Source organism: Arthrobacter paludis (assembly GCF_056782315.1).
The window spans coordinates 112,402-168,045 of sequence record NZ_JBXAEW010000008.1 but is presented as its reverse complement, the minus strand read 5'-3'; the positions used below and the strand labels follow the sequence as shown (position 1 = coordinate 168,045).

At 74.7% G+C, this 55,644-nt stretch carries 55 protein-coding genes (2 of these 55 cut by a window edge); 7 read left to right on the top strand and 48 right to left on the bottom strand.

The window, feature by feature from the left end; translation table 11 throughout:
* A protein-coding gene (locus AC1Q5D_RS08825) for an HRDC domain-containing protein (RefSeq protein ID WP_481738213.1) crosses the window boundary here: on the top strand, positions 1-194 show its 3' end. The gene continues 1,081 nt to the left of window position 1, outside the view; the window shows 194 of its 1,275 coding nt (coding positions 1,082-1,275); its start codon lies off the left edge, out of view; it ends in the stop codon at positions 192-194.
* Between the two features lie 94 nt (positions 195-288).
* Here the strand turns inward: AC1Q5D_RS08825 and AC1Q5D_RS08820 are convergent, their stop codons facing one another.
* Entirely contained in the window at positions 289-2,319 is a 2,031-nt protein-coding gene (locus AC1Q5D_RS08820) for an ATP-dependent DNA helicase (RefSeq protein WP_481738212.1), read from the bottom strand.
* Complete coding sequence (gene hflX, locus AC1Q5D_RS08815; RefSeq protein WP_481738211.1) at positions 2,312-3,883, bottom strand: GTPase HflX; 1,572 nt, start codon at positions 3,881-3,883, stop codon at positions 2,312-2,314. Before hflX ends, AC1Q5D_RS08820 begins: the two co-directional genes overlap by 8 nt.
* Before the next feature lie 435 nt (positions 3,884-4,318).
* On the opposite strand from hflX, the gene AC1Q5D_RS08810 reads away from it, so the two are divergent.
* Entirely contained in the window at positions 4,319-4,936 is a 618-nt protein-coding gene (locus tag AC1Q5D_RS08810; RefSeq protein ID WP_481738210.1) for a class I SAM-dependent methyltransferase, read from the top strand.
* Positions 4,937-5,007: 71 nt separating this feature from the next.
* On the opposite strand, the gene dapF is transcribed toward AC1Q5D_RS08810, so the two are convergent.
* The 6 genes from dapF to AC1Q5D_RS08780 form a co-directional block, all read right to left on the bottom strand.
* The gene (dapF, locus tag AC1Q5D_RS08805; RefSeq protein WP_481738209.1) at positions 5,008-5,964 is read right to left on the bottom strand and encodes a diaminopimelate epimerase; all 957 of its coding nucleotides are present in this window, start codon (positions 5,962-5,964) and stop codon (positions 5,008-5,010) included.
* Between the two features lie 9 nt (positions 5,965-5,973).
* Entirely contained in the window at positions 5,974-6,933 is a 960-nt protein-coding gene (miaA, locus tag AC1Q5D_RS08800) for a tRNA (adenosine(37)-N6)-dimethylallyltransferase MiaA (protein ID WP_481738208.1), read from the bottom strand.
* Positions 6,934-6,935: 2 nt separating this feature from the next.
* The gene (gene miaB, locus AC1Q5D_RS08795) at positions 6,936-8,462 is read right to left on the bottom strand and encodes a tRNA (N6-isopentenyl adenosine(37)-C2)-methylthiotransferase MiaB (protein WP_481738207.1); all 1,527 of its coding nucleotides are present in this window, start codon (positions 8,460-8,462) and stop codon (positions 6,936-6,938) included.
* Positions 8,463-8,614: 152 nt separating this feature from the next.
* Positions 8,615-9,460, bottom strand: coding sequence for a regulatory protein RecX (locus AC1Q5D_RS08790; protein WP_481738206.1), 846 nt, complete (start codon positions 9,458-9,460; stop codon positions 8,615-8,617).
* Positions 9,461-9,475: 15 nt separating this feature from the next.
* The gene (gene recA / locus AC1Q5D_RS08785) at positions 9,476-10,528 is read right to left on the bottom strand and encodes a recombinase RecA (protein WP_481738205.1); all 1,053 of its coding nucleotides are present in this window, start codon (positions 10,526-10,528) and stop codon (positions 9,476-9,478) included.
* A 187-nt stretch (positions 10,529-10,715) separates the two neighbouring features.
* Positions 10,716-10,937, bottom strand: coding sequence for a DUF3046 domain-containing protein (locus AC1Q5D_RS08780; RefSeq protein WP_481738204.1), 222 nt, complete (start codon positions 10,935-10,937; stop codon positions 10,716-10,718).
* 91 nt (positions 10,938-11,028) lie between these two features.
* Here AC1Q5D_RS08780 and AC1Q5D_RS08775 point away from each other — a divergent pair, with 91 nt between their 5' ends.
* On the top strand, positions 11,029-11,502 hold the full coding sequence (locus tag AC1Q5D_RS08775; protein WP_481738203.1) for a MarR family winged helix-turn-helix transcriptional regulator: 474 nt from the start codon (positions 11,029-11,031) through the stop codon (positions 11,500-11,502).
* 100 nt (positions 11,503-11,602) lie between these two features.
* Here AC1Q5D_RS08775 and AC1Q5D_RS08770 read toward each other — a convergent pair whose 3' ends face one another.
* The 6 genes from AC1Q5D_RS08770 to dapA all read right to left on the bottom strand — a co-directional run bounded on the left by AC1Q5D_RS08770 (position 11,603) and on the right by dapA (position 18,880).
* A complete protein-coding gene (locus AC1Q5D_RS08770; RefSeq protein WP_481738202.1) occupies positions 11,603-12,034 on the bottom strand; it encodes a helix-turn-helix domain-containing protein in 432 nt (143 codons plus the stop codon).
* Between the two features lie 179 nt (positions 12,035-12,213).
* On the bottom strand, positions 12,214-12,717 hold the full coding sequence (locus AC1Q5D_RS08765) for a CinA family protein (RefSeq protein WP_481738201.1): 504 nt from the start codon (positions 12,715-12,717) through the stop codon (positions 12,214-12,216).
* The gene (gene pgsA, locus AC1Q5D_RS08760; RefSeq protein ID WP_481738200.1) at positions 12,714-13,325 is read right to left on the bottom strand and encodes a CDP-diacylglycerol--glycerol-3-phosphate 3-phosphatidyltransferase; all 612 of its coding nucleotides are present in this window, start codon (positions 13,323-13,325) and stop codon (positions 12,714-12,716) included. Before pgsA ends, AC1Q5D_RS08765 begins: the two co-directional genes overlap by 4 nt.
* 9 nt (positions 13,326-13,334) lie before the next feature.
* On the bottom strand, positions 13,335-16,184 hold the full coding sequence (locus tag AC1Q5D_RS08755; protein ID WP_481738199.1) for a DNA translocase FtsK 4TM domain-containing protein: 2,850 nt from the start codon (positions 16,182-16,184) through the stop codon (positions 13,335-13,337).
* Between the two features lie 59 nt (positions 16,185-16,243).
* Positions 16,244-17,950, bottom strand: a complete 1,707-nt coding sequence (locus tag AC1Q5D_RS08750) for a ribonuclease J (protein WP_481738198.1) — start codon at positions 17,948-17,950, stop codon at positions 16,244-16,246.
* 12 nt (positions 17,951-17,962) lie between these two features.
* Complete coding sequence (dapA, locus tag AC1Q5D_RS08745) at positions 17,963-18,880, bottom strand: 4-hydroxy-tetrahydrodipicolinate synthase (protein ID WP_481738197.1); 918 nt, start codon at positions 18,878-18,880, stop codon at positions 17,963-17,965.
* A gap of 60 nt (positions 18,881-18,940) precedes the next feature.
* Between dapA and AC1Q5D_RS08740 the strand changes: the two genes are divergently transcribed.
* Positions 18,941-20,197, top strand: a complete 1,257-nt coding sequence (locus tag AC1Q5D_RS08740; protein ID WP_481738196.1) for a heparan-alpha-glucosaminide N-acetyltransferase domain-containing protein — start codon at positions 18,941-18,943, stop codon at positions 20,195-20,197.
* A gap of 18 nt (positions 20,198-20,215) precedes the next feature.
* Here the strand turns inward: AC1Q5D_RS08740 and AC1Q5D_RS08735 are convergent, their stop codons facing one another.
* Genes AC1Q5D_RS08735 through AC1Q5D_RS08695 form a run of 9 tightly spaced genes read right to left on the bottom strand, consistent with a single transcriptional unit; the run spans position 20,216 to position 26,175 of the window.
* On the bottom strand, positions 20,216-20,683 hold the full coding sequence (locus AC1Q5D_RS08735; RefSeq protein ID WP_481738195.1) for a hypothetical protein: 468 nt from the start codon (positions 20,681-20,683) through the stop codon (positions 20,216-20,218).
* 3 nt (positions 20,684-20,686) lie between these two features.
* The gene (dapB, locus tag AC1Q5D_RS08730) at positions 20,687-21,445 is read right to left on the bottom strand and encodes a 4-hydroxy-tetrahydrodipicolinate reductase (protein ID WP_481738194.1); all 759 of its coding nucleotides are present in this window, start codon (positions 21,443-21,445) and stop codon (positions 20,687-20,689) included.
* A gap of 19 nt (positions 21,446-21,464) precedes the next feature.
* Positions 21,465-21,923, bottom strand: coding sequence for a molybdenum cofactor biosynthesis protein MoaE (locus AC1Q5D_RS08725; RefSeq protein WP_481738193.1), 459 nt, complete (start codon positions 21,921-21,923; stop codon positions 21,465-21,467).
* Entirely contained in the window at positions 21,913-22,413 is a 501-nt protein-coding gene (locus AC1Q5D_RS08720; RefSeq protein ID WP_481738192.1) for a MogA/MoaB family molybdenum cofactor biosynthesis protein, read from the bottom strand. Before AC1Q5D_RS08720 ends, AC1Q5D_RS08725 begins: the two co-directional genes overlap by 11 nt.
* Entirely contained in the window at positions 22,410-22,847 is a 438-nt protein-coding gene (gene moaC, locus AC1Q5D_RS08715) for a cyclic pyranopterin monophosphate synthase MoaC (RefSeq protein ID WP_481738229.1), read from the bottom strand. Before moaC ends, AC1Q5D_RS08720 begins: the two co-directional genes overlap by 4 nt.
* A gap of 47 nt (positions 22,848-22,894) precedes the next feature.
* Positions 22,895-24,175, bottom strand: coding sequence for a molybdopterin molybdotransferase MoeA (locus tag AC1Q5D_RS08710; protein ID WP_481738191.1), 1,281 nt, complete (start codon positions 24,173-24,175; stop codon positions 22,895-22,897).
* A gap of 10 nt (positions 24,176-24,185) precedes the next feature.
* Entirely contained in the window at positions 24,186-25,016 is an 831-nt protein-coding gene (locus tag AC1Q5D_RS08705; protein WP_481738190.1) for a molybdate ABC transporter permease subunit, read from the bottom strand.
* Entirely contained in the window at positions 25,013-25,777 is a 765-nt protein-coding gene (gene modA, locus AC1Q5D_RS08700) for a molybdate ABC transporter substrate-binding protein (RefSeq protein ID WP_481738189.1), read from the bottom strand. Before modA ends, AC1Q5D_RS08705 begins: the two co-directional genes overlap by 4 nt.
* Positions 25,774-26,175: a TOBE domain-containing protein gene (locus AC1Q5D_RS08695; RefSeq protein WP_481738188.1), complete on the bottom strand. Its 402-nt coding sequence runs from the start codon at positions 26,173-26,175 to the stop codon at positions 25,774-25,776. The genes modA and AC1Q5D_RS08695 overlap by 4 nt, the downstream gene beginning before the upstream one ends.
* A gap of 122 nt (positions 26,176-26,297) precedes the next feature.
* On the opposite strand from AC1Q5D_RS08695, the gene moaA reads away from it, so the two are divergent.
* A complete protein-coding gene (gene moaA / locus AC1Q5D_RS08690) occupies positions 26,298-27,368 on the top strand; it encodes a GTP 3',8-cyclase MoaA (RefSeq protein ID WP_481738228.1) in 1,071 nt (356 codons plus the stop codon).
* Complete coding sequence (locus tag AC1Q5D_RS08685) at positions 27,369-27,713, top strand: MoaD/ThiS family protein (RefSeq protein ID WP_481738187.1); 345 nt, start codon at positions 27,369-27,371, stop codon at positions 27,711-27,713.
* A gap of 139 nt (positions 27,714-27,852) precedes the next feature.
* Here the strand turns inward: AC1Q5D_RS08685 and AC1Q5D_RS08680 are convergent, their stop codons facing one another.
* From AC1Q5D_RS08680 to AC1Q5D_RS08615, 14 genes are all read right to left on the bottom strand, one after another.
* Positions 27,853-29,361, bottom strand: coding sequence for an alanine/glycine:cation symporter family protein (locus tag AC1Q5D_RS08680; RefSeq protein WP_481738186.1), 1,509 nt, complete (start codon positions 29,359-29,361; stop codon positions 27,853-27,855).
* Positions 29,362-29,477: 116 nt separating this feature from the next.
* Positions 29,478-30,881, bottom strand: coding sequence for a M16 family metallopeptidase (locus AC1Q5D_RS08675; protein WP_481738185.1), 1,404 nt, complete (start codon positions 30,879-30,881; stop codon positions 29,478-29,480).
* Between the two features lie 13 nt (positions 30,882-30,894).
* Complete coding sequence (locus AC1Q5D_RS08670) at positions 30,895-33,126, bottom strand: polyribonucleotide nucleotidyltransferase (RefSeq protein WP_481738184.1); 2,232 nt, start codon at positions 33,124-33,126, stop codon at positions 30,895-30,897.
* A 245-nt stretch (positions 33,127-33,371) separates the two neighbouring features.
* Positions 33,372-33,641 carry a 30S ribosomal protein S15 gene (gene rpsO, locus AC1Q5D_RS08665; protein ID WP_481738183.1) on the bottom strand — a complete coding sequence of 90 codons (270 nt, stop codon included), beginning with the start codon at positions 33,639-33,641 and terminating at the stop codon, positions 33,372-33,374.
* 101 nt (positions 33,642-33,742) lie between these two features.
* Entirely contained in the window at positions 33,743-34,567 is an 825-nt protein-coding gene (locus AC1Q5D_RS08660; RefSeq protein ID WP_481738182.1) for a class I SAM-dependent methyltransferase, read from the bottom strand.
* Positions 34,560-35,519 carry a bifunctional riboflavin kinase/FAD synthetase gene (locus AC1Q5D_RS08655; RefSeq protein ID WP_481738181.1) on the bottom strand — a complete coding sequence of 320 codons (960 nt, stop codon included), beginning with the start codon at positions 35,517-35,519 and terminating at the stop codon, positions 34,560-34,562. The genes AC1Q5D_RS08660 and AC1Q5D_RS08655 overlap by 8 nt, the downstream gene beginning before the upstream one ends.
* 68 nt (positions 35,520-35,587) lie before the next feature.
* Positions 35,588-36,040 carry a hypothetical protein gene (locus AC1Q5D_RS08650; protein WP_481738180.1) on the bottom strand — a complete coding sequence of 151 codons (453 nt, stop codon included), beginning with the start codon at positions 36,038-36,040 and terminating at the stop codon, positions 35,588-35,590.
* Positions 36,037-36,408 carry a hypothetical protein gene (locus tag AC1Q5D_RS08645; protein ID WP_481738179.1) on the bottom strand — a complete coding sequence of 124 codons (372 nt, stop codon included), beginning with the start codon at positions 36,406-36,408 and terminating at the stop codon, positions 36,037-36,039. Before AC1Q5D_RS08645 ends, AC1Q5D_RS08650 begins: the two co-directional genes overlap by 4 nt.
* A 54-nt stretch (positions 36,409-36,462) precedes the next feature.
* Positions 36,463-37,371, bottom strand: a complete 909-nt coding sequence (truB, locus tag AC1Q5D_RS08640; RefSeq protein WP_481738178.1) for a tRNA pseudouridine(55) synthase TruB — start codon at positions 37,369-37,371, stop codon at positions 36,463-36,465.
* Positions 37,372-37,496: 125 nt separating this feature from the next.
* Entirely contained in the window at positions 37,497-37,940 is a 444-nt protein-coding gene (gene rbfA / locus AC1Q5D_RS08635; protein WP_481738177.1) for a 30S ribosome-binding factor RbfA, read from the bottom strand.
* 104 nt (positions 37,941-38,044) lie between these two features.
* The gene (gene infB, locus AC1Q5D_RS08630) at positions 38,045-40,882 is read right to left on the bottom strand and encodes a translation initiation factor IF-2 (RefSeq protein WP_481738176.1); all 2,838 of its coding nucleotides are present in this window, start codon (positions 40,880-40,882) and stop codon (positions 38,045-38,047) included.
* 161 nt (positions 40,883-41,043) lie between these two features.
* Positions 41,044-41,376, bottom strand: coding sequence for a YlxR family protein (locus AC1Q5D_RS08625; RefSeq protein ID WP_481738175.1), 333 nt, complete (start codon positions 41,374-41,376; stop codon positions 41,044-41,046).
* Between the two features lie 51 nt (positions 41,377-41,427).
* Positions 41,428-42,402 carry a transcription termination factor NusA gene (gene nusA / locus AC1Q5D_RS08620; RefSeq protein ID WP_481738174.1) on the bottom strand — a complete coding sequence of 325 codons (975 nt, stop codon included), beginning with the start codon at positions 42,400-42,402 and terminating at the stop codon, positions 41,428-41,430.
* Position 42,403: 1 nt separating this feature from the next.
* Positions 42,404-42,973 carry a ribosome maturation factor RimP gene (locus AC1Q5D_RS08615; protein ID WP_481738173.1) on the bottom strand — a complete coding sequence of 190 codons (570 nt, stop codon included), beginning with the start codon at positions 42,971-42,973 and terminating at the stop codon, positions 42,404-42,406.
* Between the two features lie 110 nt (positions 42,974-43,083).
* Here AC1Q5D_RS08615 and AC1Q5D_RS08610 point away from each other — a divergent pair, with 110 nt between their 5' ends.
* Positions 43,084-44,250 (top strand): hypothetical protein, encoded by a 1,167-nt coding sequence (locus AC1Q5D_RS08610; protein WP_481738172.1) that lies wholly within the window; start codon positions 43,084-43,086, stop codon positions 44,248-44,250.
* 26 nt (positions 44,251-44,276) lie between these two features.
* Here the strand turns inward: AC1Q5D_RS08610 and AC1Q5D_RS08605 are convergent, their stop codons facing one another.
* The 11 genes from AC1Q5D_RS08605 to AC1Q5D_RS08555 all read right to left on the bottom strand — a co-directional run.
* On the bottom strand, positions 44,277-45,086 hold the full coding sequence (locus tag AC1Q5D_RS08605) for a sulfite exporter TauE/SafE family protein (protein WP_481738171.1): 810 nt from the start codon (positions 45,084-45,086) through the stop codon (positions 44,277-44,279).
* Positions 45,087-45,088: 2 nt separating this feature from the next.
* On the bottom strand, positions 45,089-46,888 hold the full coding sequence (locus AC1Q5D_RS08600) for a proline--tRNA ligase (protein ID WP_481738170.1): 1,800 nt from the start codon (positions 46,886-46,888) through the stop codon (positions 45,089-45,091).
* A 111-nt stretch (positions 46,889-46,999) separates the two neighbouring features.
* Positions 47,000-47,929, bottom strand: a complete 930-nt coding sequence (locus AC1Q5D_RS08595; protein ID WP_481738169.1) for a hypothetical protein — start codon at positions 47,927-47,929, stop codon at positions 47,000-47,002.
* 58 nt (positions 47,930-47,987) lie between these two features.
* On the bottom strand, positions 47,988-48,896 hold the full coding sequence (locus tag AC1Q5D_RS08590; protein ID WP_481738168.1) for a GNAT family N-acetyltransferase: 909 nt from the start codon (positions 48,894-48,896) through the stop codon (positions 47,988-47,990).
* A gap of 78 nt (positions 48,897-48,974) precedes the next feature.
* The gene (ispG, locus tag AC1Q5D_RS08585; protein WP_481738167.1) at positions 48,975-50,129 is read right to left on the bottom strand and encodes a flavodoxin-dependent (E)-4-hydroxy-3-methylbut-2-enyl-diphosphate synthase; all 1,155 of its coding nucleotides are present in this window, start codon (positions 50,127-50,129) and stop codon (positions 48,975-48,977) included.
* A gap of 81 nt (positions 50,130-50,210) precedes the next feature.
* The gene (locus AC1Q5D_RS08580; protein WP_481738166.1) at positions 50,211-50,510 is read right to left on the bottom strand and encodes a YciI family protein; all 300 of its coding nucleotides are present in this window, start codon (positions 50,508-50,510) and stop codon (positions 50,211-50,213) included.
* Between the two features lie 61 nt (positions 50,511-50,571).
* A complete protein-coding gene (locus AC1Q5D_RS08575; RefSeq protein WP_481738165.1) occupies positions 50,572-52,218 on the bottom strand; it encodes a hypothetical protein in 1,647 nt (548 codons plus the stop codon).
* Between the two features lie 38 nt (positions 52,219-52,256).
* Positions 52,257-53,573 (bottom strand): M50 family metallopeptidase, encoded by a 1,317-nt coding sequence (locus AC1Q5D_RS08570; RefSeq protein ID WP_481738227.1) that lies wholly within the window; start codon positions 53,571-53,573, stop codon positions 52,257-52,259.
* A 32-nt stretch (positions 53,574-53,605) separates the two neighbouring features.
* The gene (dxr, locus tag AC1Q5D_RS08565) at positions 53,606-54,835 is read right to left on the bottom strand and encodes a 1-deoxy-D-xylulose-5-phosphate reductoisomerase (protein WP_481738164.1); all 1,230 of its coding nucleotides are present in this window, start codon (positions 54,833-54,835) and stop codon (positions 53,606-53,608) included.
* 69 nt (positions 54,836-54,904) lie between these two features.
* Complete coding sequence (locus tag AC1Q5D_RS08560) at positions 54,905-55,297, bottom strand: universal stress protein (RefSeq protein WP_481738163.1); 393 nt, start codon at positions 55,295-55,297, stop codon at positions 54,905-54,907.
* On the bottom strand, positions 55,294-55,644 hold the 3' portion of the coding sequence (locus tag AC1Q5D_RS08555; protein ID WP_481738226.1) for a tripartite tricarboxylate transporter permease. 1,245 nt of this gene lie beyond the right edge of the window; 351 of the gene's 1,596 nt are visible here — the last part of the coding sequence; its start codon lies off the right edge, out of view — the gene reads right to left on this strand; the stop codon is at positions 55,294-55,296. The genes AC1Q5D_RS08560 and AC1Q5D_RS08555 overlap by 4 nt, the downstream gene beginning before the upstream one ends.

Here is a 55,644-nt window from a genome sequence, read left to right as displayed (position 1 = left end):
ACATGCCGGTGGAGAACCTGCTGACCCCCGATGTGCTGCGCCGGCTGTCCTGGCGCCCGCCGAAGAAGGTCGAGCCGGAGACCGTGGCGGACGCGCTGCGGGAGATGGGTGCGCGCGAATGGCAGATCCGGATCGTCGCCCCGATCATCACGGTCGCGTTCCTCGACCCCGACCCCCTGCCGAAGGGCAAGTAGCCGCGGTCCCGCCCCGACCGGGGGTTCCCGCCCGCCGCCGCGCGAACGGGTGCCGTGCGCGGCGCGGGCGGGAGCCCGCCGGGGCCCGTCGGGGTCAGGCCGAGGAAGCCTCGGCCTCGGCCGGGCCCGCGAGCCGGCCCAGCACGCCCAGGACCTGGTCCCGGTCCGTCGTGGCCCACATCGGCGGCAACGAGGCGCGGAGGAATCCCCCGTACCGTTCCGTGGCCAGGCGCGAATCCAGGACGGCCACGACCCCGCGGTCGCCGGTGGAGCGGATGAGGCGCCCCGCCCCCTGGGCCAGGCGCACGGCCGCGTGGCTCGCGGACACCGCCATGAATCCGTTCCCGCCGCGCCGGGCGATGTCGCGGCTCCGGGCCGTGTTCAGCGGATCGTCGGGGCGGGGGAACGGGATCCGGTCGATCACCACGAGCCGGCAGGATTCCCCCGGCACGTCCACGCCCTGCCAGAGGGACATCGTCCCGAACAGGCACGAATCCCGCTCCTCGGAGAAGCGCCGCACCAACGCGGACATCCCGGACTCCCCCTGGCAGAGAATCTCCAGGTCGAGGCGGCCGCGGAGCTCGTCCGCAGCCTCCTCGGCGGCCCGCCGGGACGAGAACAGGCACAGGGCGCCGCCGCGGGAGGCCCGCAGCAGGCCCTCCAGCTCGTCCAGGGCCCCGGCCGACACGCCGCGGCCCGGCTTGGGCAGGTGCTTCGCCACGTAGAGGACGCCCTGTTTCGGGTAGTCGAAGGGGCTGCCCACGTCGACGCCGGTCCACGCGGGGGCCCCGGTGCCGAGCAGGCCGAGGTCCCCGGCCACCGGCTCGAACGCCGCCCCGATGGCCAGGGTCGCGGACGTCAGCACCACGGTCCGCCCGTCGAACAGCCCCTCCCGGAGCTTCCCGGCCACGGAGAGCGGGGCGACGTTCAGCGTCGCGGGCGTGGACTCGTCGGGCTCGACGTACCCCTGGCCGGGGGTGAACTGGCCCGGTCGGGACGCCCAGACGACCTCCCGGGCGTCGGCCGCGGATTCGAGCCTGTCGCACAGGTCCACGAGCAGCTGGACCTGGCCGCGGGCGACCTGCCGGCCGGCGTCGGCCGGCTCCTGGCCCTGCGGCTTCGAGTCCGACAGGACGGTGCGGGCGGCGTCGCGCACCTGCGCGACGGCGGCCGTCTGGCCCTCGTTGAGCCCGGAGGGCATGAGCCCGTTCGGGACGCCCTCGAGGCTGCGCTCCAGGGCCTTGCCCGCCTCGCTGAGCGGCTGGACGGCCACGGCGCAGTGGCGGCGCGCGGCCGAGGCGGCGGCGGCGACCATCGGACCGGAGAGCTGCCGGGTCACCGAACCGGTGACCCGGTCCTGCAGCTCGTGGGCCTCGTCGATGACCACCGTGTCGAACTCGGGCAGCACGGCGAGGCCCTCGAAGGCCGAGACGGCCAGCATGGCGTGGTTGGTGATGACGACGTCGGCCTCCGCGGCGCGGGCCCGCGCCCGCTCGCTGAAGCACTCCTCAGCCATGGGGCAGCGCTGCGCGCCGAGGCAGTCCATCGCCGTGACCGACACCTGCCGCCAGGCCCGGTCGCTGACGCCGGGCACCAGGTCGTCCCGGTCCCCCGTGTCGGTCTCCTCGGCCCACTCGCGCAGCCGGACGACCTCCTGCCCGAGCGCCGACGACGGCCCGCCGCCCGCGCCCGAGCGGGCGCCGCCGTCGTCGTCCACGCTGAAGAGCGTGCCCTCGTCGTCGTCCGGGTAGCCGCCCCCCAGCTTGTACTTGCAGACGTAGTTGCCGCGCCCCTTGGCGAGGGCGACCTCGACGGGGCGCGGCAGCTCGTCGGCGAGGTGGCCGAGCAGGCGGGGCACGTCGCGCCCGACGATCTGGCCCTGCAGGGCCAGCGTCGCCGTCGAGACCACCACGGGCTTGTCGGCCTCCAGCGCGTGGACGATCGCCGGCACGAGGTAGGCCAGGGACTTGCCGGTGCCCGTGCCCGCCTGGACGAGCAGGTGCTCGCCCGTGCCGAGGGCCTCGGCGACCCGGCGCGCCATCTCGTGCTGTCCCGGCCTGCTCTGGCCGCCCATCCGTTCGACGGCGGCGTCCAGCAGCCCGAGGACCTCCCCGGGGTCAGTCATCGAGCGCGAACCGCTCCAGCTCCGGCGCGAGCGACGGGCGCACGCGCACGCTCATCCGCGTGCCGTCGGCGACGTGCTCGGTCGTCAGGATCTCCGCGTCGGGCCCGTGCAGGCGGCTGACGACGTCGCCGCGGTCGTACGGGACCAGCAGCTCCAGGCGGACGTCCGGCCGCGGGATCGACTCTGAGACCAGCTTGAGCAGCTCGTCGATGCCGGCCCCGGTGCGGGCCGAGACGACGACCGTGTTCGGCTCGCGCTGGCGGAGCCGTTCAAGGGTGAAGGGATCCGCGGCGTCGGCCTTGTTGAGCACGAGGATCTCGGGGACCTTGTGCGCGTCGACCTCCCTGAAGACCTCGCGGACCGCCTGGATCTGGCCCTCGGGGTCCGGGTGGGAGGCGTCGACGACGTGCAGGATGAGGTCCGCGTCCGCGACCTCCTCCAGGGTGGAACGGAACGCCTCGACGAGCTGGGTGGGCAGCGAGCGGACGAACCCGACCGTGTCCGCGAGCGTGTAGCCGACCCCGTCGGGGGTCTCCGCCCGGCGCACCGTGGGGTCCAGGGTCGCGAACAGGGCGTTCTCCACGAGCACGCCGGCGTTGGTGAGCCGGTTGAGCAGCGAGGACTTCCCCGCGTTCGTGTAGCCGGCGATCGCCACGGACGGCACGGTGTTGCGCTTGCGGTTGGCCCGCTTGGCCTCGCGGGACGGCTTCATCCCGGCGATCTCGCGCCGCAGCTTGGCCATGCGCGTGCGGATGCGGCGCCGGTCCAGCTCGATCTTGGTCTCGCCGGGGCCGCGGGAGCCGATGCCGCCGCCGGCCGCGCCGACGCGGCCGCCGGCCTGCCGGGACATGGATTCGCCCCAGCCGCGCAGGCGCGGCAGCAGGTACTCCAGCTGCGCGAGCTCGACCTGGGCCTTGCCCTCGCGGCTCTGGGCGTGCTGGGCGAAGATGTCGAGGATCAGGGCCGTCCGGTCGATGACCTTGACCTTGACGATGTCCTCGAGGCCGCGCCGCTGGGACGGCGTGAGCTCCGAGTCGACGACGACGGTGTCGGCGCCGGTGGCGGCCACGATGTCCTTGAGCTCGACCGCCTTGCCGGAGCCCAGGAACGTGCCCGGGTCCGGCTTGAGGCGGCGCTGGATGACGCCGTCGAGCACCTCGGACCCGGCGGTCTCGGCCAGGGCCGCGAGCTCGCGCAGCGAGTTCTCGGCGTCAGCGGCGGTGCCCTCGGTCCAGATCCCGGCCAGCACGACGCGCTCGAGGCGCAACTGCCGGTACTCGACCTCGGTGACGTCCTCGAGTTCGGTGGAGAGGCCGGCGACGCGGCGGAGGGCGCGGCGTTCGGCCAGGTCCTGCTGCTCACCGTCGGCGTCGGAGTGTTCGCGGTCGAGGTCGCTCAGTGCCTGGGCGCGGCCCCCGAGGGCCCCCTTCGGGGCGTCCTCGTGGCGCCGCGCCTTCTGCTGGGCCGCGGCGCCGTCGGCCGCGAGGATCCTGTCGATGACGTTCTGGATCTCGTCCTCGGTGAGGCCCCGGTCCCGGGGCTCCGGCTGGTGGTTGGTGGTCATGGTCCCCTTTGGCAGGATGCGTGGGTTAATTCTAGTCGGCGCACGGCTGGCGCCAAGGTTTGTTCCGCACGCGGCGAACGGGCGGCGCGCCGCCGTGGCGGACTCGGCCGGCGGCGTGCGGTGCGGAGGAACGTCGGCGGCGCTTTCCCCCGGAGGGCTCCGCGGCATCGGGGGCCCGCCGCGGGCGGGGCCCCGGTTGGCGGGCCGGGCGGATGGCGGTCCGGGCGGGCGGCGGGCCGGAAAGCCCGCGGCCAGCGGGGCGCCGGAGCCGCGCGGGCGGGTGGCTAGAAAGTCATAGGGAAAATTCTATCACTGGCGCGTCCGGTCCCGGGAATCCCCGCCGCCGGGCGTCCCGCGGACGTCGGCCCCGCGGTCCGCAGCGGGCTGGCCGGCACGGATTCGCCGGGCGCGGCGAAGCGCCATAGGCTTTTCCGCATGGATTCGGAGCACTACTTCAGCCCCGCCCCCGCCGGCGATTTCCGCCGCCGGCAGGTCCGGGTGGAACTCGGGGGCGCGGAGCGGACGGTGTCGACCGGGCCGGGGATCTTCAGCCCGGACGGGATCGACAAGGGCACCGCCGTGCTCCTCGCGGGCGTGCCGGCCCCCGCCGCGGAGGGGGCGCTGCTGGACATCGGCTGCGGCTGGGGGCCGATCGGCCTTTCCCTGGCCCTCGCCTCCCCCGGCGCGACCGTCTACGCGGTGGACGTCAACGAGCGCAGCATCGCCCTCACCCGCGAGAACGCGGAGGCCCTCGGCCTGCCGAACCTCGTCGCCGGGACGCCGGACTCCGTCCCGGACGGCGTCGAGTTCTCCACGATCTGGTCCAATCCGCCGATCCGCGTCGGCAAGGCCGCGCTCCACGGGATCCTCGAGCAGTGGCTGCCCCGGCTCACCCCGGGAGGGGAAGCCTGGCTGGTCGTGCAGAAGAACCTCGGCTCCGACTCGCTGCAGCGCTGGCTGGCCGAACGCTTCCCGGAGCTGCGCGTGGAGCGCGCGTCGACGGCGAAGTCCTTCCGCCTGCTGCGCGTCGCCCGCCCGGACGGCGCGGGCTAGCCCGTCCGCAGCGCGCGCCCCCGGAGGGCCCGGGCGCCGAGCGGGCCGGCCGCGGCGGGACGCCGCCGTCGCTAGGCCAGCGTGCCGCGGGCGACGATCCGCGCGGGGCCGGCCAGCTCGACGTGCTCCGTGCCGTCGGCGCCGGGGACGAACCGGACGGAGACCGTCCCGCCCGGCACGCGCACGTCCCAGCGGGCGGCGCCCGCGCCCTGGGCCCAGTGGCGGGTGGCGACGACGGCGGCGCAGGCGCCCGTGCCGCACGACTGGGTCTCCCCCACGCCGCGTTCGTGGACGCGCATCGCAATGGAGCCGACGCCGTCCGTGACGAGCGGCTCGGCGGGGACGACGTACTCGACGTTGGTGCCGTGCTCGGGCACCGGGTCGACGGCCGGCGCGGCGTGCAGCCGCAGGTCGGCCAGCTCGGCGGTGTTCGAGAGGGCGACGACGGTGTGCGGGTTGCCCATGTCCACGCTCAGGGCCGGGCGCGCCACCTCCAGGCCCTCGGTCTCCACGACGGCGTCCAGCGCCGAGGCCTCCGCCCGCTCGGGGTCCGCGAACGCCCAGGGGCCCATGTCGACGGCGTAGCCCTCGGCCGTGCGGTGGACCGTCTTCAGGCCGGCCCTCGTGCCGATGGTCAGGGACTCCCCCTCGCCCAGCGACGCCAGGCCCTGGTCGATCAGGAAGTGCACGAAGACGCGCACCCCGTTGCCGCACATCTCGGCGATGGAGCCGTCGCCGTTGCGGTAGTCCATGAACCACTCGGCGCGCGCGTCGGCGGCGAGGACCGGCCGGCCCTCGGGCAGCGCGGCCGAGCGGACGGCGCGGATCAGTCCGTCGCCGCCGATGCCGAGGTGCCGGTCGCACAGGGCGGCCACCTGCCCGGGATCGATCGTGAGCGCGCCGTCGGGGTCGGCGACGAGGACGAAGTCGTTGCCGGTGCCGTGCCCCTTCGCGAAGGGCAGCCCGGAGAGCGACGCGAGGGCGTCGGCTGCGGTGGCGGTGGGTGCGGTGGCGCGGACGGATTCCATGCGTCCAGCCTACTGGGGTCCGCCCGCCGGCGCCGTGCCGGGCCTCACGGCGGCGCAGGCGGCCAGGGCCTGCTCGACGCGGTCGGGCGCCGCAGCATCCAGCCAGGCGACGCGGGGGTCGGCCCGGAACCACGTCGCCTGGCGCCGGGCGAACTGGCGGGTGGCGACGACCGTGTCGGCGATGGCCTGCTCGACGGAGCACCGGCCGTCGGCGGCGTCGAGGAACTGGCGGTAGCCGATGGCGCGGGAGGCGGTCTTGCCGCGGCGCAGCCCGGCCGCGTCGAGCCGGGCGACCTCGTCCTGGAGCCCGGCGTCCACCATGCCGTGCACGCGCCGCTCAAGGCGCCCGTGGAGGGCGGCCCGGTCCAGGTCCAGGCCGAGTTGCACCGCGGGGACCGCATACACCCGCCGGGGCATGTAGGAGCTGAAGGGCCGGCCCGTCAGCTCGTGGACCTCCAGCGCCCGCACGATCCGGCGCAGGTCGCCGACGCGGGCCGCGGACTCCGGGTCGACGGCGGCCAGCCGCGCGGCCAGCGCGGCGGTCCCGGAGTGTTCGGCCTCCTCCTCGAGCCGTGCCCGCACGGCCGGGTCGGTGGGCGGGAACTCGAGCACGTCCAGGGCGGCCCGGACGTAGAGGCCGGACCCGCCGGCGAGGATCGGGACCCGGCCCCGGGCGGCGATGTCCGCGAACGCGGCGCGGGCCCGGGCCTGGAAGTCCGCGACGCTGGCCTCCTGCGTGACGTCGAGGATGTCGAGCAGGTGGTGTGGGACGCCCCGCCGCTCGGCCACGGCCATCTTGGCCGTTCCGATGTCCATGCCGCGGTAGAACTGCAGGGCGTCGCCGTTGACGACCTCCCCGCCGAGGCGGAGCGCGAGTTCGACGGCGAGGTCCGACTTCCCGGTCCCGGTGGGCCCGACGACGGCGACGACGGCGGGCGCCGCCGCCGGAGGGGTGCTGTGGCCGGGCACGGCTAGCGGCGCGGCGGGAGGGCGGGCATGCCCAGGGCCACGCCCTTCGCCCCGGGGCCCTGGCCCGGCGAGGGCACGCCGCAGGACTCCCCCTGCGAGCGGTCCCACGCGTCGCCGGTGCGCGAGCGGCGCAGGCGGTACTGGGTGGCGTCGGCCGGGTCGGCGATGAGGTGGAACGGCGCCGAGCCCGTGATGGGCACCGTGACCAGGTCCCCGGGCCGTGGCGTCTCGAGGCCGTCGGGGACGCTGAAGTGGACCAGCCGCTGGTCGCGGGCCCGGCCCGAGAGCCGGTGGGTCTGCTCGGCCTTGCGGCCGGCCTGGGCGGTCACGAGCACCTCGACCTCGCGGCCGACCTGGGCGGCGTTCTCCTCGGCGGAGATCCGGTCCTGGAGTGCGGTCAGGCGCTCGTAGCGCTCCTGGACGACGGCCTTGGGCAGCTGGTCCGGCAGCGTGGCGGCCGGCGTGCCGGGGCGCTGCGAATACTGGAACGTGAACGCGCTCGAGAAGCGCGAGGCCTCGACGACGTCCAGCGTGGCCTGGAAGTCCTCATCGGTCTCGCCCGGAAAGCCGACGATGATGTCGGTGGTGATCGCGGCGTGCGGGATCCGCTCGCGGACCTTGTCGAGGATCCCGAGGAACTTCTTGGAGCGGTAGGACCGGCGCATCTCCTTCAGGACGCGGTCGGATCCGGACTGCAGGGGCATGTGCAACTGCGGCATCGCGTTCGGGGTCTCCGCCATCGCGTCGATCACGTCGTCGGTGAACGCCGCCGGGTGCGGGCTGGTGAAGCGCACGCGCTCGAGCCCGTCGATGTCCCCGCAGGCGCGCAGCAGCTTGCCGAACGCGAGCCGGTCCCCGAACTCCACGCCGTAGGAGTTCACGTTCTGGCCCAGGAGCGTGACCTCGATCGCGCCGTCGTCGACCAGGGCCTGCACCTCGGCGAGGATGTCGCCGGGGCGGCGGTCGCGCTCCTTGCCCCGCAGGGAGGGGACGATGCAGAACGTGCACGTGTTGTTGCAGCCGACCGAGATCGAGACCCATCCCGAGTACACGGATTCGCGCTTCGTCGGGAGCGTCGAGGGGAAGACGTCGAGGGACTCGAGGATCTCCAGCTGGGCCTCGTTGTTGTGGCGCGCGCGCTCGAGCAGGGTCGGCAGCGAGCCCACGTTGTGCGTGCCGAAGACGACGTCGACCCAGGGGGCCTTGCGCAGGATGGTGTCGCGGTCCTTCTGGGCCAGGCACCCGCCGACGGCGATCTGCAGGCCGGGCCGGGACTCCTTGGCCTTGGCGAGGCGGCCGAGGTTGCCGTAGAGCTTGTTGTCGGCGTTCTCGCGCACGGCGCAGGTGTTGAAGACGACCACGTCGGCGACGTCGCCGCCCTCGGCGGCCGGTACCAGCCCGGACTCCTCCAGCAGCCCGGCGAGGCGCTCGGAGTCGTGCACGTTCATCTGGCAGCCGAAGGTCCGCACCTCGTAGCTGCGGGCTTCGGCGGACGGCGCGGGGGCGGGGTCGGAGAGCGTGGAAGTCACCGGACCATTCTAGTGGCTGCCCGTCCGTGGCGGACCCCACCGTTCCGCGCCGCCGGGGGCGCAGGCCGGCGGGCCGGGGTGGCGTGGCGCCGGGGGCGCGCGTCCGCCCGCCTCGCGCCGTCCTCCGCGTCCACCCCTTCGCGCCCGCGGCCCTAGTCGTCGGCGGCGCCCCAGCCGGGGGCCTCCGCCGGGTCGCCGCCCTCCCCGAGGGCGTCGCGCACGACGCCGAAGGCCGTGCCCGGCGGGTAGCCCTTGCGGGCGAGCATGGACACGAGCCGCCGCACGGCCCGGTCCCGCTCGCCGCGGTCCGCGGATGCCGCCTCCCGTTGCAGCGAGGGCGAGCGCAGTTTGCGCCGCACGAGTTCGAGCGCGGCGGTCCGCTCGTCGTCGTCGCCGACGGCGGACAGGGCCTCCTCGGCGGTGCCCTGTTCGACGCCCTTGTCGCGGAGTTCGCGCCGCAGCGCCCCGCGGGAGAGCCCGCGGTCGCGGTGCCGGGAGCGGACCCAGGCCTCGGCGAAGGCGGCGTCGTCGACGAGCCCGACCTCCTCGAACCGGTCGAGCACGGCGCGCCCGGCCTCGTCGGGGACGTTGCGGGCGGCCAGCTTCTCCTCCAGCTGGTGCCTGCTCTTGGCCGAGGCCGTCAGCTGGCGCAGGACGATGTTCCGCGCCACGGACTCGGGGTCCGGTTCCGCGTCGTGCTCCGCCTCTGGCGCCGGCGCCCGCTTCCGGCCTGTGGGGCGGGAGCCGCGGGAGGACCGCGTCGTCCGGTCCGTCCTCCGCTCCCCGGCCCCCGGGCGGCGTCCGGTGCCGCTCGCGTCACCGGGCTCCGCGTCCGGGACGTCCGCGGCCTCGGGACCCGCCGGCGGCACCCAGGCGCCGCGCGGGTCGTCCGGGGGCCCGGGCCCGGCGTCCCCGGATGCGTCGGCGGGGCCGGTGCCGGGCGCGGCGTCCACTCCGTCGAGCCCGGTGAAGCCGCTCCAGTCGGCGTCCGTGGCCATGGGTGGGACGGCCGGCTATTCGTCGCCGACGGCGCGCAGCTGCGGGTCGCCCGCTGGCGGCTCGGGCTGGACGCCGATGCCGAGCTTCTCGCGGATCCGGCGCTCGAGCTCGTCGGCGAGGTCGGGGTTGTCCTTGAGGAACTTGCGGGCGTTCTCCTTGCCCTGGCCGAGCTGGTCCCCGTCGTAGGTGAACCAGGCGCCGGACTTCTTGACGAGCCCGTTCTCGACGCCCATGTCGATGAGGCCGCCCTCGCGGGAGATCCCGACGCCGTAGAGGATGTCGAACTCGGCCTGCTTGAAGGGCGGGGCCATCTTGTTCTTGACGATCTTGGCGCGGGTGCGGTTGCCGACCGGGTTGGCCCCCTCCTTCAGCGTCTCGATCCGGCGCACGTCGATGCGCACCGAGGCGTAGAACTTCAGGGCCTTGCCGCCGGTGGTGGTCTCCGGGCTGCCGAAGAAGACGCCGATCTTCTCGCGCAGCTGGTTGATGAAGATGGCGGTCGTCTTGGACTGGCTCAGGCGGCCGGTGATCTTGCGCAGCGCCTGGCTCATCAGGCGGGCCTGCAGGCCGACGTGGCTGTCGCCCATCTCGCCCTCGATCTCCGCGCGGGGCACGAGCGCGGCCACGGAGTCGACGACGATGATGTCCAGGGCGCCCGATCCCACGAGCATGTCCATGATCTCGAGGGCCTGCTCGCCGGTGTCCGGCTGGGAGACGAGCAGCGCGTCCGTGTCCACGCCCAGCTTCTTGGCGTACTCCGGGTCCAGCGCGTGTTCGGCGTCGATGAAGGCGGCGATGCCGCCGTTGCGCTGGGCGTCGGCCACCGCGTGCAGGGCGACCGTCGTCTTACCGGACGACTCGGGGCCGTAGATCTCGACGACGCGGCCGCGCGGGAGTCCGCCGATGCCGAGGGCGACGTCCAGGGCGATGGAGCTGGTCGAGATGGTCTCGATCGGGGCCCGGGTCTCGTCGCCCAGGCGCATCACGGAGCCCTTGCCGAACTGCTTGTCGATCTGGCCCAGGGCGGCCTCGAGAGCCTTTGCCCGGTCCATTCCTGCTGCTGCCATGGTTCAAACCCTCGGTTCTGTCGTGGCCTTGCGGCCGGCCTGCATCCACCCACCACGGTAGGCTCCGGGGCCGTCGGTTTGGGGCACACCCGCCCGGTTGTGGATGAATGGCCCGCGGCGTGCGGTGTCGTCTCCCTTGGAGCCTACCGCGATCCGAACACATCTTCGATGACCGTGGTCCGGCGTGTCAGCGCTTCGGCTCGATATCGCGCCCGAGGCGCCGCCGCGCGGGGACGTCCTGCATCTCGCACACCGCCAGCCACACGGCCCTCGGGTCCTCCCCCGCGTCCAGGGCCGCCGCGGCGGTGCGGCCGCCCAGCTCGGCCAACACCAGGTCCGCGGCCAGGACCCGCGAATAACCGGCCCCGAACTCCTCGTCCATCAGCCGCCAAAACTCACTCAATCTCACGCCGGGATTCTCCCACGCCGCCGCGCTGCCGGACGAGCCGGGAGGCGCCGTCGCGGGCGGCGGCCCCGGCGCGCCGTCCTAGGATGGACGCATGACCGACGACGCGTCCCCGCTGCCCTCGAACCGGCAGAAGGCCATCCGCGACCTCGAGGAGCAGTTGAGCCTGCTGTGGCGGCGCGGGCGCGCCAACGGCAACAAGGTGGCCAAGCAGGTGCACCCGGACATGGAGCCGGGTGCCTACGGGCTGCTGGCGGCCCTCCAACGGAAGGGCCCGCTCCGGCTGACCGACCTCGCCGCGGAGATCGGCGTCGGCAAACCGACGGTCAGCCGGCAGGTCGCGATGCTCGAGTCCCTCGGCGTCGTCCGGAAGCAGGCCGACCCGTGGGACCGGCGCGCACAGACCATCACGCTCACCGAGGACGGGCTGCGGCAGCTCACGGCGGCCCAGGCCGCGCGCCAGCGCGTCTTCCACGACGTCCTCTCGGCCTGGGACGTCGGCGACGTCGCCGACCTGGCGTCGCTGCTGGCCAAGCTCAACGACTCGTACCGGCAGGAGCCCCACTAGGGCGCTGGCCGCGCACGGGAACGGCCCGCGCCACTGGGTCTCCGGTGCCGCGGGCCGTCGCGTCGATCGGGGCCGGCCGCAGGGCGGCCGGCCGGTCCGCCTAGCGGCTGGGGGCCATGCCGAGGTCCTCGGGCCAGTCCTCGCGGACGACGCCGTCGAACTCCTTGGCGAGATCCGACGGGACCGTGTCCGGGATCTCGACGCCCTCGGCGAGGGCCACGCGGTCGCTGACCTCGCGGAGCATCAGCGACAGGGGCACGTCGAGTGCGGAGCAGATCGAGGAGAGCAGCTCGGAGGAGGCCTCCTTCTGGCCGCGCTCGACCTCGGAGAGGTATCCCAGCGACACCCGGGCGCTGTGGGAGACCTCCCGCAGCGTGCGGCCCTGGCGCTGGCGCACGTCCCTCAGGACATCGCCGATCTCGTGGCGGAGGACAACCATCTTGGGCTCCTTCTGCTGGCGACGGGCATCTTGCGGCGAACCCGCGTCACGCCAACGGACGACGCCGTTCACGGTGACGGGTTGCTTGACCATCTGAATTGCCTTACTCCTTCGGTCCTGGCGCCTGGTTGACGTTCGGCTCGTCGGTCCGCGTCCCTCGCGGTCCGTGTGGTTAAGAACCGTTGGGGGGCCCGGTTTGTTCCCGTGCGACAACACTAACCACTGCTCTGGCGGGCGGGCCAGTGTTCCGTGAATGTGTGGGAAACGTTGCGTCAGGCGTCGCGCCGGCCCGCCGCGGCGGCCCACTCGGCCGCCATCCTCAGGGCCGCGTCGCGGGCCTGGGCCCGGATCGCGGGGCGGTCGCCGGTGAGCGCCAGCTCCACGGCCCCGTCGTCGTCCGCGGTCGCGTAGCCGACGAACACGGTGCCGACGTCCTTGCCGTCGTGCGGCTCGGGACCGGCGACGCCCGTGGTCGAGATCCCGAGGTCGGCGCCGCACGCGCGGCGCGCGCCGCGTGCCATGTGGCGGGCGACGTCGGCGTCCACGGACCCCACCCGCCCCAAGAGGTCCGGATCCACGCCGAGGAGTCCCTCCTTGACCCCGCCGTGGTAGGCGACCACGCCCCCGCGCAACACGGCCGAGGCCCCCGGCACGTCGGCCAGGGCCGCCGCGACCAGCCCGGCCGTGAGCGACTCGGCGGTGGCCACGGTCGCCCCGGCGCGGAGCAGGGCGGCCACCGCGGCGGGGGCCAGGGCGCCGGCCCCGCCGTCGCTCACCCGGTCTCCCCGGGGCCGGGGCGCGCGGCCGCGCGGAGTCGGATGGCCTGCACCACGTAGTCCAGTCCGGTGACCAGCGTGATCGCCAGGGCCACGAGCACCACGACGAAGGCCACGACCCCCAGCCACGGGACCAGGTGCGTCACGGGCAGCAGGTAGAGGGCGATCGCCAGCGTCTGGGTGACGGTCTTGAGTTTGCCGCCCTTGGAGGCCGGCATCACCCCGTAGCGGATCACGGCGAAGCGCAGCACGGTGATGCCCCACTCGCGCACCAAGATCGCCACCGTGATCCACCACGGCAGCTCCCCCAGCACGGAGAGCAGGACCCACGCGGCGCCGGTGAGCAGCTTGTCGGCGAGCGGGTCGGCGATCTTGCCGAAGTCCGTGATCAGTCCCCGGCTGCGGGCCAGGTCGCCGTCGAGCTTGTCCGTGTACATCGCCAGGGCGAACACGCCGAGGGCCGCCCACCGCAGCGCTCCCTGCCGTCCGTCGTCGGCGAGCAGGAACCACACGAAGAACGGGACCAGCGCGATCCGCACCGTGGTCAGGACGTTGGCGATATTGAGCGTCGGAACCGGATCCCTCCGGCCCTCCTCGGGGGAAGTCACGGGTTCAGGCTACCTCCCGGTGAGGTTCCAGGCGTCCTCGGACTCGTCCGAGCCGTCGTCCCCGTCGTGGTAGTCGACGGCCTGCGCCCGGCCGTCGAGGTCCTCCGCAACGAGGTCCGTGCCGTAGTGGTTCGCGTTGGCATTGTCGACGAGGGCGGCCTCGTCCGGGGCGACGTCCGACGGCGCGGCCGGCGCGCTGTCCCCCCGCATCGCCGCCAGGACCGCGGGCAGGTCGTCCGGCTTCACGAGCACGTCGCGCGCCTTGGAGCCCTCGGACGCGCCGACGACGCCCCGCGATTCGAGCAGGTCCATGAGCCGGCCCGCCTTCGCGAAGCCGACACGGAGCTTGCGCTGGAGCATCGACGTGGAGCCGAACTGGGTGGTGACCACAAGCTCGGTCGCCTGCAGCAGCAGCTCGAGGTCGTCCCCGATGTCGTCGTCGATCTCCTTCTTGGGGGCCTCGACGGCGACGTCCTCGCGGTAGACCGCCTGCAGCTGGGTCTTCACGTGGTCGACGACCTTGTGGATCTCCGACTCCGTCACCCAGGCGCCCTGGACGCGCATCGGCTTCGACGCCCCCATCGGCAGGAACAGCGCGTCGCCCTGGCCGAGGAGCTTCTCGGCGCCGGGCTGGTCGAGCACGACCCGGGAATCCGTGACGGAGCTGGTCGCGAACGCCATGCGGGAGGGCACGTTGGCCTTGATCAGGCCCGTGACGACGTCGACCGACGGGCGCTGCGTGGCGAGCACCAGGTGGATGCCGGCCGCGCGGGCCAGCTGGGTGATGCGCACGATCGAGTCCTCGACGTCCCGGGGGGCGACCATCATCAGGTCGGCCAGCTCGTCCACGATCACCAGCAGGTACGGGTAGGGCTTGAGGACGCGCTGCGAGCCGGCCGGCGGGACCACCTTGCCGTTGCGCACGGCCTTGTTGAAGTCGTCGATGTGCTTGTACCCGTAGTTGGCCAGGTCGTCGTAGCGGGTGTCCATTTCGCGGACCACCCACTGCAGCGCCTCGGCGGCCTTCTTGGGGTTGGTGATGATCGGGGTGATCAGGTGCGGGACGCCCTCGTAGGCGGTGAGCTCCACGCGCTTGGGGTCGACCATCACCATGCGGACCTCGTCCGGGGTCGAGCGCATGAGGATCGACGTGATCATCGAGTTCACGAACGAGGACTTGCCCGCGCCGGTGGCGCCCGCGACGAGCATGTGGGGCATCTTGGCCAGGTTGGCGACGACGAAGCCGCCCTCGACGTCCTTGCCCACGCCCATGACCATCGGGTGGTCGGTCTTGCGGGCGGCGTTGGAGCGCAGGACGTCGCCGAGCGCGACGACCTCCTTGTCCGCATTGGGGATCTCGATGCCGATGGCGCTCTTGCCGGGGATCGGCGAGAGGATGCGCACGTCCGAGGACGCGACCGCGTAGGAGATGTTCTTGCTCAGGGCCGTGACCTTCTCGACCTTGGTCCCCGGGGCCAGTTCGATCTCGTACCGGGTGACGGTCGGGCCGCGGCTGAAGCCGGTGACCTGGGCGTCGACCTTGAACTGCTGCAGCGTCTGGGTGAGCGCCTCGACGACGGCGTCGTTGGCCTCCGAACGCTCCTTGGCCGGGGGGCCGGCGGGCAGGTACTCGTTCGGGGGCAGCGTGTAGGCGACGTCGCCGGCCAGCTGGAGCTGCTCGGTCCGCTGCGGGATGGGCGTCGTGGGGGCCGGCGGCTGCGCGACCGGGTTCGCGGGCACGCTGGCGGCCAGGGCGGCGGGATCGATCGCGTCGATCGCCTCCGTCTCCGGCTCGGCGGCGGACCCCAGCCCGACGTCCTCCTTGACCTGCTGCATGCGGCGCTCGGCGGCGGTGGGCCGGCGGACGCCTGGCGGCACGGCGGGGGTCTCCTCCGTGTCCGGACCGCCGGTGGACCCGCCGGCGGGGCGGCCGTCGGAGTCCTGGATCACGGCCTGGTCGTAGGCCGCGTCCCCGGTGGACGGCTCCTCGGCGGCGCCGCCGTCGTCCTCCCCCCGGGCGCCGAAGCGCTTGCGGCCCTTGGGCCGCCGCGGCTTCTTGGCCTGCTGGTCCTCGCCGTAGAGGTAGCTCTGGTCGTGCTCGTCCCCGGACGGTGCCGCGGCGCCGGCGGGGGGCTGGCCCATGATCCGCTCGTAGCCGGCGCGCAGGCGCGCCGGGATGTGCCGGAACGGCGTGGCCGTCACGATCATCAGCGACAGCAGGAGCAGCAGCACCATGAGGGCCCAGGCCCCCCAGCGCGTGACCGCGCCGGAGAGCGGGGAGACCATCAGGAAGCCGACGATGCCGCCGCCCGCCCACAGGCGCTCGAACGGGTCGGCCAGGCTGGGCAGGCCCTCGATGAGGTGGGCGATCCCGGCCCCCGCGGCGGTGCCGACGGAGAGGCCGATCCCGATCCGGTTGTTGGCGCGGTGCTCCTCGGGGCGGCGGAAGAGCCGGAACGCGGCCACGAGGAGCACGAACGGCAGCACGACGGCCATGAACCCGAACGTCCCGCCGGCGACCGCGTGGACGCCGGTGCCGTACCACCCGACGCCGCGCAGGCCCCACCACTCGACGCTCGCGACGACGCCGGCGATGATCGTCAGGAACAGGCCCGTGCCGTCGCGGCGCTCGGCGAAGTCCGGCTGGGCGGCCGTGCCGATGCGGCGGAAGGCGCCGCCCACGACCCGGGCGATGGCCATCCAGAGCCCGTGGACGGCGCGCAACGGCAGCGGGAGGGTCCCCTCCGGGGCGGGGGGCCGGCCCTTCGCCGGGCCGGAGGACTTGCCGCGCCCGGCGGAGCCGCCCGCCGTCGACCGGCCGGAGCCCTTGGAACGGCTGGGGGAGGTACGGGTCGCCATACCCGCCACGCTACCGGACCGGCCCCGGTTTCCCCGGGATTACGCGCCTGTGGCGGGGGCTACGCCTCGAGCACGACGGGGACGATCATGGGCCGGCGGCGCAGCTTGCGGCTCACCCAGGAGCCGATGACGCGGCGCATGACCTGCTGCAGCTGGTGGGTCGTGTGTGCGGGGTTGTTCCGCACGGCCTCCTCCAGGGCGGCGGCGATCTTCGGCTTGATGTCGTCGAAAACCGCGTCGTCCTCGGCGACGCCGCGCGCGTGGATGTCGGGGCCGGAGACGATGGTGCCGTTCTGCCGGTTGACGACGGCGATGACGGACACGAAGCCCTCCTCGCCGAGCGTGCGGCGGTCCTTGAGGTCGTCGTCGGTGATGGCGCCGACCTTGGAGCCGTCGACGTAGACGTAGCCGATGTCGATCTGGCCCACCTGCCGCGCGACGCCCCCGGCGAGGTCGACGACGGCGCCGTTCTCGGCGAGCAGGACGCGGCCGGGGTCGACGCCCGTGGCCTCGGCCAGGCGCCCGTTGGCGATGAGGTGCCGCGGCTCCCCGTGGACGGGCATCACGTTGCGCGGGCGGACGATGTTGTAGCAGTAGAGCAGCTCGCCGGCGGAGGCGTGCCCGGAGACGTGGACCTTGGCGGTGCCCTTGTGGATGACCTCGGCGCCGAGGCGCATCAGCCCGTTGATGACCCGGAACACGGCGTTCTCGTTCCCGGGGATCAGGGACGAGGCGAGGATGACGGTGTCGCCGGGGCCGACCCGGACGCGGTGGTCCCCGTTCGCCATCCGGGACAGCGCGGCCATCGGCTCCCCCTGCGAGCCGGTGGACATCAGGACCAGGCGCTCGTCCGGGAGGTCCCCGACGTTCTTGAGGTCCACGAGGATGTTCTCCGGCACGTCCAGGTAGCCCAGCCGCGCCGCGATGGCCATGTTGCGCACCATGGAGCGACCCACGAACGCGACCTTGCGCCCGTGGGCCGCGGCCGCGTCGAGCACCTGCTGGACCCGGTGCACGTGCGAGGAGAACGACGCGACGATGATCCGCTTCTCGACGCGGCCGAACAGGCGCTCGAGGACCGGCCCGATCTCCTTCTCCGCCGTCGTGAAGCCCGGGACGTCCGCGTTCGTGGAGTCCGGCATGAACAGGTCCACGCCCTCCTCGCCGAGCCGCGCGAACGCGCGCAGGTCGGTGACGCGGCCGTCCAGGGGCAGCTGGTCCATCTTGAAGTCGCCCGTGTGCAGCACGGTCCCGGCCGCGGTGCGGATGAACACGGCCAGCGCGTCGGGGATGGAGTGGTTCACGGCGACGAACTCGCACTCGAACGGGCCCAGCCGCTCCGTCTGGCCCTCCCGCACCGTCAGCGTGAGCGGCGCCAGCCGGTGTTCGGCCAGCTTCGCCTCGACGAGGGCCAGGGTGAGCCGGGAGCCGATCAGCGGCAGGTCCGGCTTGAGCCGCAGCAGGTAGGGGACGGCGCCGATGTGGTCCTCGTGGCCGTGCGTGAGCACGACGCCGACGACGTCGTCCAGCCGGTCCCGGAGGTACCCGAAATCCGGCAGGATCAGGTCGACGCCCGGCTGATGCTCCTCGGGGAACAGCACGCCGCAGTCCACGACGAGCAGCTTGCCGTCGAGTTCGAAGACGGCCATGTTCCGGCCGACTTCCCCCAGGCCGCCCAGCGGGACGATGCGCAGCGTGCCCGCCGCCGGGGCGGGGGGCGTGCTCAGCGGCGCGGAATCGGCGTACCCCACGGGGGACTCGGGCATGTGGTCACCTTTCTAGAGGTCCCATCCGGCCTCCGCGAGGTCGGCGCGGATGGGGGCGAGTTCGGCCTCCGTCGGCTGCACGAGCGGCAGGCGCACGGAGGCGTTGGGCAGGACACCCTGCCAGTGGAGAATGGTCTTGGCCGTTACGGCGCCCTGCAGGTGCCCCATGACGGCCCGCTGGATCGGGTCCAGCTCGAAGTGCGCCGCGCGGGCCGCCTTGAGGTCGCCGGCGAGCATCGCGTCGACGAGGCGGCGGTACGTGGCGGTGGCGACGTGCGCGGTCACGGAGACCACGCCGACGGCGCCGGCGGCCATGAGCGGCAGCGTCAGCCCGTCGTCGCCCGAGTAGACATCCAGGTCCGTGTTGGCCAGCACCAGGGTGGTCGCGTCGAAGTCCGCCTTGGCGTCCTTGAGGGCGATGACCTTCGGGTGGTCGGCGAGCCGGATCAGCGTCTCGGTCTCGATCTTGATCCCGGCGCGGCCGGGGATGTCGTAGAGCATCACGGGAAGGTCCGTGGAGTCGGCGATCGCCTCGACGTGCGCCTGCACGCCGGCCTGGCTCGGCTTGTTGTAGTACGGGGCCGTGACGAGGATCCCGTCGACGCCGGCCTCCGCCGCCCGCCGGGACAGCTCGATCGAGTGGCGCGTGTCGTTCGTGGTGGACCCGGCGACGACCGCCGCGCGGTCGCCCACGGCCTCCACGACGGCGCGGAACATGCCCACGTTCTCGTCGTCGGTCAGGGTCGAGGTCTCGCCCGTCGTTCCCGTGACGACCAGCCCGTCGCAGCCGTCGTCCACGAGCTTCGCGGCCAGCGCCGAGGCGGCGTCGTAGTCCACGGCGCCGTCGGCGGTGAACGGCGTGACCATGGCGGTCAGGAGGGTCCCGAAGCGGTACTCGGAGCGCGCGGAGGCGGGGGCGGTCGAATGCATGGATCCAACGTTACACGCGCGCGGGCGCGGGTCGGCCCCGGCGCGCCTACGCTGTACCGCATGGGAGCACGGACGACGGCGGGGCGCGGCGCCGCGGGGACCTCCGCCGGCCGGACCGGCCGCGGCCGGGTCGCGGGCGTCGACGCGGCGCGCGGCGCCGCGCTGCTGGGGATGATGGCCACGCACATCGTGCCCCTGCTCGCCGAGCGCCCCGACGGGCTCGAGCCGACCTGGGCGGCCGTCTTGTTCGCCGGCAAGTCGTCCGCCCTGTTCGCGACTCTGGCCGGCGTGGGCCTGGGCCTGTTGACGGGCGGGCCGCGTCCGGCGGGCCGGCCCCGGCTGGCGGGCCTGCGCCGCGGCATCGCCGCGCGGGCGGCGTGCGTGTTCGCGCTGGGCCTGTTCTGCGGGATGCTCAACACGCACATCGCGGTGATCCTCGCCCACTACGGGCTGCTGTTCCTGGTGGTCCTGCCGTTCCTGCGCCTGGGCGCGCGGGCGCTCGGATGGTGGGCCGCCGGGTGGCTCCTCCTGAGCCCGCCCGCGCTGTCCCTGCTGCTGCCCGGGGTGCGCGCCGCCGTCTCCCCGGACGATGCGGGCGGCTCCCCCACGCTGCTGGACCTGGCCCGGCCGGCCACGCTGGCCGCGGACCTGCTCGCCACCGGCTTCTACCCGGTGCTCGTGTGGTCGGGCTTCGTGCTGCTGGGGCTGTTCCTGGCGCGGTGCGACCTGCTGCGCTGGCGCACGGCGTGCTCGGCCGCGCTGGCCGGGGCGGCCATCGCCGTCGCGGCGAAGGCGGCGTCGGGCGCGCTGTTGGCCCTGCCCGGGGCCAGGGAATCGCTCGCTGACGCGGCGGACGCGCCGGTGGAGGCGCTGCCCGCCCTGCTGGCCGCCGGGCAGGGCCTCGACGGGATCGAGGCCTCGCCGTGGTGGTGGGCCGTGTCGGCGCCGCACACGACGGCTCCCCTGGACGTGCTCCACGTGGCCGCGACGGCCGCGTGCGCCGTCGGGGTGGCCCAGCTGCTGTTCCTGGCCGTCGGCGCGCTGCCGGGCGGCCTGGGTCGGGCCGCGACGGCCCTGTGGTGGCCGCTCACGGGCGCGGGGGCGGCGACGCTGACCCTGTACACGGCCCACCTGTTCGCCTTCGACCTGATGGGCGGGTCCCTCGACCCGTATCCGCGGATCCCGGTCTACGTCTGGTTCGCGGTCGTCGCGCTGCTGGCCGGGATCGCCGTCAAGTGGTCCGGTCGGCGCGGCCCGCTGGAGGCCGCGGTCCATGCGTTCTCCGTGGCCGCGGCCGGCGGCTCGCCGCGCCGCTGACGCCCGGGCGCGTGCCGATCAGGCGGTCCGGCCGCCGGCCGCGTCGGGAGAGGCGCGGAACAGCGCGACGGCGGAGCGCATGGTCTCGCGGGCCCGCCGGCGGTCCCCCGCGGCGTCGTAGGCCAGGGCCAGCCGGTGCAGGGCGCGCCAGCTGTCCGGTTCGGCCTCGGCCTCGGCCCGGTAGCGCTCGAAGTCGCGGTCCGCGGCCGCCCGTTCGATGCGTCCGCCCGGGGTGCGCGGCAGGTTGTCCTCCGGCAGCAGCCCCTCGTCGTCCAGGATCCGCGCCATCCGCTCGGTGCGGGTGCCGAACAGCACCTCCCGCACGAGGATCCACACGCCGACCACGGGCAGGACCAGCGCCGCTGCCCCGATGGCCTTGGCCGTGGGCTCGGGCGCGGACAGGAACGCCAGGGCGCTGTTGAACGAGGCGAGCAGGTAGATCAGGAACAGCGCGAGGATCGCCCCGACCCAGAGCTTGGTGCGCACGCCTCAGGCGCCCAGGTCGAGGTAGCCGTCGAGGCCGTAGGTCAGGCCCGGCCGCGACGCGACGGTGCGCAGCCCGAGGAGCACGCCGGGCATGAACGAGGCCCGGTCGAACGAGTCGTGGCGCAGCGTCAGCTGCTCCCCCGGCCCGCCGAGCAGGACCTCCTGGTGGGCGACCAGGCCGCGCAGGCGGACGGAGTGCACGCGCACGCCGTCGACGTCCGCGCCGCGCGCCCCGTCGAGCTGCTTCTCGGTGGCGTCCGGGCTGGCCGGCACGCCCGCGGCGGCCCGCTCGGCGGCGATGAGCTCGGCCGTGCGCACGGCCGTGCCGGAGGGGGCGTCGACCTTGTCCGGGTGGTGCAGCTCGATGACCTCGACGGACTCGAAGTAGCGGGCGGCGCGGGCGGCGAACGCGCTGGCCAGCACGGAGCCGAGGGCGAAGTTCGGGGCGATCAGCACGCCGGTCCCCGGGTGTGCGGCCAGCAGATCGGATAGGGCGGCGCGCCGCTGCTCGGTCCAGCCGGTGGTGCCGACGACGGCGTGCAGCCCGTGCTCCACCGCGAAGCGGACGCTGGCCTCGGTGCTGTCCGGGACCGTGAGGTCGACGACGTGGGTGGCGCCGGAGTCGAGGACGGCCCGCAGGGGGTCGGTGCGGCGCAGGGCGGCGGCGAGCTCGAGGTCGGGCGCGGCCTCGACGGCGCGCACGGCCTCCGAGCCCATGCGTCCGGAGGCGCCGAGGACGGCGACGGAAATGGGGTGGGTCATGCGCCCCAGACTATCGCCGTCAGGCGATGCCGACCCACTCGGTGCCGCCGTCGTCGAAGTGCTGTTCCTTCCACACCGGGATCCCGTGCTTGACGGACTCGACCAGATCGCGGCACGCGTCGAAGGCCTCCCCGCGGTGGGCGGCCGCCGCGGCGGCGACCAGCGCGCTGTCGCCGATGGCGAGCGGGCCGATCCGGTGCGCCGCCCACAGTCGGGTGCCCGGGTGCCGCTCGGCGACCCCCGCGGCGATCTCGCGGATCCGCTCCCCCGCGCTCGGGTGGGCGGTGTAGGTCAGCCGCTCGACGCCGCGGCCCCCGTCGTGGTTGCGCACCACTCCACCGAACGTGACGACGGCGCCGGTGGCCGGGGTCTCCACGGCGTCCCACGCGGTGGCCGCGTCGATCGGGTCCGTGCCCACGGCCGCGTGCACGACGGTGCCCGCCGCCGCCTCCGGGGAGTCCTTGCCCTCAGTGCCCATGTCCGCCCTCCAGTTGCTCGCAGATGTGTCCGATGACCGGGTCCAGCACGGCCAGCGCGTCCATGACGCCGCGCGGGGACCCGGGAAGGTTGGCCACGAAGGTGGCCCCGGCCGTGCCCGCGATCCCGCGGGAGAGGACCGCGTGCGGCGTCTTGGAGAGGCCGGCGGCGCGCACGGCCTCCATGACGCCCGGGACCTCCCGCTCCAGGAGGGGGCGGGTCTGTTCCGGCGTCGCGTCGTCGGGCGCCAGCCCGGTGCCCCCCGAGGTCAGCACGACGCGCGGCGCGGTGACCAGGATCGCGCGCAGGGCCGCGCCGACGGCGTCGCCGTCGGGCACGACGACCGGCGCCGCGACGTCGAAGCCGTGCTCGGCCAGCCAGTCCCGGATGACCGGCGCGCTCCGGTCCTCGTACACGCCGGCGGCGGCCCGGGTGGAGGCGATGAGGATGGCGGCCCGCCGGGGGCCGGCCGCGGGTTCGCAGCCGCTCACGCGTCCACCGCCCAGTCCCCGCTCTTGCCGCCGGACTTGGCCAGGACGCGCGTGTCCGTGATGGCCGCGTGCTTGTCCACGGCCTTGACCATGTCGTAGAGCGCCAGGGCGGCGACGCTGGCCGCCGTGAGCGCCTCCATCTCGACGCCCGTGACCCCGCGGGTGCGCACGGTGGCCGTGATGGCGACGGTGCCGGCCGCGGCGTCGGGGACGAGGTCGACGGCGACCTTGGACAGCGGCAGCGGGTGGCACAGGGGCACCAGGTCGGGCGTGCGCTTGGCCGCCATGATCCCGGCGACGCGGGCGACGGCGAGGGCGTCTCCCTTGGGCAGCTGCCCGTCGGCGAGCAGGCGCACCGTCTCGGGCGTCGTGGCCAACACGGAGCGGGCGGTCGCCTCGCGCGTCGTCTCGGCCTTGTCCGAGACGTCGACCATGTGGGCGGTCCCGTCCGCGCGGACGTGGGTGAGCTTGGGGTTCTCGGTCACGGGGCGTCTCCGATCAGCAGGGTGGTGGCGTGGTCCCCGGCGGCCAGGGAGGTGGCCTCCTCGGGGACGAGGACAAGGGCGTTGGCACGCGCCAGCGCGTGGAGCAGGTGCGAGGAGGGTCCTCCGACGGGGCGTACCGTGCCGTCCGCGTAGTGGGCGCGCCGGGCCTGGAGCTTGCCGCTCGGGGAGCCCTCGAGTGGCTCGGCGAGGCGGGCCGCGACGGTGGGCCGGGGGGCGAACCCCAGTTCCGCGGCCAGGACGGGGCGCAGCAGGAGCTCGAAGGAGACGGCCCCGCTGACCGGGTTGCCCGGGAAGGCGACGAGGGGCACGGGCGGCGCCCCGGGCAGCGTCAGCGTGCCGGCGCCCTGCGGTCCGCCGGGCTGCAGCGCGACGGAGCCGAACGCCACGCCGTGCCCGGCCAGGGACTGGCGCACGACCTCGTAGGCGCCCTGGCTGATTCCCCCGCTGGTGACCACGAGGTCGGCCGGGCCGTCGGCGAGGGCGGCGGCCAGGGTCTGCGTGAACGCCGCGACGGAGTCGGTGCTGGGCGTGGCGGGGCGCACGGCGAGGCCCGCCTCGGCGAGCAGGCCGGCGAGGAGCGTGGTGTTGGCGTCGTGCAACTGGCCGGGGGCCAGGTCGGCGCCGGGCGGGGCGACCTCGTCCCCGGTGGCGAGCAGGACGGCCGTGGGCCGGCGGCGCACCTCCAGCGCGGGGATCCCGAGGGCCGCGGCGAGGCCCAGGTGCCGGGCGGCCAGGCGGGTGCCGGCGGGCAGGGCGACCGCGCCCGCGGCGATGTCGCTGCCGGCGCGGCGGATGAACCTCCCGGGCGCCACGCCGGCGGGCAGGCGGACGCGGGCCGGCGTCCCGGGGTCCGGGAAGGCCGGCGGGTCGGCCTCCTCGACGGGCACGACGGCGTCGGCCCCGTCCGGGAGCATCGCCCCGGTCATGATGGGGGCCGCCGTCCCCGGGGCGAGGGCGGGCGCCGGGCGCCCGGCCGGGATCGGGGCGGCCACCTCCAGCACGGCCCGCCCGCCGCCTCCCCCGCGGCCGCCGTCGCCCGCCGGGTCCAGGTCGGCGGTGCGCACGGCGTACCCGTCCATCTGCGAGTTGTCGAAGCCGGGCAGCGGGCGCGGGGCCGCCAGGTCCGAGGCCAGGACGCGGCCGGCGCACCCGGCCAGCTCGAGCCGCTCGGTGCCGGGACGCGAGGCGATCCCGGCCAGCAGCGCGCCCAGGGCGGCGCGGTGTTCGGCGGCGGTGCGCCGGAAGTCCGGTTCCATGCAGACCATCCTAGGAGTCCCGCCGGCCCGCGAGGGCCCGCACCCCGGCGCCGGCCAGCCCGAGCACGCCCAGGTACAGGGCGATGAGCATCAGGCTGATGCCGAGGGCCGCCTCGGGGTCGTTCGAGTTCAGGGAGAGCTCGATCTGCAGCGGCAGCGTGCGGGTGGCGCCGGCGACGGATCCGGCGAACGTGATGGTCGCCCCGTACTCCCCCAGCGAACGGGCGAACGCGAGCAGCGTGCCGACCAGCAGCCCGGGGGCGGCCAGCGGCAGCGTGATGTGCCGCAGGACCTGCCACGGGCCGGCCCCGGCGGTGGCCGCGGAGAGCTCCAGGTCCTCGTCGACGGCCTCGATGCTGCCCAGCGCGGCGAGGGTGAAGAACGGCAGCGACACGAAGACCTGGACCAGCACGACGGCGGCGGGGGTGAAGCCCACGGCGAGCCCCGCCTGCTCCAGCAGCCGCCCGGCGGCGCCCTGCCGGCCCCAGAAGTAGAGCAGGGCCAGGCCGGAGACGACCGGGGAGAGCACCAGCGGCACCACGAGCACTCCGCGCACGGCCTGCAGCGCGGCCCCGCGCAGGCGGGAGGCGAGCACGGCCAGCGGGGTCCCGAGGGCCACGCACGCGGCGGTGGAGACGGCGGAGGTGGCCAGCGACAGGCGCAGGGACTCCCGGGCCTCGGGGCGGGCGAGGACCCCCGGAAGCCCGGGCCAGTCGGCGGCGGCCACGAGGGCGACCAGCGGGCCGGCCAGCAGGGCGAGCGCCAGGGCGGCGGGGCCCCACAGCCACCGCGGCGTCGTGGCCCGCCGCAGCCGCGGCGGGTGGCTCCGGCGGCCCGTCACGGGCGCCCGAACCCGGCGTCCCCGAGGATCCGCCCGGCCTCGGGGCCGGTGAGCCAGCGGGCGAATCTGCGGGCCGCCGGCGGGGCGTCGCGGGCGACGAGGACCGGGTACGCGTTGGGTTCCGCCCCGGGCAGCGGGAGCGCCCGCACGGCGTCCCCGGCCGCGGCGGCGTCCGTCGCGTAGACGAACCCGGCGTCGACCTGCCCCGCCGCGACCTTCGCCAGGACCGCCCGGACGTTGTCCTCGGCGCTGGCGGTGCCCAGGGCGGTGCCCGTCGCCTCCAGCCAGGCGTGGGCTGACCGCCCGCACGGGACCTCCGGGGCGCAGACGGCCACGGTGTCCGACGGGTCCAGCTGCGCCGGGGAGCGCAGCGGCGACCCGGCGGGGACGGCGAGGACGAGCCGGTTCACGGCGGCGTCGCCGAGGTCCTCGTACGCCCCCGGGTCCGCGAGCGCGGCCGCGGCCTCGGGGTCCGCGGGCACGAGCACGTCCGGGGCCGGCCCGGCGTTCGCCTGCTGGACCAGCGTGGCCGAGGAGCCCAGGTTCGTGCGCACGCGCACCCCGTCCCCCGGGCCGTCCGCGTACGCGGCGGCCAACTGCGCGGCCACGTCCGTGAGGGACGACGCGGCGGAGAAGGCGACCACGCCGGAGCCGGCGCCGCCGTCGTCCTCCGCGCCGCCGGCCGGCACGCACCCGGCCAGGGCGAGGGCCGCGGCCGCCAGCGCCGCGCCTGCGGCGCGGCGGCGCGCCCCGGGGTTCACGGCCGGCCCTCCGTCTCGACGACGACGCTCGTGGACTTCACGACGGCCGTGGCCACGCGCCCCGGCTCGAGGCCCAGGTCGCGCACCGCCTCCGTGCTCATCAAGGAGACCACGCGGAACGGACCGCACTGCAGCTCGACCTGCGCCATGACCCGGTCCGCGAGCACGCTCGTGACGAGGCCGACGAACCGGTTGCGCGCCGAGCTGGACACGTCGGCGGGGTCCCGGGGGCCGGCCGAGCGCTCGCGCAGGTGCCGGGCGACGTCCGTGCCGTCGACGACGAGGCGCCCCGCCGCGTCCCGCGCGCTGCGCAGCTGGCCCGCCTCGGCCATGCGGCGGGCGGTGTCCGTCGAGACCCCGAGGAAGCGCGCCGCCTCGGAAAGGCGCAAATGAGACATGGAATCAGGATAGGCGCCGCAGGTGCGGCGATCTAGGGACCGGCCCCCGGGGCGTGGACTAGGCTTTCAGCATGGAACCGCACCCCGCGCACCCCGCCGCCGGCGGGCCCGTGGGACTCGGCATGCCCGCCGTGCGCGGGGCCGAGCCGGAGCCCGCCCCGGCGCACCTGCCCGGCCTGCCGGACCGCTTCGGCCGCACCGCCACGGACCTGCGCATTTCCCTCATCGACAAGTGCAACCTGCGCTGCACCTACTGCATGCCCGCGGACGGGCTCGCCTGGCTGCCGAAGGACCGGCTGCTCGGCCGCGACGAGGTCCTGCGGCTCGTGCGCATCGGCGTGCGGGACCTCGGCGTGCGCGAGCTGCGCCTCACGGGCGGCGAGCCGCTCGTGCGGGCGGACCTGGCGGAGATCGTCGCCGGGATCCGCGCCGAGCACCCGGACCTCCCGGTCTCCCTGACCACGAACGGGGTGGGTCTCGCGGCGAAGGCGGCCGCCCTCGCCGCCGCGGGCCTGACGCGGATCAACGTCTCGCTGGACACGCTGCACGCGGGCACGTTCGAGCGGATCACCCGCCGCCGCCACCTGGACGCCGTCCTGGCCGGCATCGACGCCGCGCTCGAGGCCGGGCTGCGCCCGGTCAAGGTCAACGCCGTCCTGATGCGCGGCGTCAACGAGGAGGAGGCGCCGGGGCTGCTCGCCTGGGCGCTGCGCCGCGGCCTGGAGCTGCGGTTCATCGAGCAGATGCCACTGGACGCCGACCACGGCTGGCAGCGCGCCAACATGGTCACCGCCGCGGACACGCGCGCGCTCCTGGGCCGGGACTTCGTCCTCTCCCCCGACGACCGGGCCCGCGACGGCGCGCCCGCGGAGCGCTTCCACGTCGCGGCCCGCTCCGCGCCGTCCGAGGTCCTCGGCACGGTCGGCATCATCGCCTCCGTCACCGAGCCGTTCTGCGCAGACTGCCGGCGCACCCGCATCACCGCGGAGGGCCGCGTCATGAGCTGCCTCTTCTCGCGGGAGGAAACCGACCTGTCGCAGCTGCTCCGTTCCGGGGCCCCCGACGCGGCGGTCGCGCAGCGGTGGCGGGCGGCGATGTGGGCGAAGCCGAAGGCCCACGGCATGGACCACACGGGGCTGGGCGACGAGGACTTCGTCCAGCCGGACCGCTCCATGAGCGCGATCGGAGGATAGGTGAGGATCAGGTACTTCGCGGCCGCCGCCGCGGCCGTGGGCACGGACGAGGAGACGGTGCCGCTGGCCGCGCTGGCCGGGGACCCGACGCTGGCCGGACTGGTCGGGCACCTGGGCGCCAGGGACGCCGCCGGCGCCGCGGACGGGGCCGGGGACGGCCCGGGCACCGGCACCGGCCCCCGCGGGGCGGGGGCCGCCGTCGCGGTGCGGCGTTCCGCTCCCCCGCTGCGCACGGTGCTGTCCCGCTCGAGCTTCCTGGTCAACGCCATCGCCGAGCGCGACCTGCACCGCCCGCTGGCGGACACGGACACGGTGGACGTGCTCCCGCCCTTCGCGGGCGGGTAGGCGCGGCCGGCCCCGCCCCGGCCGCAGCGTTCCGGCGTGGGCGGCCCGCCGGCGGCACTGCGGCGACAGGCGTGCGGCGACAGCGCGAAGGCGGCCGCCCCCGTGGGGCGGCCGCCTTCGTCGTGCGGGCGGGTGCGGCCTACTGGCGGCTGGCCGAGTCGCCCACGGGGTAGCGGTGGCTGGAGCCGACGACGTCGCCGGCCTTCCACTGCGCCCAGTCCGGGCGGTCCCGCATGAACTCCTCGATCTCGTCCCTGGTGGCCTCGAGCTTGGGGTCGTGCTTGAGGTAGTGGCGCGTCTCGCGGGCGATGAGCCCGGACAGCACGATCAGGCCGATCAGGTTGGGCAGCGCCATCAGGCCGTTCATGACGTCCGAGAAGGCCCAGACCACGCCCAGCTGGACGGTGCAGCCGATGTAGACGATCAGCGAGAAGAGCACGCGGAACGGCATGACGGCCCGGCGGCCGAAGAGGCGCTCGACGTTGCGCTCGCCGTAGTAGCTCCAGCCGAGGATCGTGGAGAAGGCGAACATGATCAGGCCGACGGTGACGATCCAGTGCCCCCAGTCGCCCGGCAGGCCGTGGGCGAACGCCTGGCCGGTCATCAGGGCGGCGGAGAGCTGCTCGCCCGTGGCGGCGTCGACGTCGTCCCAGACCCCGGTGGTGATGATGACCAGGCCCGTGCAGGTGACGACGATGATGGTGTCGATGAACGTCTGCGTCATGGACACGAGGCCCTGGCGGACGGGGTGGCTGGTCTGGGCGGCGGCCGCGGCGATCGCGGCCGAGCCCAGGCCGGACTCGTTGGAGAACAGGCCGCGGGCCACGCCGTACTGCACGGCGATGATGACGGCCGAGCCGGCGAAGCCGCCGACGGCGGACGTCCCGGTGAACGCGTCGCTGAAGACGAGGCCGAGCGCGGCGGGGACGCCGCCGATGTTGCTCAGCAGGATGTAGAGGGCGCCCAGGACGTAGAAGACGATCATGACCGGAACGAGGCCGGCCGTGACGCGGCCGATGGACTTGATTCCGCCGACCAGGACCACGAGCGCCAGGACGGTCAGCACGAGGCCGGTCACCCAGGTGGGGACGCCGAAGCTGTTCTCGGCGTTGGAGGCGATCGCGTTGCCCTGGGTCATGTTGCCGATGCCGAAGGACGCCAGCGTGGCGGCGATCGCGAAGAACAGGGCCAGGAACTTGCCGAAGGGACCGCGGATGCCGCGCTCGAGGTAGTACTGGGGGCCGCCGGACTTCTCGCCGGCGGCGTCGGTGCCGCGGAAGCGGACGCCGAGGTACGCCTCGGAGTACTTCGACGCCATGCCGAGCAGCGCGGTGATCCACATCCAGAACAGCGCCCCGGGGCCGCCGATGCCGATGGCCGTGGCCACGCCGACGATGTTGCCGGTGCCCACCGTCGCGGCCAGCGCCGTCGTCAGGGCCTGGAACTGCGAGATGTCGCCCTCGCTCCCGGCGTCCTTGCGCTTGAGGATGCCGAGGCGAAGCGCCGGGCCGAGCCGCAGGAACTGCAGGCCGCCAAGGCGGATGGTCAGGTACAGGCCCGTGCCGAGCAGCAGCGGAATGAGCAGGAACGGTCCCCAGACGACACTTGAAATGTCGCCCAGGACCGTTTCCACGGCGGTCCAATCCATTGGAGGTTCCCTCTCGAGGTGTAGGTCGATCCACCTGCGGCAGTGATCGGTGCCACAGGCAGTGCAAGACTACCCCCGGGGCCGGGCGCGACGCGACGACCCGCCGGAGCCGGCGCCTACCTTGCGAAATCCTCCGGGGAGTCGAACGGCCCGACCACGGTCGCGGTGCGCGGGCGCCCGGCCAGTTCGGCCGCCAGGGCACGGACGTCCTCGCGCGTCACGGCCCGGATGCGGGCCAGGGACTCGTCGATGTCGTGGAACTCGCCGATGACCAGCTCGGCGCGGCCCAGGCGGGACATGCGCGACCCGGGGTCCTCGAGGGCGAGCACCATGCCGCCGGACAGCTGGCCGACCGCCTTGCGCAGCTCGGCCTCCGTGATCCCGCCGTCGGCGAGCCGGTCCAGCTCGTCGCCGAGCAGTCCGAGCACCTGGCCGGTCTTGGCCGGGGAGCACCCGGCGTACATGCCGAAGTAGCCCGCGTCCGAGTACGAGGCCGAGAACGAGTACGTGTTGTAGGCCAGCCCGCGCTTCTCCCGCACCTCCTGGAACAGGCGTGAGGACATCCCCCCGCCCAGCACGGCGTTGAGCACGCTCATGGTGTGCCGCCGGGGGTCCGTGGCGACGATCCCGGGGCAGCCGACGACGATGTTCGCCTGCTCGACGGGCCTCCGGATCACGTCGATCGTGTGCTGCCCGCGGATCTCCGCCGGGGCGGTGGAGCGGCGCGGGGTCGGCGCGGCCCCGGGGGCCAGGTCCCACCCGGCGGCCTCGAGGGCGTCGAGCACGCCGCGGCAGACCTCGTCGTGGTCGAGGGACCCCGCGGCGGTGACGACGAGCTCGTCCGGCCGGTAGTACCGCCGGTAGTGCGCCAGCACCTGCTCGCGGCCGATCCCGTTGATCGCCTCGGGCGTGCCCCCGATGGGCCGGGCCAGGGCGTGCTCGCCGAGGACGGCCGCGGTGAACTTCTCGTGGGCGACGTCGCCGGGGTCGTCGCCGTCCATGGCGAGCTCCTCGAGGATGACGCCCCGCTCCTGCTCGAGCTCGCGGGCGTCGAGCACCGCGGAGGTCACCATGTCGGCGATGACGTCGATCGCCAGCGGCAGATCCGAGTCGAGGACCCGGGCGAAGTAGCAGGTGTTCTCCTTGGCGGTGGCGGCGTTGGACTCGCCGCCGACCTCGTCGAAGGCCGAGGCGATCTCCAGTGCGGAGCGCCGCGTGGTGCCCTTGAAGAGGAGGTGCTCCAGGAAGTGCGTCGAGCCGTGCTCGCCGGCGGCCTCGTCGCGGGAGCCGACGCCGATCCAGAACCCGATGGTGGCCGAGCGCTGGCCCGGCATCGCCTCGGTCAGGACACGGACGCCTCCAGGGAGGACGGAGCGGCGCACCAGCGCCCCTCCGGCCTCCCCGTGCACGATGGTCGGGTCCCCCGCCTCGATCGGGGCGTGCGCGCCGCCGGCGCGGGGACCCGCGACGGGGCCGCGCCAGGGCGCGGCCCCGTCCAGGGGCAGGGAAACCTTGGCCATCCGGACGCGGTGCCTACTCGCCGGCGGCCGCGGCCGCGGGCTCCTCCTCGGCCACGACGGGGGCCAGGGAGAGCTTGCCGCGGTCGTCCACCTTGGTGATCTCGACCTGGAGCTTCTGGCCCACGGAGACGACGTCCTCGACGTCGTCCACGCGCTTGCCGCCCGCGAGCTTGCGCAGCTCGGAGATGTGCAGCAGGCCGTCCTTGCCCGGGGTGAGGGACACGAAAGCGCCGAACGTCGTCAGCTTCACGACCGTGCCTAGGTAGCGCTCGCCCACCTCGGGGACCATCGGGTTGGCGATGGCGTTGATCGCGGCGCGGGCCGCGTCCGCGGACTCGCCGTCCGTCGCGCCGATGAGCACGGTGCCGTCGTCCTCGATGGAGATGTCGGCGCCGGTGTCCTCCTGGATCTGGTTGATCATCTTGCCCTTGGGGCCGATGACCTCGCCGATCTTGTCCACCGGGATCTTCAGGGAGATGATCCGCGGGGCGTACTCGCTCATCTCGTCCGGGCCGTCGATGGCCTGGTTGATCACGGACAGGATGTGCAGGCGCGCCTCGCGGGCCTGCTTCAGCGCGGCGGCCAGCACGGAGGCCGGGATGCCGTCGAGCTTGGTGTCCAGCTGGATCGCGGTGACGAACTCGGACGTGCCGGCGACCTTGAAGTCCATGTCGCCGAACGCGTCCTCGGCGCCCAGGATGTCGGTCAGGGCCGCGTAGCGGGTCTCGCCGTCGACCTGGTCCGAGACCAGGCCCATGGCGATGCCGGCCACCGGAGCGCGCAGCGGCACGCCGGCGTTCAGCAGCGAGAGCGTGGACGCGCAGACGGAGCCCATCGAGGTGGAGCCGTTGGAGCCCAGGGCCTCGGAGACCTGGCGGATCGCGTACGGGAACTCCTCGCGGCTGGGCAGCACCGGAACCATGGCGCGCTCGGCGAGGGCGCCGTGGCCGATCTCGCGGCGCTTCGGGGAGCCGACGCGGCCGGTCTCGCCGGTGGAGTACGGCGGGAAGTTGTAGTTGTGCATGTAGCGCTTGCGCGTCACCGGGGACAGCGAGTCGATCTGCTGCTCCATCTTGAGCATGTTCAGCGTGGTGACGCCCATGATCTGGGTCTCGCCGCGCTCGAAGATGGCGGAGCCGTGCACGCGCGGCAGGACCTCGACCTCGGCGGTGAGCCGGCGGATGTCGGTCAGCCCGCGGCCGTCGATGCGGACCTGCTCGGTGAGGATGCGCTGGCGCACGACCTGCTTGGTGACGGCCTGCACGGCCTTGGAGACCTCGCCCGCGCGGCCCTCGAACGGGGCGCCCTCGCCGGAGAGCTTCGCCACGACCTCGTCGCGCAGGTCGTCCGAGGTGTCGTCGCGCTCCTGCTTGTCGGCGATCGAGAAGATCGCCTTCAGGCGCTCGGCGGCCTCGCCCTCGACGGCCGCGTAGACGTCGTCCTGGTAGTCGCGGAAGACCGGGAACTCGACGGTCGGCTTGGCGGCGCGCCCGGCCAGGTCCGACTGCGCCTCGCAGAGCACGCGGATGAACGGCTTGGCGGCCTCGAGGCCCTCGGCCACGACCTCTTCGGTCGGGGCGGTGGCGCCGCGCTCCTTGATGAGCGTCCAGGCGTTGTCCGTGGCCTCGGCCTCGACCATCATGATCGCGATGTCGTCGCCGACGACGCGGCCCGCGACGACCATCGAGAAGACGGCGTCCTGGAGCTGCGAGTGCTTCGGGAAGGCGACCCACTGGGCGCCGTTGCCGTCGTCGACCAGGGCCACGCGCACGCCGCCGATGGGGCCGGAGAACGGCAGGCCGGACAGCTGCGTGGACATCGAGGAGGCGTTGATCGCCACGACGTCGTAGAGGTCGTCCGGGTTGATGGACAGGACCGTGACGACGACCTGGACCTCGTTGCGCAGGCCCTTGACGAACGCCGGGCGCAGCGGGCGGTCCATGAGGCGGCACGCGAGGATGGCCTCCGTGGAGGGGCGTCCCTCGCGGCGGAAGAAGCTGCCCGGGATGCGGCCCGCGGCGTACATGCGCTCCTCGACGTCGACCGTCAGCGGGAAGAAGTCGAAGCCCTCGCGGGGGTGCCGGCCGGCAGTGGTGGCCGAGAGCATGGACGTGTCCTCGTCGATCAGGACGAGGGCGGAGCCGGCGGCCTGCTGGGCGAGGCGGCCGGTCTCGAAGCGCACGGTGCGCTGGCCGAAGCGGCCGTTGTCGATGACGGCCTCTGAGAACTGGACTTGGCTCTCCATGAGCCCTCCCTTTCTGTGGGAGGCCGCGCGCATCGGCTCCGGTGTGGCCGGTGGCACCCGGTCTTCGATCGAGGCCCCCGGGCGGCGCCGGACGGCGCTCCCGGGACCCACTACCGAGGACCGCGAATGCCCGTGATGCGGGCGGCCCGGTGGGTGGTGTCTATTCGGTTGTCGGGACGGAGCGGTCCGTCCTGTGGGAGGGGGCGGGCCCCCGGCGCGTGGCCGGGGACCCGCCCCCGTTCCGGCTATCGACGCAGGCCGAGGCGCTCGATGAGCGAGCGGTAGCGTTCGATGTCGGTGTCCTTCAGGTAGCCAAGCATGCGACGGCGCCGGCCGACCAGGGCCATCAGGCCGCGGCGGGTGTGGTGGTCGTGCTTGTGCATCTTCAAGTGCTCCGTCAGGTCCGTGATGCGACGGGTCAGCACAGCGATCTGCACTTCCGGGGACCCGGTGTCGCCCTCGTGGGTGGCGTACTCCTTGATGATGTCCTGCTTGATGGCGGCGTCAAGTGCCACTGGAACTCCTCGAGTTGTACCGCGAACACGTTCGGGGCCGCGGACGCGGCCCCGGTGCCCTCCACCGCGGACTGCAGCGGGCACCGTTGACCAGTCTAGCATCAGGGCCTGTCCGCCCGGAGCGGGGCGCGCCACGCGTGCGTGGCGTACGGCAGGGCGACCGGCGCCCCCGCCGCGTGGCCGAGGTGCTCGTGCAGGTACCAGCGCAGGTTCGTCTCGACCCGCTCCCTGGTCTCCTCCCCCGCGCGCAGGTAGTAGCTGCGGCTGCGCGCCAGGTCCAGGATCGCCTCCGGGGTCGCGGGGTGCTCCCAGCGGAGGTGCAGCGGCTCGGGCGCGCCGAACGCGGGGCCGAGCGCGGGGGCGAACTCCGGGCGGTGGACGTCGCCGGCGTGCATGATGCGGGCCAGCCGGTGCACCCACGGAACGGTGACGTCGAGCTGGTTCCACACCAGCGCCAGCCGCCCGCCGGGCCTCAGGATCCGGGCGGCCTCGGCGGAGGCGGCCTGCGGTTCGACCCAGTGCCACGCCTGGGCGCAGAGGACGACGTCGAAGGCGGCGTCGGGCAGGCCGGTGTCCTCCGCCGTCGCCTCCACGGCCGGGACGCCGGGGAGGCGGCGCCGCAGGGCGCCCAGCATGTCCGTGGAGGGGTCGACGGCGGTGACGGCCACGCCGCGGCCCGCCACGGCGGCCGTGAGGATCCCGGTGCCGGCGCCGACGTCGGCCGCGTCGCGGGCCCCGGGCGGGAGCATGAAGTCGACGGCGGCCGCCGGGTAGCCGGGGCGCACGGCGTCGTAGTGCTCCGCGCCGGCCGCGTACGCGCCGCCGAGGCGGGCGCGGGCGGACGCGTCCAGTCCCCGGGAGCGGCCCGGCAGGTTGGGCGTGCGGGCCGCGGGCCGGCTGGCCGGGCCGCGGCGGGCGTCAGCCACGGGCGCGGTCGCCCGCCAGCACCTCGCGCGTGCGGGCGACGTCGTCGCGCATCTGCTCCACGAGCGCCTCGACGCCCCGGTACGCGACCATGGGCCGCAGCCGGGCGACGAACTCGACGTGGACCTGCTGGCCGTAGAGGTCGAACTCCTCGACGCCCTCGTCGGGCCGGTCGATCACGTGCGCCTCGACCTGCCGCGAGACGCCCTCGAACGTCGGGTTGGAGCCGACGGAGATCGCGGCGGGCCACTCGACGCCGGCCTCGTCGACCAGCCAGCCGGCGTAGACGCCGTCCGCGGGCACGATCCCGGTGGCCGTCGTGGACAGGTTCGCCGTCGGGAAGCCGAGCTCGCGGCCCCGCGCCGCCCCGTGGACCACCTCGCCGCGCATGCGGTGGGGCCGGCCCAGGATCTCCGCGGCCAGGTGCACGTCGCCGTTCTCGAGGCACTCCCGGATCCACGTGGAGGACCAGCGGCGTTCCTCGCCGATGTCCTCGATGCCCACCACCTCGAACCCGTACTTGGCGCCCAGCTCGACCATGGTGGCGAAGTCGCCGTGGTTGCCGCGGCCGAAGCGCACGTCGTGGCCGATGACGACGGCCACGGCGCCGAGCCGCTCGACGAACACCGTCCGGACGAACTCCTCGGCGCTGGCCTCGGCGAAGTCGAGCGTGTACTGGACCATCAGCAGCGCGTCGATGCCGGTCTCCGCAATGGTCTCCACGCGGTCCTCGACGCCCATGATCATCGGCGGGGACTGCTCGGGGCGGTGCACCTGGGCGGGGTGGGGGTCGAAGCTGATGGCGACGGCGGTGGCGCTGCGGCGCCGGGCCTCGGCCACGAGGCGCTCCAGGACCGCGCGGTGGCCCCGGTGGACGCCGTCGAAGTTCCCCAGGGTGACGACGGAGGGGCCATGGTCGGCGGGGACCGCCTCGAGGCCTTTCCAGTAGTGCACGGTGCTCCTTCGCAGTCGGGAGGGCGGGCGCCCGGTCTCCATTATGGACGCCGCGGCGGGGTCTCCGGTCAGGCCGCGCCGCGCGGGCGGTGGCGCAGCAGCCACCAGAGGCCGATGACGGGCAGCGCCAGCGGGACGTAGCCGTATCCGGAGCCGAAGTGCGACCACACGGCCGGATGGGAGAACAGGGCCGGCAGCGCATAGCTGAGCGCCCCGACGACGAGCACGCCGGCGAGTTCCACGAGCACGGCGGCCAGGGACAGGCGCCAGCTCCCGGGCCGGCGCGAGGCCAGTGCCAGCGTGGCCAGGATGTAGACGGCGGCGGCCAGGGCCGACAGGGAGTAGGCCAGCGGCGCCTCGGCGAACTTCGTGGCGATCTGGTAGCCGGCCCGGGCGGCGGACGAGAGCGCGAAGACCCCGTAGACCGCGATGATGATGCGCCCGAGGCCGGAGCGGCGGTCCCCCGCGCCCGGGCGGTCGCCTGCGCGGGCATCGGTGCGGGCGTGGTGCGGGGTGCTCATGCGGGGGCTCCGTCCCAGATCTGTTCCATGCGGTAGAGCATCACGAAGACGGTCGCGGCCGAGGCGGCCAGGACCGTGTTGGACCACCGGGTCTTGTCGGTGACGGCCCATGCGAAGGCGATGACGGGCACGATGAGGGCCGTGGCCTCGTAGCCCCAGAACTCCCACGCCTCCCCCGCGACGGCCTCGCCGCCGGCTTGGCGGACGGCGGCCGCGATCCCGTAGACGACCAGGAACAGCCACGTCGCGGCGGTGCCCAGGATGGCCAGGTCGTCCGGGTGGTCGCGGAGGATGGTGGCGATGACGCCCAGCAGGGCCGCCAGGGCGCAGATGGCGGCCCCGGCGACGAAGAACCCGTCGACAATCACGGTGGGCGGTGCCCCTTTCTGCGGCGCGCGGCCGCGGCTGGCGCCAGCGGGGCGCTAGGCGGTGGCGAAGACGATCTCGGGGCGGGCGTGGCTGCCGCGGTCGGCCAGCAGGGCCACGAGCGTCCCGTCGGGAGCGAACGCCGCCGTCGTCCCCCCGGTCCCCGTGGCGGCGATGCGCCGCCCGAACGAGAGCTCGGTGGTCTCCTCGGCGGAGAGCTCGCGGTGGGGGAACAGCACCCGGGCCGCCTCCTCGATCGGCAGCAGGCGGAAGTCCTCCGCGAGCTGGTCGAGCGTCGCGGCGGCGGAGATCGGGTACGGGCCGACGGCGGTGCGGCGCAGCGCCACGAGGTGCCCGCCGACGCCGAGCGCCTCCCCGAGGTCCCGGGCGAGCGCCCGGATGTACGTGCCGGAGGTGCACTCGACGGTCGCGTCCAGGTCGATGGTGCGCCCGCCGCGTCCCCGCCGGACGTCGTGGATCTCGAAGCGCCGCACGGTGACCGGTCGGGCCGGCAGGTCGACGTCCTCGCCCTTGCGCACGCGGGCGTAGGAGCGCTCTCCGCCGACCTTGATGGCGCTGACGGCGGAGGGGACCTGTTGGATGTCCCCGGTGAGCTCGGCGACGGCCGCGTCGATGTCCTTGCGGCCGACGGCGGCGGCGATGCGCCGCTCGGTCACCTCGCCCTCGGCGTCGTCGGTGACCGTCCGCTCGCCGAGCCGGATGGTGGTGGTGTACGTCTTGTCGCTGCCCACGATGTGGGTCAGCAGGCGGGTGGCCTTGTTGACGCCGACGACCAGGACGCCCGTGGCCATCGGGTCCAGGGTGCCGGCGTGGCCGACCTTGCGGGTCCCGGCCAGGCGGCGGATGCGGCCGACGACGTCGTGGCTCGTCCAGCCGGACGGCTTGTCGACGATGACCAGTCCCGAGCCGGTGGGGTGCGCGCGGTCCTCGGGGTGGTTTTTCACGCCCTCCAGTATAGGCGCCGGAAGCGGGGTGCCCGCACGGGCCGCCCCGGACAGGGAAAACCCGCCGCGCGCGGGCGCCCGGAGTACCGGGCCGCCCCGCGCGCGGCGGGTTGTCTCGCTGCCGGCTAGGCCTCGTCGGCGTCCTCGTCCTCGTCGGGACGCCGGTACGGGTCGGCCTCGCCGGCGTGGCTGGCCTTGCTGGCGAGCTCGGCGACCTCGGCGTCGCGCGCCTTGGCCTCCCGGAGCAGCTCCTCGAGGTGGGACGCGTTGACCGGGATCTCGTCGGAGACGAACTCCAGGGACGGGGTGAGCCGGATGGTCAGGTTGCGGCCGACCTCGCGGCGCAGCATCCCGCGCGCCTTCTCCAGGGCGGCGGCGGCCTCGGCCTTGGCCGTGTCGTCGCCGTAGACCGTGTAGTAGACGGTGGCGTGCTGCAGGTCGTTGGTCACGCGGGCATCGGTGATGGTGATCGACTCGATGCGCGGGTCCTTGACGACCTTGCCGAGCGACTGGGCGACGACGACCTTGATGCGTTGCGCGAGCCTGGCCGCGCGTGCCGGATCGGCCACGGTGATCCCTCCTTGGGGTGCTGTTGGGGAAAAAGTACCAGTGCGGACGACGACGGCGGGACCCGCCCGGGAGGGGCGGGACCCGCCGTCGTCGGTTCGGGACGCTAGACGCGCGGCTTCTCGCGCATCTCGAACGTCTCGATGATGTCCTCTTCCTTGATGTCGTTGAACGACCCGAGGCCGATGCCGCACTCGAAGCCCTCGCGGACCTCGGTGGCGTCGTCCTTGAACCGGCGCAGCGACTCGATGGAGAGGTTGTCCGCCACGACGTTGCCGTCGCGGACCAGGCGCGCCTTGCTGTTGCGCCGGATGGTGCCGGACCGGATGATCGAGCCCGCGATGTTGCCCCACTTGGACGAGCGGAAGACCTCGCGGACCTCCGCCGTGCCGAGCTGGACCTCCTCGTACTCCGGCTTGAGCATGCCCTTGAGCGCGTTCTCGATGTCGTCGATCGCCGCGTAGATGACCGAGTAGAAGCGCATGTCCACGCCCTCGCGGTCGGCCAGGTCGGTGACGCGCTCGGCCGGGCGGACGTTGAAGCCGATGATGATGGCGTTGTCCACGGTGGCGAGGTTGACGTCGTTCTGCGTGATCGCACCCACGCCGCGGTGGATGACGCGCAGCTGCACGCCCTCGCCCACGTCGATCTTCAGCAGCGAGTCCTCGAGCGCCTCGACGGCACCGGAGACGTCGCCCTTGAGGATCAGGTTCAGGGTGTCGATCTTGCCCTCGGCCACGGCCTTGTCGAAGTCCTCGAGCGTGATCCGCTTGCGGCGCTTGGCCAGCATGGCGTTGCGCTCGGCGGCCTCGCGCTTCTCCGCGATCTGGCGCGCGGTCCGCTCGTCCGTGGTGGCCAGGAACGAGTCGCCGGCCCGCGGGACCGAGGACAGGCCCAGGACCTGCACCGGGCGGGACGGCAGGGCCACGTCCAGGGCCTCGCCGTTCTCGTTGAACATGGCGCGGACGCGGCCGTGCGCGGTGCCGGCGACGATGGTGTCGCCGACCGCCAGCGTGCCGGACTGGACCAGGACGGTCGCGACGGCGCCGCGGCCCTTGTCCAGGTTCGCCTCGATGGCCACGCCGCGGGCGTCCTTGTCCGGGTTGGCGCGCAGGTCCAGCGCGGCGTCCGCGGTGAGCAGGATCGCCTCGAGCAGGTCATCGATGCCGGTGTTCTGCAGCGCGGAGACGTGGATGAACATCGTCTCGCCGCCGTATTCCTCCGGCACCAGACCGTACTCGGTGAGCTGGCCCTTGACCTTGTCCGGGTTCGCGCCCTCCTTGTCGATCTTGTTCACGGCGACCACGATCGGGACGTCCGCGGCCTGGGCGTGGTTGAGCGCCTCGACCGTCTGCGGCATGACCCCGTCGTCCGCGGCGACCACGAGCACGGCGATGTCCGTGACCTTCGCGCCACGGGCACGCATGGCGGTGAACGCCTCGTGGCCCGGGGTGTCGATGAACGTGATGTCGCGGTCGTCGCCCTCGTGCGTGGTGGCGATCTGGTACGCGCCGATGTGCTGGGTGATGCCGCCGGCCTCGCCCTCGATCACGTTCGTCTTGCGGATCGCGTCGAGCAGGCGGGTCTTACCGTGGTCGACGTGGCCCATGACCGTGACCACCGGGGGACGCGCCTCGAGCATCTCGTCGGTCTCGGCCTCGTCCTCGGCATCGAGGTCGATGTCGAAGGACTCGAGCAGCTCGCGCTCCTCGTCCTCCGGCGAGACGATCTGCACCTTGTATCCGAGCTCCTCGCCGAGGACCTGGAAGGTGCCCTCGTCGAGGGACTGCGTCGCCGTGGCCATCTCGCCGAGGTGGAACAGCACGGTCACCAGCGAGGCCGGGTTCGCGTTGATCTTCTCCGCGAAGTCCGTCAGCGAGGCGCCGCGGCGCAGGCGCACCACGGTCTCCCCGTCGCCGCGCGGCACATTCACGCCGCCGATCGACGGAGCGCCCATCTGCTCCAGTTCCTGGCGCTTCGCGCGCTTCGACTTGCGCTGCTTGCCGCGGCTCGGGCCGCCCTTGCCGAAGGCGCCCTGCGTGCCGCCGCGGCCGCGGCCGCCCTTGCCGAAGCCGCCGCCGGCCGGACCGCCGGGTCCGCCGCCGGGGCGTCCGGGCCCGCGGCCTCCGCCGCCGGGACGGCCGCCGGTCTGCGGCGCCGGGCGCTCGATGCGGCTCGGCATCATGCCCGGCGAGGGGCGGCCGGCACCGGGACGGCCGGCACCGGCGCCGGGCGCGCCCGCACCCGGACGGGGGGCGCCGGGACGCGGCGCGCCACCCTGGCCCCCGGGGCGCGGGGCGCCCGGGCGGGGACCGCCGGGACGCGGGCCTCCGCCCTGGCCGCCCGGACGGGGCGCGCCGGAGCGCATGCCCTGCTGGGACGCGAACGGGTTGTTGCCCGGGCGCGGGGCCCCGGGGCGCGGCGGGCGCGGAGCGGACGGACGGGGTCCGCCCGGACGCTCTTCGCCGCGCATGCCCTGCTGGGTCGAGAACGGGTTGTTGCCCGGGCGCGGGCCGGACGGCTTGGCGCCGGGGCGCGGGGCCTCCGGGCGCGCCGGGGTCTCGGCCTTGGGGGCCGGCTTCGGGGCGGGACCGCCCGGCTTCGGCGCACCGGCGGCGGGTGCCGCGGGGGCCTGGGGCGCGTCGGCGGCGGGCTTGGGGGCCTCGGCCGCCGGCTTGGGCGCGGCGGTGCCCGGCTTCGGGGCGGCCGCACCGGGCTTCGGCGCGGCGGCGCCGGGACGGGGGGCGCCCTGGGGGGCCCGGGGGGCCTGCTTCTGGCCGCCGCCGGCGGCCGGGAAGGCGTCCCGGAGCTTCCGCACCACGGGGGCCTCGATGGTCGAAGAGGCGGAGCGGACGAACTCGCCCATCTCCTGCAGCTTCGTCACTGCTTCCTTCGACGTGATGCCGAGCTCCTTGGCGAGCTCGTGTACGCGGACCTTAGCCACATTTCTCCTGTCTAGGCCCGCGCCCCGGCATCACACGTGTCGGGTCCGGACCTGCTTTTGGTTGCTAGGCCGGCCTGCGCCGCCGGGCGTCAGGCCGATCGTGGCGCTTAACTGTGGGTACATAGCTAGGCGCTCATCGCTTGGCACTCATCGGGTTTCCATCAGGTTTCTGACCCGCTTTCAGGTTGGACGGTGTTCACGGGGCCCTCTCCGGCGGGAAGGAGCCCCTGTGCGGCCAGGGCGTCGCGAACGGAGGCGGCGTCGACCTGGGCCCGCAGGGCCCGGGGAAACGCCCGCCGCTTCACGGCGAGGGCCGCACACGCCGGCGTGGGGTGCAACCACGCACCCCGGCCGGACGCGCGGCGGGCCGGATCGGCGACGACGGCGGTTCCGCCGTCGCGCTCTGCCGCGACCCACCGCAGCAGCTGGTCCGGGCCGGCTGTGGCGCGGCAACCGATGCAGGTGCGTTGCGGCCGGTGCTTCTCGGCACTCATCTCGCAACCACTCCCACCACTTGCCGGCCCGGGCACGGACCGCAGACCAGTCTACCGCGTTTCGCGCGACTCCGGGACGATGTCGATGCGCCAGCCGGTCAGCTTGGCGGCCAGGCGGGCGTTCTGGCCCTCCTTGCCGATCGCGAGCGAGAGCTTGTCGTCGGGGACGACCGCCCGGGCCTGGCGCGCCTGCTCGTCGAGGATGGCCACGGAGAGGACCTTGGCCGGGGACAAGGCGTTGCCGATGAACGCGGCCGGGTCGTCGCTGTGGTCGACGATGTCGATCTTCTCGTCGTTGAGCTCGTTCATGACGGCGCGGACGCGCGAGCCCATCTCGCCGATGCACGCGCCCTTGGCGTTGATCCCGGCGGCCCGGGCACGGACGGCGATCTTGGTCCGGTGCCCGGCCTCCCGGGCCAGGGAGACGATGTCGACGCTGCCGTCGGCGATCTCCGGCACCTCCATCTCGAAGAGCTTGCGCACGAGGTTCGGATGCGAGCGGGACAGCGTGATGGACGGGCCCTTGGGGCCCTTGTGCACGCTGGTGACATAGGCGCGGATCCGGGTGCCGTGCGTGTAGGCCTCGCCGGGCACCTGCTCGGGCGGCGGCAGGACGGCCTCGATCTCGCCGAGGTCGACCTGGATCATGTGGGCGTGCGTGCCCTGCTGGATCATGCCCGAGACCAGCTCGCCCTCCTTGCCGCGGAACTGGCCGAGGATGCTTTCGTCCTCGACGTCGCGCAGGCGCTGGAGGATGACCTGGCGGGCCGTGCTGGCGGCGATGCGCCCGAATCCGGACGGCGTGTCGTCGAACTCGCCGAGGGCGGTCCCGTCGTCGTCCAGCTCGGTGGCCCAGATCGTCACGTGGCCGGTCTTGCGGTCCAGTTCGGCGCGGGCCCGCTGGATCGCCCCGGGGGTCCGGTGGTAGGCGATGAGCAGGGCCTGCTCGATGGTGGGGATCAGCCGGTCCAGCGGGATCTCCCGCTCCCGTTCCAGCAGGCGCAGCGCGCTCATGTCGATGTCCAACTCAGGCCTCCTCTGCTTCGCCGTCGATGTCCAGGGCGCGGGGCTCCCCCGCGTCGGGCCGGTTCGGGTCGACGTCGACCGTCCCCTTGCGGATGGCGTCGTACGCCACCGCGACCGGCTCTCCCTGCTTGGGCTTCATGCCCTTCTTCACGGGCAGGTCGGGGACGACGACGATGCCCTCCTCGCCGGCCTCGACCAGGCGGCCGGCGATGTTCTCCCCGGCGCGCACGTTGACCTTGACGAGCCGCCCGACGTTGCGCCGCCAGTGGCGGGGCTCCGTCAGCGGGCGGCCCACCCCGAAGGACGACACCTCGAGGTCGTACGGGTCGGCGCCGAAGGCCCGGTCCCGGTCCATCGCCTCGGAGACGGAGTGGGACACCTCTGCGATCGTGTCCAGGTCGACGCCCGCGGTGCCCTCCGCGAGGTCGACGACCACGTGCACGGTCCTGTGGCCGCCGTGCTGGTGGAGCTCGACCTCCTCGAGGTGGAGCCCGTGGGAGGCGACGGTCGGTGCCAGGTGTTCCCTGAGTCGTTGGGCCTCGCCCTGGTGGTCTTCCGGCTGGCCGGACATGCTTTCCTCCCACACGTGATGATGTTGTGCACCCTAGGGTAACGACTTTTCCCAGCCGGTCGGCGCGGGGCGCGGCGGGCCCGCCGGGCGCGCGTGGGATGATGTCCAGCGTGCCCGGCCGCTCCCCACTCCCCCGCAACCCCTGGCGCCGCGCGCTCTCCTGGCTCCGGCGCGCGGCGGTCCTCGTGGTGCTCGGCGCCGTCCTCGCGCTGCTGTTGAGCCCCCAGCCGCGTCCGGCGAGCCGCCCGGCCCAGTCCGCGGTGCCCACCGCGGCCCAGTCCGCGGCCGGGCTCCTCGACGCCGCCCGGGCCCTCGCCGGGACCGGGGCGGACGGCGCCGGCGTGGCGAACGACACCCGCGTGGCCCGGGCCGCGGCCGCCGCGGCCGGCCTGCTCGAACGCCACACGCAGCTCCTCGGCGGCGCGCCGGACGGGACCGCGGGCGCACGGGCCGGACGGCCCGGCGGGACGCCGCCGTCCGGCACGGCCTCCGCCGCGCCCACGCCGTCGTCGGGCACCGCGTCGCCGGGCGACGGTTCGGCGGCGCCCACGCCGTCGGCCTCGGGGCGGGCGGAGCGGCCCGAGGCCGGGCACCTGGCCGCGGCACTGGCGCGCTCGGCGGACCGCCACGCGGCGGAGGCCCTGGCCACGGGCGGCGAACGCGCCCGCACCCTGCTCGGAATCGCCCTGGAACAACACCTGGCCGCCCGGCGCCTCGCCGCGGCCGACGGCGCCGCACAACCGGCGCTGTCGTCGGTCGTCGGCCCCGGGTGGGCCTCCCTCGGCGGCGTCGCGGTCGCCTGCCCGGTCGACGGGGAGTCCACGGCCTCGGCGCCGGCCTCCGCCGGCCGATCGTCGGCGCCGGGCACCGGCGCGGACCCGGCCGCCGGGACCCGCGCGGCCGCGGCGCTGCACACCGCCGCCGACGCCGCCTACCGCGCCGCCTACGCGCACCGGGTGGCGGCCGACCGCGCCGCGACCGGGTCCACGGCGCTGCGGGCCGACGCGGCGGGGCTGGAACTGCTCGGCCGCCGCCTGTCCGGCCTGTTGGAGCCGGGCTGCGCCGCGGTGCGCCGCCCCGCGTACGCCCCGCCCGCCCGGGCCGGCGGCGACTGGGCCTCTGCCGCCCGCTCGTCGTCGGGGCAGCTGGCCGCCGCGCTCCGGGACGCGGCCGCGTGGGCGCCCGCCCCGGCCCGGAAGACGCTCGCCGCCGAGGCCCTCGCGGCCGCGGCCGCCTCGGAGGCCGACACGGGCCACATTCCCCCGCTGACCCGCTGACCCGCGGCCGGCCCGCCGCGCGGCCGCTAGGCCAGGACGTTCTCCTGGACCACGTCGTAGCCGAGCCGGACGATGAGGACGGCGACGACGGCCAGGAACACGACGCGGATGAACTTGCTGCCCCGGCTGACGGCCATCCGGGCGCCCAGGTAGCCGCCGAGCATGTTGGCCGCGCCGAGCAGCAGCCCCAGGCCCCAGAGCACGTGCCCGCTCGGCAGGAAGAACGCGAGCGCGCCGAGGTTGGTGGCCATGTTGACGATCTTCGCCTTGGCGCTGGAGGCCAGGAAGCTGTACCCGAGGAACACCACCATGGCGATGACCAGGAACGAGCCCGTGCCGGGGCCGATCAGCCCGTCGTAGAACCCGATGGCCGCACCGATGGCCCCCGCGGCGGCGTGGTGGCGCCGGCCCCGGTGCCGCAGGGCCGTCAGTTCGCCCACGGTGGGGCGCCGGGCGGTGAAGACGGCGACCGCGACCAGGGCCGCGACGATGATCGGCTTGAACACCGACGCCGGCAGCGCCGTGGCGACGATGGCCCCGCCGAAGGACCCGGCCAGGGCGATCCCCGCCATGGGCAGGGCGGTGCGCAGGTCGGGGTGCGCGCGGCGGTAGTAGGTGGCGGCGCTGGTGGCCGTGCCGAACACCGAGCCCAGCTTGTTGGTCGCCAGCGCCTGGACCGGCCCGATGCCGGGCACGAGCAGCAGGGCCGGCAGCTGGATGAGCCCCCCGCCGCCGACGACGGCGTCGACCCAGCCGGCGGCGAAGCCGGCCAGGAGCACGAGCAGGACGGTTCCGGGCCCGAGCCCCTCCAGCCCGGAACCGTCCAGCCCCTCCACGGCTAGCCGCGGACCAGGGCGGCGACGTGGTCCGCGGCCGCGTCGACCGCGACGTTGGAGGCCTCGCCGGTGGCGCGGTCCTTGACCTCGACGACGCCGTCGGCCAGTCCGCGGCCGACGACCAGGATCGTGGGCACGCCGAGCAGTTCGGCGTCGGAGAACTTGACGCCCGCGGAGACCTTCGGACGGTCGTCGTAGACCACCTCCAGGCCCTCGGCCTCCAGCTGGTCGACGAGGCGGGCGGCCGCGGCGAAGAGCTCCTCGCCCTTGCCCGTGGCCACGACGTGCACGTCGGCGGGGGCGACGGCCCGCGGCCACACCAGGCCCCGGCCGTCGTGGTTCGACTCGGCCAGCGCGGCGACGGCGCGGGTGACGCCGATCCCGTAGGAGCCCATGGTGACGGTGACGAGCTTGCCGTTCTGGTCCAGGACCTTCAGCTCGAGCGCCTCGGCGTACTTGCGGCCGAGCTGGAAGATGTGTCCCATCTCGATGCCGCGGGCGGTCTCCAGCGGCCCGGAGCCGTCCGGGGCGGGGTCGCCCGCACGGACCTCGGCGGCCTCGATGGTGCCGTCCCAGGTGAAGTCCCGCCCGGCGACGAGGCCGTAGACGTGCTTGCCGGGCTCGTTGGCGCCGGTGACCCACGCCGTGCCCACGGCGATCCGCGGGTCGACGAGGAACGGGATCCCGGTGGAGCCCTCCTCGCCCAGGACCCGGCGGTCCGGGCCGAGGCCGGGGCCGATGTAGCCCTTGACGAGCCCCGGGTGGCGCTTAAGGTCCTCGTCGGTCGCGGCCTCGACGGCGACCTCGCCGCCGATGCCCAGGTGGGCGCCGATCCCGGCCTCGATGCGCTTGGTGTCGACGGCGCGGTCCCCCGGGACCGCGACGACGACGACGCGCCGCTCGCCCGTGGGCAGCAGCGCGGCGAGCACGACGTTCTTCAGCGTGTCGGCGGCCGCCCAGGGCCGGTCGCCGCGGGGCGCGATCCGGTTCGACGCCTCGACGAGCGTGTCGATCGTCGGCGTGTCGGGCGTGTCGAGGACCTCGAACGTGGGCGCGTCCGCGTAGTCGGCCGGCCCGGGCGCGACCGTCGTGACGGCCTCGACGTTGGCCGCGTACCCGCCGGGGCTGCGCACGAACGTGTCCTCCCCGACCTCGGTCGGGTGCAGGAACTCCTCGGACTTGGACCCGCCCATGGCGCCGGCCTGCGCGAACACGGGCACGACCTCCAGGCCGAGCCGCTCGAAGATCCGCAGGTAGGCGGCCCGGTGGGCCTGGTAGGCGCGCTCGAGCCCCTCGTCGTCGATGTCGAAGGAATAGGAGTCCTTCATGATGAACTCGCGCCCGCGCAGCAGTCCGGCGCGCGGCCGGGCCTCGTCCCGGTACTTGTTCTGGATCTGGTACAGGTACGCGGGCAGGTCCTTGTAGGAGCCGTACAGGTCCTTGACCAGGAGCGTGAACATCTCCTCGTGCGTGGGGGCCAGCAGGTAGTCGGCCTCCTTGCGGTCCTTGAGCCGGAAGAGCCCCTCGCCGTACTCGGTCCACCGGTTCGTGGCCTCGTAGGGCTCGCGCGGAAGCAGCGCGGGGAAGTGGACCTCCTGGGCGCCGATGGCGTCCATCTCCTCGCGGACGATGCGCTCCACCTTGGCGAGCACGCGCAGGCCCAGCGGCAGCCACGTGTAGATCCCCGGCGCGGCCCGCCGGATGTAGCCGGCGCGGACCAGCAGCTTGTGGCTGGCCACCTCCGCGTCGACGGGGTCTTCGCGGAGCGTGCGCAGGAACAGGGTGGAGAGACGTAGGGCCACGCGTGATGTCCGTTTCCGCGGCGGGGCGCCGCACTCGGTGGAGGAGGGAGCGTCCGCCGCGGCGGACGCCTCCTAATGTAGCGGTCCCGCGACCGCCGCGGCGAAACGCCGCTACCCGGCGGAGGGGGTGTCCGAGGCGGGTTGCCTGTGGGCGGCCCCGGCGGCGGCGAGGGCCTCGGCGGCGGAGCGCAGGGCGTCGTCGACGGCGTCCCCGGGGCGGTCGCCGGCGGGGAGCGTGGCGGTGGCGAGCACGCGGCCGGACCGGACGGAGACGGACACGGAGGTGCTGTCCCGGCCCGACGCCGTGGCGGTGGCGGCCGTGCCCCAGACGGCGTCCGCCCGCTCCAGCGCGCCGGCGTCGGGGTCGACCGCCTCCACCGACGTGGCGACGGCCGCGCCCGGCACGCCCACGGTGAAGCGCCCGCAGGCGGGCAGGGCCCGCTTCACGCGGTCCCTCCGCGCGGCCAGATCCGCGGCGTCGGCGTAGGAGGCGAGTTCGACGGTGTGCTCGCCCGTCGCGCCGGCGACCGGGAAGCGCACCCGCACGACGTCGGCGTCCTCCAAGAGCTCGCGCGGGGTCTCGTCGACGAACACCGAGCAGATCGCCGGCTCCACGCTGGCGCCCGCGGGCAGGTCCCCCAGCGAGGGGCCGCGCTCCAGGTCCTCCTCGAGGGCGACGCGTCCCCCCGCGGAGGCGTCGGCCAGGGCGCGCGCCGCCGACTCCAGGACCGCCGGTTCGAGGGCGGGCAGGGCCGTGGCCGGCAACAGGTCGCCCAGCGGGGTCTGGTCGGCGCCGCCCGTCGCCGTGGCGCCGGTGGACGTTCCACCGCTGCCGGAGGGGTCGCCGGGCGTGCCGGACCGGCCTCCGGTGCCGGGGCCGGACGTGGGGGCGGTGGCGCTGGGGGCGGAGGACCCGGGCCGTGGGGACGGGGAGCCGGTGCCGGAGGGCGGACCCGGCGGCGTGCAGCCGGCCAGGAGCAGGGCGGCGGCCGCGGCGGCGCAGGCCGCCCGGCCCGCGGCAGCGTGGCCCGTGGTGCGCATGCGTCCTCCCCGCGTCGGCGTGCCGTGCCCGGCGTGTCCTAGGGACAGGCTACCGCCGTCAGAACAGGACCGTGGCGAAGGTCCCGGCCTCGCGGAACCCGACCCTCCGGTAGGTGGCCAGCGCGGGGCCGTTGTAGTCGTTGACGTAGAGGCTCGTCACCGGCGCGATCCCGAGCGCGTAGGCGGCCACGGCGGCCATGCGGGCGGCCGCGAGCCCGTGGCCGCGGTGCTCGGGCGCCATCCAGACGCCCTGGATTTGGCTCGCGTGCCGGGACACGGTGCCGAGCTCGGCCTTGAAGCGAATCCCGCCGCCGGGATCGCGGTCCACGAGCGAGTGCCCCTGGCGGATCAGCGAGCGCACGCGCACGCGGTAGTGCGAGCCGCCGCCGGCCAGCGGCGAGTAGCCGAGCTCTTCCTCGAACATCCGGGCGCACGCCGGCAGCAGGGCGTCGAAGTCGCCGCGTTCGGCGGGCCGCACCGCCGGGTCCGGCTCCAGCGCCGGGGGCCGGTCCAGGACCATGAGCGGCTGGTTGGGCCGGATGTCGAAGGCCCGCTGGGGCCCCTCCCGGAGCGCCTCCCACAGGCCGAGGACGGGCGCGGCCGGGCCGAACGCGGAGGAAAAGCGCCGGCCCAGGGGCAGGATGGCCTCCCCGAAGAGGCGGCCGGAGCGGGCGTCGCCGCCCACGGGGACGATGTTCGCCCCGACCCAGCAGGCGCTGGCCAGCTCCCCGCCCTCGAACAGCCCGAGGATGCGCGCGCCGGACGCCGACGGGGCGGCCGTGCCGGTCGCCTCGAGCTGGGCGTCCATGAAGACGTTGGCGACGGGGTCGCGGGAGACCAGGAGGCGCAGCGCCGCGGTGTCCGATCCGGTCAGGACGCGCACCCCGGCGGGGACAGGGCCGCGGGCATGGCGGCCCCCGTCCTCGCCGTCCGGGCGCGCGATCGTGCCGATCGGATTCCTGGCCACTCGCGCCCCCGTTTCCGCGGCGCGCCACGCGCCGCCTCGCACCAGTTTGTCAGGTGCGGGTCGGGTTCGAACAGCCCGCTAGCCGACCGTGACGCTCGGTTGCCCGCCGCCGGCCTCGAGGCCCATGCCCTCGGCGATGCGGTTCGCCTCCTCGATGAGCGTCTCCACGATCTGGTCCTCGGGCACGGTCTTAATGACCTCGCCCTTGACGAAGATCTGCCCCTTGCCGTTGCCGGAGGCGACCCCGAGGTCCGCCTCGCGGGCCTCGCCGGGGCCATTGACGACGCAGCCCATGACGGCGACGCGCAGCGGCACCTCGAGGCCCTCGAGGCCCGCCGTCACCCGGTCGGCGAGCGTGTACACGTCCACCTGGGCGCGGCCGCAGGAGGGGCACGAGACGATCTCGAGCTTGCGCTCGCGCAGGTTCAGCGACTGCAGGATCTGCAGCCCGACCTTGATCTCCTCGACCGGGGGCGCCGAGAGGGACACGCGGATGGTGTCGCCGATCCCCCGCGAGAGCAGCGCCCCGAACGCCGTCGCCGACTTGATCGTGCCCTGGAACGCCGGGCCCGCCTCGGTCACGCCGAGGTGCAGCGGCCAGTCGCCCCGCTCGGCCAGCAGCTCGTAGGCGCGGACCATGACGACGGGGTCGTTGTGCTTCACGGAGATCTTGAAGTCGTGGAAGTCGTGCTCCTCGAACAGCGAGGCCTCCCAGACGGCGGACTCCACCAGGGCCTCCGGGGTCGCCTTGCCGTACTTCTTGAGCAGCCGGGGGTCCAGCGAGCCGGCGTTGACGCCGATCCGGATCGACGTGCCGTGGTCCTTGGCGGCCTGGGCGATCTCCTTGACCTGGTCGTCGAACTTGCGGATGTTCCCGGGGTTCACGCGCACCGCGGCGCAGCCGGCCTCGATGGCGGCGAAGACGTACTTGGGCTGGAAGTGGATGTCCGCGATGACCGGGATCTGGGACTTCCTGGCGATGATGGGCAGCGCCTCCGCGTCGTCCGCGGACGGGCAGGCGACGCGCACGATGTCGCAGCCGGCGGCCGTGAGCTCCGCGATCTGCTGCAGGGTCGCGTTGATGTCCGTCGTCGGGGTCGTCGTCATCGACTGGACGCTGACGGGAGACTCGGAGCCGACCCCCACGGACCCGACCCGGATCTGGCGCGTCTTGCGGCGCGGCGCAAGGACGGGCGGCGGGGCGGACGGCATTCCGAGGTTGACCGAGGTCACAGGTTTCCTCCGTGGTGGTGGGGGGTGGTTGCACCCATTATCGCCCCGCGGGCGTCCGGGGGCCGACTCGCGTGGCGGGACTCACGCGTAGTGGGACAGCTCCCCCGTGACCGGCGACCACTCGGTGATCCGCAGTCCGGACACGAGGCCCCGGGCGTTGAACGGGTCCCGCGTCAGGACCTCGCCCAGCAGGCCCTCCGAGGGGGCGGCGAAGAGCAGGAGCGCGCCGCTGCCGTCCGTGTAGGGCCCGGAGGCGACCAGGGAGGCCCCGGAGTCGCCGTCGCCCAGCCCGGCCAGGAAGGAGCGGTGGCCGGCGCGGTGCTCGTCGCGCGCGGATTCGGTGCCGGGGGCGTAGACGTACTCGACGGCGTAGATGCTCATGGGGCCAGTGTATCCACGGCGCGGCGGTCCCCGGGCCGGTCCCCGGCCGCCGGGGGCGGGCCTACTGGTAGGAGACGAACCACGGCTTGGGCCGCACCGCGAAGGTCTCCCCCGGCGTGAACGTGGGCCGGTCCTCGTCGAGGAAGTTCTTCCAGGCCATCCGGGCCCCCTCCGGCAGGTCGCGCCGCACGTTCTCCCAGGTGGCCATCTTCTCCCCGGGCGTGCCGTGCCCGTCCGCGTGGACAAGCAGCGCGAGCTCCGGGTGCCCCGCGTCGAGGTCCTCCCGGCCGGCCACCATCCGCCGCTGGAACTGGTGCACGATCACGAGCTTCTGCGGCAGCGCGTGCCGCCTGACGAGCCCGGCCAGCCAGGCGTTGGTGCGGTTGAGCTCCTCGGCCCCGACGGAGCCGATCTGGGCCATGTGGCGCTGGCCGGGCTCCAGCCGCCACTCGGGGTCGTAGGCGATCCCGACGTGCGGCCGGGCCAGGAGGCGCTCGTAGTGCTTGGCCTGGGTGAGGAAGTCGGTGCGCCCCGGCTGCAGGTCGAGGACCACGTACACGCCGGCCTCGCCCGCGGCGTCGACCCACTCCTCGAGCACGTCGATCTCGGTGCGCCGCGAGTAGTTGCCGTCGGCGCCGGGCGCGGCCGACGCGACCGTCGCGATGATCTCGAACGCCGGCTGGACCGGTTCGCCGCTGTGGGCCTGGTAGTCCTCGGCCAGCCGGCGCACGCGCGCAACCGCGGCGTCCACGTCCTGCTCGCCGAGCGCGCCCAGCGCCGCCGTCTGCGGGTGGCCGTACAGCGCCACGAACCGCCGGTCGGGGAAGAGCACCTGCCCGCCGCCGGGCAGTTCCGGGCCCGTGGCGGCGGTACGGGCCAGCCCGGCGAAGGCGGCCGGGTCCCCGAACCCGTCCCCCAGCGCGACGAGCGGCGCGTCCGGATGGTCCGCCAGGAAGCCGCGGTCGGCGTCGTTGCGCGGGTCGGGGCCGGTGAGTTCGCGCAGTTCGGCCCCGGCGGCCAGGGCGGTGGCGGCGGCGGCCAGCTCCCCCGCCTCCGCCCCGTCCCGGTCCAGTTGGACCGCGACGGCGGGGCTGTCCGGTCCGGTGCCGGCGGCCGCGGGCGCCGGGGGCGCGTCGCCGGTCGAGGACGCGGCGCCTTCGCCGCTCCGCCGCTCCCGCTCCCCGAGGAGGGCGTCCCAGCCGCCGTCGGGTTCGCCGAACGTGGTCACGCTTCCGGCCCCGAGGCGGTCGAGTTCCGCGCGGAGGTCCCCCGGATCCCCGGCGGCGAGCAGCAGCGGGGCGCCCAGGGCGGCGGCGGTGTCGGCTGCCGCGGCGAGGCGTGCGGCCCCGGCGTCGCCGCCGTCGTCGCCCGGCGCGGGGGCGTTGCCGCCGCCGGCGCCGGTCGGACCGCCGCCGGGCGCGGGAGTGCCGCCGGCCGCGGGAGCGCCGCCGCCGTCGTCCCCGGCCGGGGCGAGGACGACGGCGGTGGGCGCCGACGCGAAGAACGTCCGGCTGGCCTCCAGCGCCAGCCGGGGACCGGTGGCATCGAGCACCGTCACGGCCTCCGGCGGCGTGGCGGCGGTGGCCGCCGGAGGCGCGTGCGTGGCACCTGAGGTGCCCGGCCGTGCGGGTGCGGGCGGCGTGCAGCCCGCCAGCGCCAGTGCCGCCGCGGCCAGTGCGGCCGCCCCCCGGGCGCGCGCGTGCGCCATGCGGTTCCCCCTTCCGCCGGCCCGCGCTGTCGGGCGCCCTACCCGAAGAGACGGACCGGTTTGACGATGTCGGCGTAGATCAACAGGACCCCCATGCCCAACAGTAGCGCCGCGACGACGTAGGTCAGCGGCAGGAGCTTGGCGATGTCGACGGGCCCGGGATCGCGGCGGCGGAACAGCTTGGCGACGCCGCGCCGCAGGGCCTCCCAGAGCGCCCCGGCGATGTGCCCGCCGTCCAGCGGCAGCAGCGGAATGAGGTTGAAGACGAACAGGGCGACGTTCAGGCTCGCCACGAGTCCGATCAGCGTGGCGACGCGGCTCTGGACGGGGATGTCCTCCATGGCGCTGACCTCCCCGGCCAGCCGGCCCACGCCGACCACGGACATCGGCCCGTTGGGGTCGCGCGGCGCGTCGCTGAACGCGGCCTCCGCGACCGCGGCGAGCCGCGCCGGCAGGTCCAGCACCACGTTCGCCACGGCCCGGACGTTCTGGCCGACGAACTCCGGGACCTCGGTCAGCGGCAGGGTCATGAACCGGGCCTCGGAGCCCATCCCGACGAAACCGACCTGGACGGTGCGCACGGTGCCGTCCGCGGCCGTGTCGGGGCGGCCCATCAGGTCCAGCGCGGGCCGCTCGGTGAGCAGCGGGACCATGGTGGTCGTGCGCTGCTCGCCGTCGCGCTCGTAGCCGACGCTGACTTCGCGCCCGGCCGCGTCGCGCACCATGGCCGTGAGTTCGGACCACTCCCACTCCGCCACGGACTGCCCGTCGAAGCTGGTGATGGTGTCCCCGGGACGCAGCCCCGCGGCGTAGGCCGGCGCCTCCGGGTCCCCGGGCCGGCAGGCCTGCTCACCGGCGTCGGCGCGCTCGCGCTGCTCCTCGCCGGTCACCACGCACTGGTACACCTCCGCGACGTGCGTGGTGGACTGCCAGGAGCCGAACCCGCTGAGCAGCACGGCCATCAGCACGGCGGCGATCACCAGGTTCATGACCGGGCCGCCGAGCATGATCACGATGCGCTTCCAGACCGGCAGGCGGTAGAAGAGCCGGTCCTCGTCGCCCGGCTGCAGCTGCTCGGCCGCGGCCTTGCGCGCGTCGTCGGCCAGCTGCTGGAACATGCCGGTGCTGGCGCGGCGCACGCCGCCGTCCTTCGCGGGCGGGTACATCCCGATCATCGACACGTACCCGCCCAGCGGGATGGCCTTCAGCCCGTACTCGGTCTCGCCGCGGCGGCGGGAGAACACGGTGGGGCCGAAACCGATCATGTACTGGGGCACGCGGACGCGGAAGAGCTTGGCGGGCACCAGGTGGCCCACCTCGTGCAGGGCGATGGACACGCCGATGCCGACGGCCATGATCAGCACGCCGAGGACGAAGAGCAGAACGGTCACAGTGTCCCCCAACGATCGGCGGCGGCCTTGCGTGCCCACTTTTCCGCGGCGAGCACGGCCTCGACGTCCAGGGCCTGTCCGGCGACGGCCGCCGGGTCGTAGGCCTCGACGGCCGCCCGCACCGTGTCGACGATGTCCATGAACCCGATGGCACCGGCGTGGAAGGCCTCGACGGCCTCCTCGTTGGCCGCGTTGAAGACGGCCATGTGGGTGGGTGACGCGGCGGCGGCCTCCTTGGCCAGGCGGACGGCCGGGAACGCGTCCTCGTCGAGCGGCTCGAACGTCCACGCGGCGGCCCCGGACCAGTCGCACGGGGCGGCGGCGCCGGGGACCCGGCGGGGCCAGGCCATGCCGAGCGCGATGGGCAGGCGCATGTCCGGGGGCGAGGCCTGGGCGAGGGTGGAGCCGTCGACGAACTCGACCATGGAGTGCACCACGGACTGCGGGTGGACGACGGCCTCGATCCGCTCGAGCGGGACGTCGAAGAGCAGGTGCGCCTCGATGACCTCGAGGGCCTTGTTGACCATGGTCGCGGAGTTGGTGGTCACCACCCGGCCCATGTCCCAGGTCGGGTGGGCGAGGGCCTGGGCCGGGGTGACGGCGGCGAGTTCGGCCCGGGTGCGCCCCCGGAACGGCCCGCCGGACGCGGTGACGAGCAGCCGGGCGACCTCGTCCGGCTCGCCGCCGCGCAGGGCCTGGGCGAGCGCGGAGTGCTCGGAGTCGACGGGCACGAGCTGGCCGGGCGCCGCGGCGTCCTTGACGAGGGCGCCGCCGGCGACCAGGGACTCCTTGTTGGCCAGCGCCAGCAGGTGGCCCGCGCGCAGGGCGGCCAGCGTCGGCGCGAGGCCGATCGAGCCGGTGATCCCGTTCAGGACGACGTCCGCGCCGGGCCACGCGGCGATGGCTGCGGCGGCGTCGGGGCCGGCGAAGACCTCGGGGCGGTAGTCGGGCGCGCCGGCGGCCTCCGCCCGCTCGGCAATCGCGGACGCCAGGGCGTCCGCCGTGCCGGTGGCGGCGCCGACGGCGGCGGCCCGCGTCGCGACGGCCTGCTCGGCGAGCAGGCCGACGTTCGATCCGCCCGCCAGGGCCGCGATCTGGAACCGCCCGGGGGCCTGGGCGGCGACGTCGAGCCCCTGGGTCCCGATGGACCCGGTCGAGCCGAGCACGGCCACGCGGCGGGGGCGGTCGGTGGGCGGCGGGGCGAAGGGGCGCTGCTCGTCGGTCACGCCCCCATTCTCCCAGACGCGGCGGGCCCCGGCCGCGTCGCCGCCCCCGGGCCGCGGCGGCCCGGCCCGCTAGTCCGGCTTCACCGCCAGGACCGGGCAGGGGGCCTGCAGCAGGACCCGTTGCGCCGTGCTGCCCAGCAGGAGCTTCCCGACGGGGCTTCGGCGCCGCAGGCCGATGACGATGGCCTCCGCCGATTCGGCCTCCGCCGCGTCGAGCAGCTCCTGCGCGGCGTCGCCGGCGTCGAACCGGTGGTCGACCCGGTAGTCGACGCCGGCGGCGTCGAGCCGGGAGCGCAGCGCATCGACGCCCTCCGCCGACGCGAAGCGCTGGTCGACGGCGGCGTCCCCGCGCGAGGTGTTGATGACCACGAGGCGGGCGCCGCGTCGCCGTGCCTCGCCCAGGGCGTGCTCCAGGGCGGCCTCGCCCTCGGCGGTGGGGATGTATCCGACGACGACGCTCATGGCCGTGACTCCTCTCGGTGGGCCGCGTGGCGGCCGGTGGTGGTGGTGTCCGCCTGGCCGTCCGTCGCGCCCTCCGGGGCGGCGCCGTCCGGGGTGGTCCCGTCCGGGCTGGTCCCGTCCGGGCCGCCCAAGACGGGGCCGTCCGGGTCGCGCGGGGTGCCGCGGAGCCGGCGCACGCCGGCCACGAGCAGCGGCAGGGCCAGCAGGAGCGCGATCAGCAGGTAGACCACGACCGCGACGGGCTCGGAGAACAGGCCGGCCGGGTCGCCGGCGCTCAGCTGCAGCGAGGTGCGCAGCTTGTCCTCGATGCGGGGTCCGAGGATCACGCCCAGGATCAGCGGCAGCAC

Excerpts from the sequence above, each read along its gene's own strand:
- AC1Q5D_RS08710 (WP_481738191.1), bottom strand. The coding sequence starts at position 24,175 with ATGGAACCGGACTTCCGGCGCACCGCCGCCGAACACCGCGCCGCCCTG.
- AC1Q5D_RS08570 (WP_481738227.1), bottom strand. The coding sequence starts at position 53,573 with ATGGCCGTCGGCATCGGCGTGTCCATCGCCCTGCACGAGGTGGGCCAC.
- AC1Q5D_RS08670 (WP_481738184.1), bottom strand. The coding sequence starts at position 33,126 with ATGGAGAGCCAAGTCCAGTTCTCAGAGGCCGTCATCGACAACGGCCGC.
- AC1Q5D_RS08695 (WP_481738188.1), bottom strand. The coding sequence starts at position 26,175 with ATGTCTCATTTGCGCCTTTCCGAGGCGGCGCGCTTCCTCGGGGTCTCG.
- AC1Q5D_RS08755 (WP_481738199.1), bottom strand. The coding sequence starts at position 16,184 with ATGGCGACCCGTACCTCCCCCAGCCGTTCCAAGGGCTCCGGCCGGTCG.
- AC1Q5D_RS08770 (WP_481738202.1), bottom strand. The coding sequence starts at position 12,034 with ATGGTCAAGCAACCCGTCACCGTGAACGGCGTCGTCCGTTGGCGTGAC.
- recA (WP_481738205.1), bottom strand. The coding sequence starts at position 10,528 with ATGGCAGCAGCAGGAATGGACCGGGCAAAGGCTCTCGAGGCCGCCCTG.
- AC1Q5D_RS08595 (WP_481738169.1), bottom strand. The coding sequence starts at position 47,929 with ATGCGCACCACGGGCCACGCTGCCGCGGGCCGGGCGGCCTGCGCCGCC.
- AC1Q5D_RS08615 (WP_481738173.1), bottom strand. The coding sequence starts at position 42,973 with ATGTCCGGCCAGCCGGAAGACCACCAGGGCGAGGCCCAACGACTCAGG.
- dapB (WP_481738194.1), bottom strand. The coding sequence starts at position 21,445 with ATGACCCACCCCATTTCCGTCGCCGTCCTCGGCGCCTCCGGACGCATG.
- AC1Q5D_RS08680 (WP_481738186.1), bottom strand. The coding sequence starts at position 29,361 with ATGGATTGGACCGCCGTGGAAACGGTCCTGGGCGACATTTCAAGTGTC.
- AC1Q5D_RS08575 (WP_481738165.1), bottom strand. The coding sequence starts at position 52,218 with ATGGCGCACGCGCGCGCCCGGGGGGCGGCCGCACTGGCCGCGGCGGCA.
- AC1Q5D_RS08810 (WP_481738210.1), top strand. The coding sequence starts at position 4,319 with ATGGATTCGGAGCACTACTTCAGCCCCGCCCCCGCCGGCGATTTCCGC.
- AC1Q5D_RS08650 (WP_481738180.1), bottom strand. The coding sequence starts at position 36,040 with ATGAGCACCCCGCACCACGCCCGCACCGATGCCCGCGCAGGCGACCGC.
- AC1Q5D_RS08625 (WP_481738175.1), bottom strand. The coding sequence starts at position 41,376 with ATGAGTGCCGAGAAGCACCGGCCGCAACGCACCTGCATCGGTTGCCGC.
- AC1Q5D_RS08725 (WP_481738193.1), bottom strand. The coding sequence starts at position 21,923 with ATGGGCACTGAGGGCAAGGACTCCCCGGAGGCGGCGGCGGGCACCGTC.
- dapF (WP_481738209.1), bottom strand. The coding sequence starts at position 5,964 with ATGGAATCCGTCCGCGCCACCGCACCCACCGCCACCGCAGCCGACGCC.
- dapA (WP_481738197.1), bottom strand. The coding sequence starts at position 18,880 with ATGCATTCGACCGCCCCCGCCTCCGCGCGCTCCGAGTACCGCTTCGGG.
- AC1Q5D_RS08740 (WP_481738196.1), top strand. The coding sequence starts at position 18,941 with ATGGGAGCACGGACGACGGCGGGGCGCGGCGCCGCGGGGACCTCCGCC.
- AC1Q5D_RS08750 (WP_481738198.1), bottom strand. The coding sequence starts at position 17,950 with ATGCCCGAGTCCCCCGTGGGGTACGCCGATTCCGCGCCGCTGAGCACG.
- moaC (WP_481738229.1), bottom strand. The coding sequence starts at position 22,847 with ATGGTCGACGTCTCGGACAAGGCCGAGACGACGCGCGAGGCGACCGCC.
- AC1Q5D_RS08790 (WP_481738206.1), bottom strand. The coding sequence starts at position 9,460 with ATGGCCACGGACGCCGACTGGAGCGGCTTCACCGGGCTCGACGGAGTG.
- AC1Q5D_RS08775 (WP_481738203.1), top strand. The coding sequence starts at position 11,029 with ATGACCGACGACGCGTCCCCGCTGCCCTCGAACCGGCAGAAGGCCATC.
- AC1Q5D_RS08675 (WP_481738185.1), bottom strand. The coding sequence starts at position 30,881 with ATGGCCAAGGTTTCCCTGCCCCTGGACGGGGCCGCGCCCTGGCGCGGC.
- hflX (WP_481738211.1), bottom strand. The coding sequence starts at position 3,883 with ATGACCACCAACCACCAGCCGGAGCCCCGGGACCGGGGCCTCACCGAG.
- AC1Q5D_RS08580 (WP_481738166.1), bottom strand. The coding sequence starts at position 50,510 with ATGAGCATCTACGCCGTCGAGTACGTCTACGCCCCCGGCACCGAATCC.
- AC1Q5D_RS08560 (WP_481738163.1), bottom strand. The coding sequence starts at position 55,297 with ATGAGCGTCGTCGTCGGATACATCCCCACCGCCGAGGGCGAGGCCGCC.
- AC1Q5D_RS08820 (WP_481738212.1), bottom strand. The coding sequence starts at position 2,319 with ATGACTGACCCCGGGGAGGTCCTCGGGCTGCTGGACGCCGCCGTCGAA.
- moaA (WP_481738228.1), top strand. The coding sequence starts at position 26,298 with ATGCCCGCCGTGCGCGGGGCCGAGCCGGAGCCCGCCCCGGCGCACCTG.